This window comes from Luteimonas salinilitoris, from assembly GCF_041300785.1.
GTDB lineage: Bacteria > Pseudomonadota > Gammaproteobacteria > Xanthomonadales > Xanthomonadaceae > Luteimonas > Luteimonas salinilitoris.
This window is the reverse complement of the sequence record NZ_JBFWIB010000004.1, coordinates 1-54,238: the sequence shown is the minus strand read 5'-3', so window position 1 is coordinate 54,238 and position 54,238 is coordinate 1. Positions and strand designations below refer to the sequence as shown.

Below are 54,238 nucleotides of genomic sequence, written 5' to 3'. Positions count from 1 at the left end.
GCTGGGCGGCGCTCCTCCCGCGCGCGTCATCGACCAGGCGAGCCGCAGGCGCTTCTATCGCGAACTGTATGCCGAGGGGACCCCGACGCAGGTCGGCCTCGTCGACAGCGCGGCGCTGGGCGAGTGGGTGGCTACCCGCGAGCGCTACACCGCCCCCGACGGCCCGCCGCGCGATCACCTGACCATCTATCGCGTGCACGACGGCCTGATCATCGACGAATGGCATCTCGCTCCGTGACGCTTCCGCCGACAGGGGGAACAAGGAGTCCCGCTGACGCAGTATCGGAAGGGGCGAAGACGGGCCAGGCTCCGAGTCGGCCGCGCGGGCGCGGACTTCCGTTTCACACCGCCACAGGCCCGCGCCAGCCGCGCTGCAGAACGGTTGGCCGCCCGGCCATGATCCCTCGGGGTTGTCGATTCCGGCGGGCGCCATGCGTCGTACGGATGCAGCGCCCGGGAGCAGGAGGCCCGGGCGGGCACGATGCAGCCCCATCCGACGCGCACCAACCCAACGGAGAACCCCGATGTCCAAGACGATCTTTGTGAACCTCCCGGTGAAGGACCTCGCCGCCTCGACCCGCTTCTACGAGGCGATCGGGTGCACGAAAAACGAACAATTCAGCGACGAAAACGCAGCCTCGATGGTCTGGTCGGACACGGTCACCTTCCAGCTGCTCACCCGCGACTACTACTCGACCTTCACCAAGAAGCCGATCGCCGACGCGCACGGCACCAGCGCCATGCTGATCGCGCTGCCGCGCGACAGTCGCGAGGAAGTGGACGCGATCGTCGAGGCCGCGGCGCCGGCCGGCGGCAAGGTCGACATCCGAGCCCCCCAGGACATGGGTTTCATGTACCTGCGCACGTTCGAGGATCCCGACGGCAATACCTTCGAACTGATGTTCATGGATCCTGCGGCTGCCATGCCGGGAGAGCAGGCCGAAGCCTCCTGACGTGGTGGCTGCAGCGGCGCGATATTCGGCGGGCGCGCCTGCATGGACGCCGGACATCGCGCTCCGGCTCGCGCCCGACCGGTCCTGACGCGCTAAGCTGCGCACATCGGCGGCCGCCGCGCAGATATCCCGATGCCGGAATTCGAAATCAGCCCGCTGCTGGACACCGGTACGCTCGCAGTGAAGAACGTGTGCTGCCGCGGCAGCTGCCGCCACCGCAGCGCCGAGGAATGCGCGGCCGCCACGCATCTGGTGTTTCCCTACCGCGGCCTCTACCTGCGCCACGTCGGCAGTGACCAGTCGGTGGCCGACGCCAACCATGTGCTGTTCTTCAACGCCGGCGAGGGCTATCAGGTCAGCCATCCGGTGATCGGCGGCGACGCCAGCCTGGTGCTGTCGATATCGCCGGCGCTGCTGCGCGAACTGGCGCCGGCCGCGCTGCTGCACCGGCGCGAGGAGCCGGGCTTCCGCGTGCAGTCCCTGCGCATCGACCCGCGCGCCCAGGCGCTCGTCGCGCTGCTGCGCCACAGCCTGCATCACGGCGGCATCGAGCCGCTGGAAGCCGAAAGCCTGGCGCTGACCCTGATGTGCCGCAGCCTGGGGCCGCGCACCGCCCACGCCACCACTGCCACCCGGGCGCGACGGCGGCTGGTGGACCGGGTCAAGGTGCTGCTGGCTGGTGAAATGGGCCGGCGCTGGAGCCTGGCGGAAATCGCTGCCGAGATCGGCGGATCGCCGGTCTACCTGACCCAGGCCTTCCAGCAGGTCGAAGGCGTCCCGCTGCACCGCTACCACCTGCGGCTGCGGCTGGCGCGGGCGCTGGATCTCGTCGTCCACTGCGAGGACATGTCGGCGCTGGCGCTGGACCTGGGCTTCTCCAGCCACAGCCACTTCACCGCGGCGTTCAGGCAGGCCTACGGCCATACGCCGTCCGCCTTTCGCGAATCGGCGCTGGCCAAGAGCGCCTGATCCCGCCGATCGCTAAAGATTTCGACAGCGCCATGGTACCCACGATGTTCCCCTGAACGCGCCCGGATTGGCGGGCGTGAACGGAGAGCGTCATGAGCGAAACGACCTGCGCCGCCTGCGACTACCCGCTGGACGGCAATGCCATCGAGGTGACCATCGGCGGCCGCATCGTCGAGGTGTGCTGCAAGGAATGCGCGCAGAAGCTGGGCGAAGCCGAGGCACGCAAGTGATGGATGCGCGCGAATTCTTCGGCACGCGCAAGACCATGGCCACGCGTTCTGGCGCGATCAGCTACGTCGAACGCGGCAGCGGCCCGGCCGCCCTGTTCGTCCACGGCGTTCTGCTCAACGGCTATCTGTGGCGCCACCAGCTGGCTGGTCTGGCCGATACGCGACGCTGCATCGCCGTGGACCTGCTGGCGCACGGGTATACGGAAGCGGCCGAGGGCCAGGACGTCTCGGTGACCGCCAACGCGCACATGCTGGCGCAGTTCCTCGACGCGTTGGGCATCGGACAGGTGGACCTGGTCGGCAACGACAGCGGCGGCGGCATCTGCCAGATCTTCGCCGCGCTTTACCCGCAGCGCCTGCGCAGCCTGACCCTGAGCAACTGCGACGCCCACGACAACTGGCCGCCGGAGGCGTTCCAGCCGTTCGTGGCCATGGTCGCCGCGGGCGGGCTTGCCGACACGCTGAAGGCCATGCAGGCGGACAAGGCGGTGTACCGCTCGGCGCTGGCACCGGCCTACGAGCGTCCGGAGCAGCTCCCGGACGCCACCATCGATGCCTACCTGCATCCGTTCCTGGAATCGGACAGGCGCCTGCGCGAACTCGAACGTTTCGTCGACGCATTCGACTGCCGTCACACGCTCGCCGTCGAAGACGGACTGCGGCGCCTGCAAGCGCCGACCCTGATCGCCTGGGGTACCGACGACGTGTATTTCCCGCTGGAATGGTCGCGCTGGCTGCAGCAGACCATCCCGGGCGCGACGCGCCGGATCGAGTTCGACGGCGCACGCATCTTCTTCCCCGAGGAACGCTGGGCGGACTTCAATCGCGAGTTGCGGGCGCATTGGGATGCGAGCGGCGGGACCGCCACCGGCGATGCCTCCGCGCGCGAAGCGATCACGTAGGGGCGGCGCATGAATCAGGGAACGCCGGCGGCACCGGAGCGGCCGATGGGATCGTCGAGACCGATGGCCGTGTACGGCGCCTACGGCCATACCGGGCGCTTCATCGTCGCCGAGCTGTTGCGCCGCGGCCGCACGCCGATCCTGTGCGGCCGCGACGCCGGGAAGCTGGAAGCAATGGCGGCGCAGTTTCCCGGCCTGGCACGGCGGGTGGCGACGATCGCCGATCCGCACTCCCTGGATCGCGCGCTGGACGGGGCGGCCGCCGTCGTCAACGCCGCCGGTCCCTTCCTCGATACCGCCGAGGCGGTGCTCGAAGCCGCATTGCGCGCGCGCATCCATTACCTCGATACCAGCGCGGAACAGCGCGCGGCGTTCGCGGTGCATGAACGCTTCGGCGATCGCGTACGCGAAGCGGGCATCGTTGCGCTGCCGTCGGTGGCGTTCTACGGCGCGCTGGCCGACCTGCTCGCCACCGCCGCCCTCGGCGACTGGCCGGACGCGGACACCATCGACATCGCGGTGGGGCTGGACGGCTGGCATCCCACGCGGGGGACGCGCGTGACCGGCGAGCGCAACCATGGGCGGCGCTGGGTGGTCGAGGGCGACGCACTGCGCGTCGCGCCGGAGCCGCCGCCGACGCGGACCTGGACGTTTCCGCCGCCTTTCGGCACCCAGGAAACGGTGTTGCTGCCCTTGTCCGAGATCGTCGCCATCGCCCGCCACCTCCGCTGCCCGGAAGTGCATGCCTACATGAACCTGGCGCCGCTGCATGATCTCCGCGATCCGGATACGCCACCGCCGGTGGCGGCCGACGAACGCGGACGTTCCGCGCAGACGTTCGTCCTGGACGTGCAGGTGCGGCGGCAGGGGCGGATGCGTCGCGCCATCGCGCAGGGGCGCGACATCTACGCGGTCACCGCGCCGTTGATCGTCGAGGCGCTGGAGCGCGTGATGACCGGAAAGGCGCCGGGCCCCGGCGCGTTCTCCACCGCCCAGGCCTTCGACGCGCGCGATTTCCTGGCGGCGCTGTCGCCCGAGCACTTCTCGGTCCTCTTCGAGACCCAGCCCTGAAGAACGTGCCCGTATACCCAACTGAAAACCTGTCAGTCGGGCGGCGCTACGCGATTCAGTCCGGCAGCGCCGCGACTGCAACGATTTCAACGACGATGTCGAGTTGCGTCAGCCTGATGAGATGGTCGAGCGCAGTGCCGAGTTCCTCCAGGTCCGATTTGATGTTCGCGAGGATTGCGCGCCACTGCGCCGCTGCATCGCCGGAGAAACCGCCCTCCTTGCCGGCCGGATCGTAGTCGCGCGCCGCCAGCGTCCAAGGCCCGGCGGAAGCAGCGATCAACGGGTCCATCCGAATCCCGACACACTTGTAACTCCCACCCTTCCAACGCTCGGCGCTAGCGTATGCCGCATGCCCGACAACAATCGGCAGCATTGAGGAAAACCGGAGGCTCTGGAAATGAAGACGTACACGACCGAGACACGTGAAAGCCGGCTCGCAGGTGCCTCTCTCGTCGCAGCCGACTGGGTATGCCTTGCGGCCGCGCCGGCCTTTGCGGCGATGGCGCTGCTTACGGCCATTTCCAGCGGCGGCTCGCACGGGATGACGGGCGCGACCGCGCACGGCGCGTCACCGCTGGACGGAATGGCCCTGATGTACTTGCTCATGAGCGCCTTCCACACGGCACCGTGGCTGAAGCTGGTCTCCCGCCGCCGGGGCGGCGCCGGCGGTCGTGATCCGGCGCTCGCCGATCGAGCTGTCATCCGCGCGGTCGAGGGCGGCTCGCATGACCAGGAACCGGCAGCGTCTTGAGACAAGATTTCACATCCGAAGAGAAAGGAGATGAGGCAATGACGACGCATCCGACCGGAACGCGTGAAGAATGGATGACAGCGCGGCTCGAGCTGCTCGAGGCGGAAAAGGCGCTCACGCAGCGCGGCGACGAGGTGGCGCGGCAGCGGCAGGCGTTGCCGTGGGTGCGGGTCGACAAGGCGTATCGATTCGAGACCGATGAAGGGAGCGCCGCGCTCGAGGATCTTTTCAGGGGGCGTTCGCAGCTCATCGTCTACCACTTCATGTTCGGGCCCGACTTCGAGGCTGGATGCCCATCCTGCTCGGCGATCGCGGACGGCTTCAACGGTTCCTACGTCCACCTCGCGAATCACGACGTCATGCTCTGGGCGGTGTCGCGCGCGCCGCTCGCGAAGCTGCAGGCATACAAGCGGCGCATGGGCTGGACGTTTCCGTGGGCGTCGTCGCACGGCAGCGGCTTCAACTTCGATTTCAACGCTTCCTTCACCGAGGAACAACAGCGCGCAGGCAACATGGAATACAACTTCCGGCGCAACGACCCGGTGATGGAAGCCGGGATGGCAGCGACACCGGCGCCTGAATACGCGGCGGTGGCGGCCATGACCGGAACCGACCTTGCCACGTACACGCGCGAGAGGGAGGGCATGAGCACGTTCGCACTCGAGGACGGCGTCGTTTACCACACGTACTCCACCTACTCGCGCGGAGTGGACGGCATCTGGGCCGCGTACGCGTGGCTCGACCGTGCTCCCAAGCGGCGCAACGAGACGGACTTCTGGTGGCGCCACCGCGACGCGTACGGCAAGCGCTGAAAAGCCGCGACGCGATCTCGCCATCGCGACCCATCAACGCTTCGTCCAGCTGGATGTTGCCCCACCCTTCGACGCCTGGCGGCAAGGCCATTCCGGAACCAGCAGCGAGCGATCGGCGGTGAAGTATCGCGTTCCAACCAATGACACGAGAGATCGACCAATCCGGAGGTTGCGATGACCACGACTACACCATCCAAGAACGGCCAGAAAGAAGGAGAGCACGCCATGAACACGCCACCGATCGTGTCGCCGCAGGAGTGGGAGACCGCGCACGAGCAGCTTCTCGTCAAGGAAAAGGCCCTGACCCGCGCCCGTGACGCGCTGGCCGCCGAGCGACGGCGGATGCCGTGGGCTGCCGTGGAAAAGGCATACGTGTTCGACGGCCCCGACGGCAAGGCGAGCCTGCTCGACCTGTTCGAAGGCCGCCGCCAGCTGATCATCTACCGGGCGTTCTTCGAGCCCGGCGTGCACGGCTGGCCGGAGCATGCCTGCATCGGCTGTTCCCTGGGCGCCGACCAGGTCGCCCACCTCGCCCACCTGAACGCGCGCGACACGACCCTCGTGTTCGCCTCGCGTGCGCCGCAGCCCGACATCGCGCGCCTGAAGGCGCGGATGGGCTGGGAAATCCCCTGGTACACCATCACCGACAGCTTCGATGCCGACTTCGGGGTGGACGAATGGCACGGCCACAACGCATTCATCCGCGACGGCGACCGCGTGTTCCGCACCTATTTCATCAACAGCCGCGGCGACGAGGCGATGGGCACCGCTTGGAGCTACCTCGACATGACGGCGCTCGGGCGCCAGGAGGCGTGGGAGGACTCGCCCGAGGGCTATCCCCAGAGCCCGCCCTACAAGTGGTGGAACTGGCACGACAGCTACGTTCCCGACGCTGCGCCCGACCCGAAGTGGGTCGAGGTGTCGGACGCCGCAGACGCCGCCTTGCAGAAGCGCGACGGCTAGTCCGGCAAGGCGCGAAGCAAGTCGCCGGACGTATCGACATGCGATATCGGTACCAGGACGAGGCTTCCCGCCAGCCATTCGACCTCGAGCGGCGTTCCGGCATCCGCGATCGTCTCGTCGCTGACAGCGCCGCCGGTCCCGTAGTTGATCTGATGAAAGCCGTCCTTGAGGATGTCGACCACCAGAACGAGCCGGCTGCCCGCAGCCAGGCGCTTGCTCACGAGCCGCGTGCGATCGAATGGAAGGTCGACGACCTCGCCGGGAACCAGGAGGTCGCGTCGCGCCAGATCCCCGGTCTGGCTCGCACGACCCACGTAGTAGGAGAGCGCAAAGGTGCTGCCGTCCGGCCGCAGCTCGTAGAGCGCGGCGAAGAAATCGAAATCCTTCTTGTTGGTCTTGACACGGAAGCGGCCGGAGAAGCCGCCGCTGAGTTCGACCGGCTGCTCGAACGGATCGCTTTCGAAGACGAGGCCCTCGGAAAAATCAGGCGTTGCATCGATGATCGGGTAGGGATAGTAGCCGGCACCTGTCGTCGTGCGGTCTGAAAAGTCCACCCGCCGGCTGAGACCGGCAATCGCCTCGGGCCGCGCGGTCGCGAGGCGCATGCGCCCGGTCGCGGTGGGGCTGTCGGTGAGGAAAAACGTGCCCCGTGCCGTGCTCATCGCCTCGAGCGATGGCGCATGGCGCCAGCGATTGGCACCCATCACCTGGTAATTGATGCGGTCTTTCAGGATGGCGGGCCTCGGTGATCCTCCGAATACATGATCGAACCAGGAGAAGGTGAGAGCGATCGTGTCGACCTGCGCGATCGGATCGATGGAATAGTCGCGCAACGACTCCGGCTTGAACGCCTGCTGCGCGCCAAAATGATCGTAGGGCCCGATGACGAGATAGTGTTCGGCATCGGGCTTGTGGCGGTAATGCTCCTTCAGGTAATGGACCGCGGAAATCTGGCCGTCATCGTAGTAGCCGGTGATCGAAAGCACCGGAATGTCGATTCCTTCGAACTCCTCTCCATAAGGCACCATCGCCTGCCAGTAGCCGTCATAGATGGGATGCTCGAGCCAGCGCTGGAGCCAAGGATTGGGAGTGCCATCGATCGCGTCGATCTCGCGATAGGCCTTGCCGCTCTGATACCAGTTTTCGTTGAGCGATGCCCAGCGCGCGCGGTCGTTGTTTACATCGCGGTCAAGCGTACGGTTGTTGGTCACATAGAAGGGCCATGCGTAATTTGCGTTCAGGAAGACGCCGTTCTCCATCGGCAGGCCCTGGCCAGGAATCGCGGCGACATAGGGGACGATCGTCTTCAGTGCCTCGGGACGATGCTTTGTCGCTGCCCAGGCCGCAAAGCCGGTATAGCTTCCGCCGTACATGCCGACCCGCCCATCGCTCCACGATTGCCGGGCGATCCACTCGATGGCCGCGACCGTGTCGGCCACCTCGGTTTCGTAGGGCCGGATCGCGTCGGGGCTGTCGAGCTTTCCGCGCGCATTGACGACGATACCGGCATACCCGTGCGCCGCCGCCATGGCCGCGATCCGGCGGTTGCGTGCGCGATCCGAATAGATGGTGAAGTACATCGCCGTCGCCAACGGAGCGTTGGCACCCTTCGGGCGGACCAGTGCTGCCGAAAGCGACACTCCTTCCTGTGTCCGGATCAGGATTGCGTCATCGATCACGAATCGATCGGCGCGCAGGGCTCCGATCGTCTCTTCCGTGGCTTTCCCGAACGTTTCGAACAGCAGGTAATCGGCATAGGCATCCGCGATCTCGATGGCTTCGTCCAACGACACCGTGGCTGCGCCTGCGTGGCGCGAGAGTTGCCGGTCGAGCGCTTCGGCCGAATTCGCCGCATGCGTTTCGAACCATGCGCAAAGACGCTCGGCGACAACGGGGTCGAGCGCGTCTATGCGCTGTTGAAGCAGGCGACGGTAGGTTGCGGTGGCCGCGCGCCGCCCTCTCGGCGTGTCGGGCCGTGCTTCGGTGTAGAGGTCGAGAAAGAAGTGCCGGAAGGTGGCCGGATTTGCCGATGGCGGTACGGGCGGTTCACGCAGGCCTGTAGCCGCCGTGGTGGCGCCACTTGCGATGCCCACCGATATCCGTTCCTGCGACCCCAGCGGCAGCCGGTCGACCGAAGCAAGCGTGAGCGCTCTACGCGCGAACAGCGCCAGGGACTGCCGATCGAGGCTTTCCGCGTCCGCCGCCGCGAGACCATAAGGGACATCCTGGGCAGCGACGTCGTGGGGCACCGGCAACGTCAGAAGAAACAATGCAAGAACTGCGACGATACGCATAGGCTTCACCGTGAACGGTATCGGGCTTCGACGCCCACCAAGTGGCGGGATCGCCCGTGGCGAGCCAGATCCTATCGCACGATCGAATCGCGCGGACAGCAGAGCCTTTCTCCTGCAGGCGGCCGATGAGTCTACCCGGCCGCGTTCAAGTGAACCCGGCCGCCGTTCCCGACGGGGGCACGCCCGGCGACGCCCCGAGAAGCGCAGCCGACCCGGTCGGTTCAGGCGGTCACTGCGCGACGCGCCTGTGCCGGGCGCCAGCCCAGCATGCGGGCAGGCAGGAAGAGGATCGCCTGCAGGAATGCGAACAGGGCCGAGAAGGTGATGCCTATCAGGCGGAACGGCAAGGTGAGCAGCCAGGCGATCGGCCAGAGCACCAGCGCCAACAGGGCCAGCGGCCAGCACAGGACAAAGAGGATGCACCAGGCAACGACCGCGATCAGTGTCTTCATCTCCAGGCTCCTTGAGGCTTCATGCGCGATACCGGTCATGGCGTCGGCAGGAACAGGTTGCAGCTCCAGGCGATGGCAGGCAATCGACATGCGACGAATCCATCGGAACGGCCGACCAACCAACGAATATGGCGACGGAAGGCCGCCCGGCGCCAATGGTGCGGTGGGCCAAGGCCCACCCTATAACCAGGCATAGGGTGGGCCTTGGCCCACCGCGTGCCTGCACGTCCGCCCCCCGCCCAGTTATAGGGTGGGCCTCGGCCCACCGCATGCCCGCGTCCGACGCCGCTCACCATCGGCTTCCACAAACGCATCGCCACCCCAGTCCGCCGGCAACCAGCCGCGTGCGATGTACGCATGAATACTGGAATGCGGCCAATCGGCGGCACGCGGCGCATGGCCATGCTTGACCGGATTGAAGTGGATGTAGTCGACGTGGCGGTGCAGGTCGTGTTCGTCCAGGATCAGGCGGGCCCAGAACCGCCGCTGCCAGATGCCCCGTTCCCGCTTGGCGATACGGCTGCGGTTGCGCCATTCGTCCGGCGGCAAACGACGCGAGAAGCCCGCCTTGATCCGCGACCAGCGACCGGCGTTGTCGGCGTCGCCTTCAGGCAGGCGCCATAGGCAGTGCAGGTGGTCGGGCAGGACAACCACGGCAAGCAGCTGGAACGGCTTCGCCTTGCGCGCCTCGGCGAACGCATGGCGCAGCACATCCACGTGCTCGACCAGCAACCGCCGTCGGCGTTCGAGCAGGTTGACCGTGAAGAACCAGGTGCGACCGGGGAGATGAAGCCGTCGATAGTTGGGCATCCGACGAGCCTGGCGTTGGTGGCGCGGATGAAGAGTCGGGCAACGTTGTCAGCCAAGGTAGGAAAATCCCGCGACGGCATATCGGGCATGCGGTGGCATGCGGTGGGCCAAGGCCCACCCTATACCACCGTTTTTCCGACTCAACCGCTGCCGGCACGCACGGCGCTCGGCGGTATCCCCACGATGCGCTTGAATGCGCGGCTGAACGAGGCTTCCGAGTCGTAACCCAGCCGGTTGGCAGCGACCGCGATGCGCATGCCCTCCTGTGCAATCCAGCGGCGGGCCTGGAACATCTTTACCTTGGCGACGTACCTGGCCGGACTCTCGCCGACCGTGCGGGTGAACGCTTCGGCAAAGCTGGAGCGGGATGCCCCCATCACTTCGGCCAGCGCGGGCACGTTCCAATCGCGCTGCGGGTCGGCATGGATCGCCGCGATGACCTTGCCGATCCTTGGGCAATGCACTGCGGCGATCCAGCCCGTGGAGTCGCTGCAGCCACACTCCACCCACGCACGGATGATGCTGGCGGCAAGTACGTCCGCGAGCCGCGCGAGAATGCCGCAAGCGCCGATACGGTCGAAACAGACTTCGCGTTCCATGGCCTCGAGCAGCATGGGCACGCTCGGGTCGCGCTTGGCCAGGTCACCGGCGTGCATCACGTCCGGCATCATCGCCAACAACGGATGAAGCGGATCCAGGTTGAAGCGCAGCGTGCCGCAGAACATGACGCTGGGTTGGCTGGAGGAATCCTCGGAGACTGCGTCCACGTTGCCGGCAGCTCCCCGCACCAGGTAGATGCTCTCCGAGACCGGCACGCGCGCAAGCGAGTCGATCTCCACCGGCGGCACCTCGGGAGTGCTCGCGAGGGTGTGGGAGCTGCCGCGCGGCAGCAGGATGGCATCGCCCGGACTCAGCCTCACCCAATCCGATGTCGACGCCCGTAGCCAGCAGCCACCGCTCGCGACGAAGTGGAAACGCGCCTCGCGTTGTGCAGGAAAAGCGATCGCCCATGGCGCATGCATCAGGCAGCGGCCGTACTCGACCCCATCCAGGCGCAGTCCCAGAAGGACCTGGGTGAGCATGTCGCGGTCGCCCGGAGGTTCCGTCATCGGCAAATGCTTGGATGAATGAGCATGCATTTCGGATTTTCCGGCATGGAAACGCCGACATACTAACCCTAAGCTGCCGGGCCACTCCACACCGGCACCCCATCCACGTGTCTTCTACTGTCTGCCCCGAATGTCCCGACGCCGGCGTATTGGCGAGCCCCGTCGAATCCGCACGATGGCCCGCCGTCGTTTCCCTGGCACTGGGTGTATTCGGTCTGGTCACCGCCGAATTTCTGCCTGCCAGCTTGCTGACGGCGATGGCAGCCGACCTTTCCATCAGCGAAGGCATTGCGGGCCAGACGGTCACCACCACGGCGTTGGTAGGCGCCATCGCCGCGCCATCCATTCCCCTGCTCACACGCCGCATCGATCGAAGGATCGTCATGCTCTCGCTCACCCTGCTGCTGGTGCTGTCCAACGGTCTTGCCGCCGCTGCGGACAACCTGTCGACGCTGCTCACCGCCCGCGTGCTGCTTGGCGTCGCGCTGGGTGGCTTCTGGTCGATGGCCGGTGCGTTGGCCATGCGCCTGGTACCCGACGATCTGTTCGCGCGGGCGATGTCGCTCATCCTGACCGGGGTTTCCGTCGCCACCGTCTGCGCTGCCCCGATCGGCGCCTGGATGGGCGAACTCTGGGGATGGCGCAGCGCCTTCATCGCAGCCGGTGCGGTCAGCGTGGCCACGCTCGCAGCACAGTTCCTCACACTGCCGAGCCTGCCACCGAGAGCCAATCCTGATTTGCGCGTGCTCGGCGAATTGCTGTCGCGTCCTGCCGTGCGCATGGCCCTGCTGGCGGTGCTGTTCGTGATCTCCGGACACTTCGCCGGCTTCACCTACATCCGCCCGCTGATGGAGAACGTCGCGCAGCTGTCCGTCGGCGCCATCTCGGCCATCCTGCTGGGCTACGGAATCGGTGGCTTCTTCGGCAACCTGGCGGGCGGATACATCGCCGGACGCAGCGAGCGCCATGCCATCGTCTCCGGCGGCACGCTGATCGTCGCGCTGGCCGCCAGCCTGTTGCTGGCCGGCGAACTGGCTGGCGTCGCGGCCGTTGCCATCGTGCTGTGGGGCTTTGCCTTCGGCGCATTCCCCGTCGGCTTCCAGATCTGGATCGTGCGAGCCGCCCCGGACCAGGCCGAAGGCGCCGGCGGTCTGCTGGTGGCGGCGTTCCAGGTCGCCATCGCCACCGGCGCCGTCGGCGGCGGATTGCTGGTCGACCACGTCGGCGCGCTCGGAGGGCCCATGTTCGCCGTCGCCACGATCGCCATGGGCACGCTGCTGGCCCTGCGCTACGGGCCGCGCCCGGTGCGCGCCTGAGTCCGCCGATCGCACGGTTTCGAATCCGCTTCGACCCATCAACCGCAAGGCAATCTCGATGAACAAGGACGCCACGACCAATCGGCGCATCACCCTCGCCGCGCACCCGCAGGGCCTGCCGACACCGCAGGACTTCCACTTCGACATCCAGCCCGCCCCGGTGCCAACCGACGGCCAGGTCCTGCTGCGCACGCTGTACCTGTCGCTGGACCCGTACATGCGGAACCTGATGGACGAAATCGGGCCCGGCTATGCGCCTCCGGTTCCGCTGGGCGAAACCATGGTGGGCGGCACGGTCAGCCGTGTCGTGCAATCGCGTCACCCGCAGCTCCGTGCAGGCCAACTCGTGCTCGCCAACGGAGGCTGGCAGGACTATTCCCTCTCGGACGGCGCGGACCTGTTGCCGCTGGACGACATGGCGCAGCCGTCGCTGGCGCTGGGTGGCCTGGGGATGCCCGGCTTCACGGCGTACGTCGGGCTGCTCGACATCGGCCAGCCCCGGCCCGGCGAGACGGTGGTCGTGGCTGCGGCGACGGGCGCCGTCGGCTCCGTCGTCGGGCAACTGGCCAAGCTCGAGGGCGCGCGCGTGGTCGGCATCGCAGGCGGTGCGGACAAGTGCCGGCATGCGGTCGAAGCGCTCGGGTTCGACCTCTGCCTCGACCGCCGCGACGCCCAGCTTGATCAACGCCTCGCCGCGGCCTGTCCCGCCGGCATCGACGTCTACTTCGAGAACGTCGGCGGCGAAGTGCTGGACGCCGTGCTTCCACTGCTCAACATCGGCGCGCGCGTACCCGTCTGTGGATTCATCGCGCACTACAACCAGACTTCACCGTCTTCCGCGCCCGACCGGCTGCCGAAGCTGTTGGCAGCCGTGCTGCAGAAGCGCATCCGCATGCAGGGCTTCATCATCCTCGACCACTACGGGGAACGGTTCGCGGACTTCCGGCGCGAGATGGGAGCGTGGGTTGCACAAGGCCGCGTCAGGCTGCGCGAGGACCTGGTCGATGGCCTCGAGCAAGCGCCGACCGCCTTCGCCGGGCTGCTTGAAGGCAAGAACTTCGGCAAGCTCGTCGTAAGTGTTGCGCGCGAGTGATGCCATTGCCGGCGACGCCATCAACGTGCCGCTCAGATAGAAGAACGATGTCTTGCCGCTCTGCGTTTGGTACGGACCGACGACTCATGACCCCGGAGCGACCACGTCCAGGTCCTGTCCCGTCAATTCCCGGCTGGAAAAGCCCGCGATGTGGAAATCGGCGACCGACGTGGGGTTGGGGACGTCGCCGCCCACCCGCTCCGCCCGGCCGGCAAGCCGGGGCGGGCCGAGGCTGCCGGCGAGCTTGCCGATCCCCGCTCGGGCGTTTATGTTAGTGCTTACGTAAGTACAGCCGGATATCGCCATGAGCTTCCTTTCGGTCCAGGGCACCCTCGCCCTCGCCAGCCGCCTGAAGGTGATCAGCGAGCGCAGCTACGACCTGATCGACCAGGTCTACCGGGAGCACGGCATCGGCTTGCAGGCACGCTGGTTCCCGGTGCTGCGGCTGCTGCAGGAGCACGGGCCGCTGAGCGTGGGCGAGATCGCCCGGGAGATCGGCCTCACCCACTCCGCCATCAGCCAGCTGGCCACCAGACTCACCCGCGCCGGCCTGCTGCGGCGCGAACCCGCCCCCGGCGACCGCCGGCAGCGGGTGCTGGCGCTCACCGGGCGCTGCGAAACCGAACTCAAGGCCGCGCGACCGCTGTGGCAGGCCATGCGCGACACCGTCGAGCACCGGATCATGGACACCGGCGTGGACCTGCTCGACGCACTGTCGCGGTACGAGGCCAGCCTGGACGAACAGCCGCTGCCGGCCGAGGTCGCGCAACGGCTGCGCCAGCGCCAGGCTGCACAGGTGCGCATCGTGCCGTTCGCGCCGGAATGGCGCGGGGACTTCTACCGGCTCAACGCCGAATGGCTGGCGAAGTACTACCGGATCGAGCCGGTCGACCACGCCGTGCTTTCCGAGCCGGAAAAACACGTCCTCGAGCCGGGCGGCGCGATCCTGATCGCTCTGGTCGGCGACGAGGCGGTCGGCACCTGCGCGCTGATGGTGGACGCGCCCGGCGTGTACGAGCTCACCAAGATGGCCGTCACCGAACGCCACCAGGGCCTGGGCATCGGCCGCAAGCTGATGCAGGCCGCGATCGCCGAGTTCAAGCGGCTGGGCGGCCGCGAACTGTTCCTGGAGTCGCAGAAGCGCCTGCAGCCGGCGCTGCGGCTCTACGAGAGCGCGGGCTTCGTGCTGCAGCCGGGGGTGAAGCCCGGCACGCACTACCAGCGTGCGGACGTCTATATGATCTACCGCGAGCAGCGGCAAGCTGGCAGTGCCACAGCGCCCACAGCGGCACTACCCTAGGGTCCCCACGAGGTAGATCGTGTTCCGGGGCTGCCCTACGCTCGTGCCATCCCGCAACGCGCAGCGACGGAGTCATGACCATGAGCCTGGATATCGGATCGGCGGCCAGCCGTGCGATAGAAGCCTATCGCGAGCAGGCCGCCCCCCAGCCCACCGACGCGAAGGCCGCCACGGCGCCCGCCTGCGGGTGCAGTCCGGAGGCCAATCCCGGCTACCCGGCCAAGCCGCCCACCGATCCCGGCGCAGGCGTGCACGGCAGCCAGCCCTGGTACGCGCGCGGCGACGACCTGGCCTTCGAACAGATCGCTTCCGCAGCCTCGTCCGCCGCCGACGCACTCGGCTACACCAACGCGGCGCGGCACCTGGACCACTATCTCGGCAACTCCGGCGAGGACCTCACGGTAGATCCCGCCCGCATCACGCGCGATGTCCCGCAGTTCAGTCAATCCGTCCAGCAGCAGCTCGACGCCCAGGTGAACGCCGTGATCGAGCAGGCCGTGGCCGACGGCTGCTATGGGGAGCCGATCGCTTTCGACAGCGGCTGGCAGGGCTTCTACATCGACAAGGACATGAACGCCGACTGGTTCTACGCGATGGGCGGCATCCAGCATTCGGTGACCGGCACGGTCGTGGTGCAGCCCGGCGACCCGCCGACGGCTGAAGTGAGCTACCAGGTGCACGTCTTCGATCGCTACAACTGGGACGGCGGCAAGGCGACCACGATCGGTCCGGTCACCATCACCGATCAGCAGATGGGCGAATTGCACACCGCCGGCCTCGCACAGGAATACGACATCGTCGGCTCCACTGGCGAGACCACCTACACCGCAACCTATGATCCTGCAGGCGGCAGCACCGGCAATCCCGGCATTCCCGAGGCCGGCGACCGTGATGGCGAGCGGAGCGATCCCGGCCGCTGACCGTCGCATCGTGGCACCGGCTGCCGGTCCCGGAAGCGGCACCAAGTCAGGGTGCTATAGTCCAGCGCATCCGCTTTCGGGCGTTGCGACGGGTCCTGTCACGATGTCGGTCCGCATACTGGCCTGCCTGCTGTGGACCGCCGGCCTGGCCGCCTGCTCGGATCCGCCGCCTTCGGCCCCGACCGCCCACGCATCCATCGGATCCGACACGGTGCAGCAGCCACAATTCATCGACGACATCACGCGAACCGAGCTCTCGCGCACCGGCTTCCAGCTCACCAACGACCTCGAGTTCCTCGGCAGCCGGTCCGACGCCGGCATCGACCGGCAAGTCGCGTTCGCCGTACGCATGCCCGCCTCGCGCGTGCAGTCGTTTCTCGAGGCCGCCGGTTTCGATACGCCCCTCAAGCCCGGACAGCGCGTCTTCCAGACCCCCGTCGAAGGCGTCGACACGGCCGGCGCCAAGCAGGTCTCCGCCGGTCAGGACGTCTTCCGCACGGATGGCGGGTCGCTGACGCGCGATGTCATGGTGATCCACGAAGATGCCGGAACGGCGATCGTGCACGTTTGGGCCTACACCACCTGATTCCGCAAGCATCCCGACGCTGCGCCGCGGCGCGGGCTTTACCGCCCCCCCGGCGTTCCTGCCGACGGGAGCGGGCCATACCGGTCCGTGCGATGCGTTACGCAGTCCGCGTCAGGGCAACTGCACGGATCCGGCGCACCAGGAAGGCGCCTGTACCGGCAAGTACGATTCCAAGCGAGAGGGCGAGAACCGCAACGGTCGCTTCATCCATGCGGGCCTGAAGCCCGAGTGCCCCGAGCACGCTCGTGGCGTCATACGACACCCAGGCCAGCAGGCCCATGCCAAGGACGATGCAAGCCGATGCGAGAAACAGCGCGATTGCCTTCATGATCTTCTCCCGTTGCGACCAGGGTGCAGCCTGTCGCCCGGTGGGCCGCCGATCAACCGCCATGCGACGAAACGATCGAAACGGCCGATCGAATCGAGAATACGGCGACAAGCCGGCGACCAAGGCCACCCCATGCCTGGCATTCGCGATAGGGTGGGCTCCAGCCCACCGCATGGCCGTCGCGGGTCGCCGCGGATCGCCGCCCGGGTGGTGCGGTGGGCCGAGGCCCACCCTAACGCGCCCCGAAGCGTTTGGCCGACGATGCCGCTGCCTTCGCGCGCTCGACCTCGCGGTTCTTCGGTGGCACCACGGTGGTGAGCGAATCGATCAGCGTCCGCGCCGCATCGGTCACCTGCGCGACGGCATGCTCGAACGCGGCTTCGTTGGCCTTGGACGGAGTATTGAAACCGCTCAGCTTGCGCACGAACTGCAGCGCGGATGCGCGGATCTCGTCCTGGGTGGCCGGCGGTTCGAAGTTGTAGAGCGTGCGGATGTTCCGGCACATGGAGTCCTCCAGCGTGTCTCGGTTATCAATACGACGCATGGGACATGGCGCGATCGACACGACGCGCGACACGCCGTCAAAGCAGTCGGTGGGCCTGTAGGATGGGCTCCAGCCCACCATATGGCCATCGCGGGTCGTCGCCCCGGTCGTGTGGTGGGCCAAGGCCCACCGCATGCCCGTCAACCCACCGCATCGCCGTACGCCCGGCATCGGCGATAGGGTGGGCCTCGGCACACCGCATGGCCGCGACACCTTTTCCTCCTCCGGCCGTGGCGGCCTGCTCCGGGATGGATTGAAAATCCCGTCCGGCGCGCGCATCTGTATGGAACGGCAGCACCCGGCCACCACCAACGCAGCGACGGAGCATGAACATGGCCAGCTACAGCAAGACCGAGGAAGCCATCGCCCGGCTGACCTCCGAGCAGTTCCGCGTGACCCAGCAGAACGGCACCGAGCGGCCCGGCACCGGCGAGCACCTCGACAACAAGGCCCCAGGCATCTACGTCGACATCGTCTCGGGCGAGCCGCTGTTCGCGTCCTCGGACAAGTACGAGTCGGGATGCGGCTGGCCGAGCTTCACCAAGCCGATTGAGCCGGCCAACGTCAACGAGCTCGGCGACGAGAGCCTCGGGATGAAGCGCGTCGAGGTGCGTTCCGCGCACGGCGACAGCCATCTCGGCCACGTGTTCCCGGACGGCCCACCCGACCGCGGCGGCCTGCGCTACTGCATCAACTCGGCCTCGCTGCGCTTCGTGCCGCGCGAGCGCATGGAGGCGGAAGGCTACGGCGCGTATCTCGACCAGGTGGAGGACATCCGATGACCATCGAACGTGCCGTCCTCGCCGGCGGCTGCTTCTGGGGCATGCAGGACCTGACCCGCAGGCTGCCGGGCGTGGTCTCCACGCGGGTGGGCTATACCGGCGGCGACGTCGACAACGCCACGTACCGCAACCACGGCACCCATGCCGAGGCGATCGAGATCACCTACGACCCGGAGAAGACGAGCTACCGCGCCCTGCTGGAGTTCTTCTTCCAGATCCACGACCCCACCACGCCCGACCGTCAGGGCAACGACCTCGGCCCGAGCTACCGGTCGGCGATCTTCTACGTGGACGACGCGCAGAAGGCCGTCGCCGAGGACACCATCGCCGACGTCGACGCCTCCGGCCTGTGGCCCGGCGAGGTGGTCACCGAAGTCGCGCCGGCGGGCCCGTTCTGGGAAGCGGAGCCGGAGCACCAGGACTACCTCGAGCGCTATCCGGACGGCTACACCTGCCATTTCGTCCGGCCGGGGTGGGTGCTGCCGCGCCGGGGCGCGGCGACGGAGTAGCCGGGCACAGGGCGACATGCACGGCGGCACCGGCATGCGTGATGCGGCCCTCCGGCGGTCGCCGGCAACCAGTGCGCGACGAACCGCCGGAACCGCCGACGGGGCGGCAAACACGGCGACGAAAAGGCTGCCGGGTCCCGGCTGCCGTTCGACGCGTTGGACCGAGCCGACCGCCAGAGAACGGCCAAGTCGGAGTCTTCCAACCTGGCAACGGGGCGAGGAAAGTCGACTGCGACCCCGGCTTTCGAGATGCACGCCGCGGTAGTCGGCCGGCTACGCGCGCAACCCTCGTGCGATCCCCCACAGCCGCAGGGCTTCCTCGACGACGACCTCCGGCCGCTCCTCCGGCCAGAACAGCTTGCTGCCTTCGAGCAGGCGCAGGCCGCGCGAATTCCCGAACGCGCGTTCCAGCTCGAATGGCGCGCTGGCCGAGGCGAAGATGTCGTCGGCCATGCCCCAGACCACCCGCGCGGGCACTGTGCTGCGCGCGAGTTCGGCGTTGATGCCCGCGAGCATGTTGGCTTCCAGCGCGACGGCGTAGTCGTGGGTCCGCGCCTTGCGCATGGGCGAGTCGACCAGCGGCGCGAAGTAGTACTCGATCGCCTCGTCCGTGGGATGGGCGGGATCGGCGTAGCACATGGCGCCGATGCCCTTGCCGGAGCGTGCGAGCGCGGTGTCGCCGCGCCAAGGCGCCAGCCACTCGTCGACGAAACGTCCTTCCTTCGCCAACTCGATCACCGGCAGCAGCGCAGGCGGCGGGCAGTCGTTCTGCGTATCGCCATTGGTCAGCAGCAGGGAGCGCACGCGTCCGGGATGCTGCACCGCGAGCAGTTGCGCGACCGCGGTGCCGCTGTCGCTGGAAATCACGTCGGCGGAGGCGACGCCAAGCGCGTCGAGCAGCGCCGCCAGCATGTCGACCTGGTCCCGGGGCGCCACGCCCTGCCCGTCCGCGGTCTCGGTGTAACCCAGCCCCATGAAATCCGGCACGATGCAGCGGCGGTGCGCGGCCAGTCCGGCGATCGCGTCGCGCCACTGGAAGCCGTTCAGCGGGAACCCGTGCAGGAACAGCGCCGCGGGGCCGCTGCCATGCTGCACGCAGGCGATCCGCCCCTGCGGCGTCGCGACGAAGCTGCGCAGCGCGCGGAAGGCGGCGACGTCGAGCCGCCCGGCGCCGGGTCGTCGTGGTCCGGTGACGGCCACGGATGCGGCGGCGGGAAGGCCCATCACCATGTCGGCGGCGAACGCGGCCGTCGCGGCGGTGCCGGTAGCGATGAAATGCCTGCGATCCATTCGTGTCTGTCCGGTTTGCCGGTCGTCCGGCGGTAGGCCATGCTCGCCATCGGCCGCGCCGTGCACAATTCCTTCCGGGGTCATGGCGCGATGACCTGACAGGTCATGGCGCCGCCACGGCGCCCGGCCTAAGCTGGCACTTCCGCAAGACGCCTCGACCCCCATGTCCCTCGCACGCGGCCCGGAATCGCCGTTCGGCACGTTGCTGCGCGACTGGCGCACGACGCGATGCCTGAGCCAGCTGGCGCACGGATTCGCCGCACCAGGAAGGCGCCCGTACCGGCGAGTACGATTCCGAGCGAGAGGGCGAAGTCGGACGTATGCACGACACCGGGCGCGCCGGCGACGCCGCCGCCCAAGTTGCGATCCAGATCGTGATTGCCCACAGGATGGCGGCTTTGCCCCGGTCTCCTCAGTGCAGGGAAATTGTCGCTGGCGCCTTTTCCGTCCGAGGAATCGGGATAGCTCACCTCCACTTTGAAAAAGGGGGCTGGGGGGGATTTGTTGGGCGCCCGACGAGGCCACAACCAAAGCAAATCGCTGCACGATTCCCGGCCCCCGCGCAGCGCGCGGGGGCGCTCAAGCCGCTGCAAGGCATGTGGGAAACCTCAGACCCCGGCATCTTTTCCCGGCTAGATCGCCTGCGCCCGCCTCCACTCGCGCGGCGATAGGCCAACCTGTGCCTTGAAAGCCCGGGACAGCGCCGCCTCGCTGCCGTAGCCCACATCGGCGGCCACCACCTTCAGCGGCCGCCCCCGACGCAACGCGTGCTGGACCAGGCCTACGCGCCAGCCCTGCAGGTACTGGCCGGACGTGATGCCCACCGTTTCGCGGAAAGCGTTGGCGAACACGCTGCGCGACATGCCCGCGACCGCGGCCAGGCCGTCCAGCGTCCACTCCTTCGCCGGTGCCTCGTGCATGGCGACCAGGGCGTTGCGCAGGCGCGGATGCGACAACCCGGCCAGCATGCCGCTCCGCACTTCGCCGCTTTCCATGAGCTGGCGCAGGATCAGGATCATCACCGCCTCGAACAACCGGTTCACCAGCGCGTAGCGCCCGCAGCGCTGCGCGAAGGCTTCATCGAACAACAGTTCCAGCACCGCCGATGCTCCTTCGATCGCCTCCAGCGGCAGGCAGACGAATGTCGGCAGCGCCGCGCCGATCGGGTTGCCTGCGCCGCCTTCGAAACGCACGTTGGCGCAGGCCATGTCGGCGCCACGCACCGGATCGGTGATGAAGCGGTGCACCGTGGGCCGTGGATACAGCAGCAGGCTGGGCGCCTCGATGCGCAAGGACGCATCCCTGTGGAACACCTCGACCGGCCCCGCCCGCACCAGATGCAGCTGACCGAGATCGCCCTCGGGTTCCAGCGTGTTGATGCCGCACAGCGCACCGGCATGGAACACTTGCGCGGTGACCGAGAAGCGCCCCAGCAGCACAGCGAGTCGGTCGGTCAATCGATACTCCCGGTCAAGTATTCAGGATTTTTCGTCGCCAATCGTAGCGGCTGGGCGCGCAAAGTACATCTCGCCCACTGGCACGGCATCCACGCCGACTCGTCCCACCAACCCACATCCCCATTCGAAAAGAGGCATTGCCATGAACGCCATCACCCGCAATTCCGCCGCCACCCTGCTGGCGGTCGCCGCCCAGGCCGGCGCTGTCGCCCACGCCGCGCAACCGCAGGCCGAAGCCGCCACCCGCAACGCCATCGCCACGGCCGGCAGCTACGTCACCACGCCCGACGGCGTGCAGATCTACTACAAGGACTGGGGCCCGAAGGACGGCCCGGTCGTCACCTTCAGCCACGGCTGGCCGCTGAATTCGGACAGCTGGGAATCGCAGATGCTCTTCCTGGCCTCCCAGGGCTACCGCGCGGTCGCGCACGACCGCCGCGGCCACGGCCGCTCCAGCCAGCCGTGGGACGGCAACGACATGGATCACTACGCCGACGACCTGGCCGCGGTGATCGAAGCGCTGGACCTGAAGGACGCCACTCTGGTCGGCTTCTCCACCGGCGGCGGCGAAGTCGCCCGCTACATCGGCCGCCACGGCACCTCGCGCGTCAAGAAGGCCGTGCTGGTCAGCGCCGTGCCGCCGCTGATGCTGAAGACCGAAAGCAACCCGGGCGGCCTGCCGATCGAGGTGTTCGACGGCATCCGCAAGGCTTCGCTGGAGAACCGTTCGCAGCTGTACCTGGACCTCGCCTCCGGCCCCTTCTTCGGCTTCAACCGCCCGGGCGCCGAGCCGAACCAGGGCCTGATCCAATCGTTCTGGGTGCAGGGCATGCAGGCTGGACACAAGAACGCGTACGACTCCATCGCCGCGTTCTCGGCCACCGACTTCCGCGAGGACCTGAAGAAGTTCGACGTGCCGACACTGGTGATCCATGGCGACGACGACCAGGTCGTGCCGATCGACGCCGCCGGCAAGGCGTCGGCCAAGCTGATCGAGGACGCGCAGCTGATCGTCTATGCGGGCGCGCCGCATGGCCTGACCGATACGCACAAGGACAGGCTCAACCAGGACCTGCTCGAGTTCATCGGCAAGTAGTCCCGTGCAAACCATCGGCCCCGTTCGCGGGGCCGATTTTCCTTGTTCTTCCCCCAGCCGAGAGAGAGGAACACGGCCGGAGCTCCGTAGGAGCGCGCCATGCGCGCGATGCCGCGGGCATTGTGCCGTCATGCGATTCCGTCTACCGGTGCGCCTTCCGGTTCGCGTCGGGACCGTCGATGACCGGCCCCATAAAAAAACAATCCGGCAGAATGTCGATTCCGGCGGCTCCCCTTCGTCGTATCACGAGCGTTTGAAAAAACACACGAGATACGAGGAAAATTCCGATGAACCGCACAGCTCTCGCCAGCGCAGACCCCGCCCTCGCAACAGGGATCGGGCGCAGGACATTTCTTGGCGCACTTTCCGCGCTGCCTCTGATCGGCTTTGCCGCGAAAGGATCGACCATGACCGAACCTAGCGCCGTATCGTCCGGCTACGCGGACGTGGACGGACTGGACGTGTACTACGAAGTGCATGGCGGGCCGCTGCGGCCCGGGCTCGCGCCCTTCGTGCTGCTGCATGGCGGCGCGATGGCGATCGAAACCGCGTTCGCCGGCAGGCTGCTACCGCAGCTGGCCGCGCTGCGCCCGGTGATCGCGATCGAGCAGCAGGGCCACGGCCACACGGCCGATCGGGCAGACGCCCCGAGCATCACCCGCATGGTCGAGGATACGGCCGGCGTGCTGGATCATCTGGGCGTCGGCCGCGCGCATCTGGTGGGGCACAGCCTGGGCGGGATGATCGCGACGGGCATGGCGATCCTGCGTCCGGACCGGACGGAGAGCGCGACCATCATGAGCGCGACCTATGTGCTGGAAGGCATGCTGCCGGACATCGTGGCGGTGCAGCGCGATCCGACGCACCAGCCTTCGCCGGAGACAGCGGCGCTGTTTCCGACCGAAGCCGACTTCGGCGCCTGGGTGGAGCACTACAACCGCGTCGCGCCCGACCCCGCCGCGTTCGAACCGGTCCTCGGCAAGCTGAACACAATGCTGGCCGAATGGTCGGGCTGGAGCCAGGACCAGCTGCGCGCGATCCAGGCGCCCAGCCTTCTGGTCATCGGCGACACTGATTTCGTGCGGATCGAGCACGCCGCGGAGATGGCCCGCCTCATCCCGGGCTGCCGCCTGGCCGTGCTGCCCGGAACGACGCATATGAACATCACCGACCGCGGCGACTGGATCGTTCCGATGATCCAGGACCGGATCGCCACGCGGGCCTGAACGGACTGGAGAACTGGGATCAGAGTGGACTTTTCCGTTCTTCAGACCGACCCCTGTTTTTCTTACTCCTGTCCCCGTATGACCGGATCGGGCGGGGTGTCCGGCTCCGGCGGGGGCGGCGTGTCGGTCGGGGTGCCGGGCAGGTAGAAGTCCACGCGGTCGAACAGGCGGCTGTAGAACTCCTGGTTCTGTACGGTGTTGCTGCCGACCCGCACGAGGTTGGCGTTGCTGCCGCCGATGGGGATCGGCAGCGACACCGAGCCGATCATGCTGACGCCGACGCTGGCCGAACTGGACTGGGCCTTGAGCGCGTAGCGCTCCTGCACCGCGTTGATGAACACGATCGAGCCACCGTCCGCCTTCGGCACGCAGGTCGTGCGGACGGCGAGCTGGGTGTGGATATCGGACTCGGGCTGGAAGTTCTTGGTTGCCTCCACCGCCTCCGGTGCCATCCTGCCGATCAAGTAGCCTTGCCCCAGCAACGCGCGTCGCGCAGCTTCGCAGGCAACGGCCGGCACGACCGGAAAGCTGCGCGAATACGTGTCCTCGGCGCCGAACACCTCGCCCAGGGGCGGCGCCTGTGACTTGCTGCGGTTCGAGCTGCAGGCAGCCAACGACGCCGCCAGCACGACGGCGAGCGCGATGGATCGATGGAATCGCTTGGCGGAGGGCATGGGGGACGCGCGATCTCGGGGAGCGCCGAGTGTACCGACGGCGGCGTGCAAGCCGACTGAACGTGCCGCCGCGCGCGGCCCCGGGCAGGTCGCCGCCCACACCGGCAACCTCCGACCCTGCCTTATATCGCGAGCGCGGCGACGAAGAGCGCCATCGCGGCGGTCGAGGCGAGCGTGCGCACATGGTTCCAGAAGGTCCAGCGCTTCAGATAGCGCGCCCAGACGGCACCGGCGTCCGCTGCGCCAGCCCTGGCCAGCTCGTTGTTCAACGGCACGTTGAAGACCATGGTGCAGCCGAACATGCCGACGACGTAAATCAGTCCGCCCGCGAGCGTGATCGCCGCGCCCGGCTCGCCCCAGCGGAACATCGCCAGGATCGCAAGCGCCGCGCAGCTCAGCGTCGTGCCGAGGAACAGCGGCATGAAGAGCGAGCGGACGATCGTCGAATTGATCGAGTTCATCGCGGCGATGCCGTGCGCCCGGTCGATGCGGCCGAACGCCGTCATGATGAACGCCGAGAACGCGAAGTAGAGCCCGGCGAGCAACCCGCAGCCGATCGCCGAGAACCACAAAAGGATGATGTCGAGTCTCTGCATCACTGGGGTGGACGCAAGCCATGCGCGATCGCCCCGGACCGCACCTGGGCCTTCCTCGCAAACTCGCTGATCCAGTTGGGCTCCCAGGTCGCGCCGCCATCCGCCGATGAGGATTGTTCCCAACGCGCCGAGCGCGCAGTGATGTGCGACCAGACCACGCGTGTCTTGACCGGCCGGCCGTCGAGCGTGTCGTCACCGATGAAGGTGCCGACACCGCCGGCGAACCCGCCGCTCGCCGGCGGCGCGATGGTCGACGGCGTCCGGCTGTCGAGCCACCAGCTCGACCACAGCGCTGTCCCGGGATCGAAGGAGCGAAACCCGATCCCTCGAATCGTCCCGGTGGGAAGGTTCATGACGTTGTCGCCTACGTTGCCTTTCCCGCCAAGCACCGGCCAGTTGACCAGCGTGCCGTCGAACATGTCCCAGTCGTTGCTGCCGACCAGCCGCCGCCTGAGGCGGCGGTGCCGCACGTCCCAGCTCCCGACCAGGAAATCGAAGTCGGACGGCGCGTCGGCCAGCATCGGCAGCGGCAGCGGCTCGGCGTCCGTGCGCGTGAAGTAGTTTCGCCAGTTGATTTCCCAGCTCGCGCCGTCGTCGCCGGAGAACGCCTGCTCCCACCATGGCCGCGCGCCATGGATGTCCCGCCACCGAAACCGCATCGTGATCGGCCGGCCCTTGAACGTGTCCCGGCCGATGAAGGTGCCGACGTCGCCTTCGAAGCCGCCGACGACCGGCGGATCGATGCGGGTCGGGTTGCGTCCGTCTAGCCACCAGATCGACCATCTGCGCGTCCCCGGATCGAACGCGCGCAGGGTGAGTCCGCGATAGGAACCGCCAGGCAGGTCGACCACGTTGTCGTCGATCGTGCCCAGGCCGCCCATGGCGAGCCATAGCGCACTCCTGCCCGGGAATTCCTCCCAACGCGTGTCGCCGACAAGGCGCTCCTTCAAGCGACGGTGCCACACGTCCCAGCTGCCGACCAGCCAGTTCCAGTCGTGCGCACGCGTGGCGATGTCCCCGGCCGCGCCATCGGCCATGCCGTGTAGGCCGGATCGCGCCGCGGCCAGCGCAGGCAGGCCGAGGGCCGCTCCACCGCCCGCTATCGTCAGTGCCTTGATGAAATCGCGCCGCGAATACGGAGGAGACAGGTGCCGGTTCATGGGCGGTATCCTTGGAGTGGTTGCGGGGGAGAACTTGTCCGGATGGTGGTGGATCGGGGGGGCGTTGACCATCCGAATCGCAGCCCTCAGGCTAAGCCAGACTTATGGTCAGCAAGCGCCCGTTTCCGTCCCTTGCGTCTATCCGGGCCTTCGAGGTCGCGGCTCGCCTCGGCAGCTTCGCCAAGGCGGCGCAGGAACTCGATACCACCGCGGCCTCGGTGAGCTACCACGTGCGGCGCCTGGAGGAACAGATCGGGGTGCGGCTGTTCGTGCGCCATGCCCAGCACGTGGAGCTGACCGACCCGGGCAGGCTCGTCGCGCGGGAAGCCATGAACGCCTTTGCCGCCCTGCGCGCCAGCTTCATCAAGGCCGCCGACGCGGACGAGGCGCGGCTTGCGTTGACGACGCTGCCGACCCTCGGCACGAGCTGGCTGACGCCGAAGCTCGGCAGGTTCCGCCTGAAGCACCCGGAGATCGTGCTCGACATCGACCTGTCGCCGGAGGCCCAGGACCTGGGCGCGGGCCGCTTCGACGCGGCCATCCGCAATGGACACGGCGGCTGGCCCGGACTGCGCGCGATCGAGTTGTTCCCCAGCATCTTCATGCCGCTGTGCGCACCCGCCCTGAAGTCGGCCGTGGCGGGCATCGCCGATCCGCGCCGCCCGCTGGACGTTCCGCTGCTGGGCCGGGACGACTGGTGGACGCTCTGGTACCGCGCGCAGGGGTTCGGCGACGTCGCATTGCCCGGCAGCTTCGGCACCCGTCTGTCGGCCGAGTATCTCGACATCGCCGCGGCGGCGGCCGGTCACGGCATCGCGATCGGGTCGCCGATCCTGTTCCAGAGCGAGATCAAGGCCGGCAGGCTGGTGCCGGCGCACGATTTCGTCGCGGGCGACGGTCGATCGTTCTGGTTCACCTTCCCCGTCGCTCGACAGAACAGCGGGAAGATCGCCAGGTTTCGCGAATGGCTGTGCGATGAGGTGGAACGCGATCTCGACGCCGTTCGCGCCTTCATCCGCAGGGCCAGGATCATGGAACCATGAACATCGATCAGAGCCGCCTGACGAACACGCCCATCAACGCGGCGCATTCGTCCGGATGGGTCTCCAGCAGGAAATGCGGGCCGTCCAGGATGTGCGCTTCCATGCGCGGGAGCGTCCGCATCCAGGAGAGGGTCTCGTCGAGGTCGAAGAAGACATCGTGCCGCCCCCACAGCATCAGCGCCGGGGGTTGCTGGCGACCGAGGTAGTCGGCGATCTCTCCGAACCGCGCGACATGGTTGCGATAGTCGAGCACCAGCGCACGATGCATGTCGAGCCGGAGAAAAGCAGGGGCCGGAGTCGAGGTCCCCATCCGCCGGCCGGAAAGAAAGTCGACTCCGAGCCATGGCCGCCGACGGTGTTGTCGAGCACGTCGATCGGTCGCACACGGCCATGGGTCATGGTGCGTTGACGATGCTGTTGCCGCCGCTGTTGGCACAGTGGCCGATCCCCGTGGCGAAGCCGTTGATCACGTTGTCCCTGACCAGTACGGTGCTTCCCAAGTAGGAGGGGCAACTGACTCCTGTGCCGTCACCCGGACCGTACAAGTCGTTGCCGCGCACGGTGACGCGCGAGGTCTGTGGGCTGACGACAATCGCTCGGGTGAGATAGGAGACGGGGACGTCCGAAGCGAGGCCACGCACCCGGTTGCCGCTGATCGTGCCGGTGTTGTTGGAAACCGTGTAGATGCCGACTACGGCGTCGCTGCTGCCGTTGGTCGCGACCACGTTGTTGATCGTGTTGTCGAGTATGTCGACGTCGTAGTACGTATAGATCGCGTACAACCCGAAGCTGTCGGGGATGCCTCCCGTGTCGACAATCAGGTTGCGGCGGATAATGCTGCTGTCGCCACGGACGAAAATCCCGTTGAAGGTGTTGTTGTCCAGGCGATTGCTCTCGACCAGATGACCGGCACCATCTCCATCCAGGCGGATCCCGTGTTTGAAGCCGCGGATGGTGCAATTGCGGATGGTCGTGTTCAATCGGGTATCCGAATAGACGCCGATTGCCGTCGTCGCTACACCCGCCGCCAGTCCGCCGAGCTTGAAATCGTTGCAGTCGATGGTGACGTTGTTGGTGGCGATGGTGATGGCATTGCCGCTGCTGATGGCGGTGCTCAGGTTCTGGCGCAGGCACCAGGTGCCCTGGGTGGAGATGGTGGCCGGCAGCGAGTCGATGAAGCCGGCGCAGGTGTCGTAGGTCTCGGAGCGGACCGTCCCCGGCAGGGCGATCAGGCCGGCGAGCAGGAGCAGGATCGCGGTCAGGTGGCGAAGCGGATGCATGATGGGTTCCCCTGAGTGAATGACATGGCCGAAGCCCGCGTGTTGGGACAGCGAAACGCCACCGCTCTTGGCGGACATGTGGAAGCTAACGCCGTCAGGCGGCGGAAACGGTCACCGCCGGCGCACCCGGGATTGCACCGCACCACCGAACCGTCGCCTGCGACGGAAAAACAGGGTTCGGAGTAGCGTTGTCCACCCGCCGGCCGGAAAGAAAGTCGACCCTGAGCCCTGTTCTTTGGTTATATGCAACTGGTTCTGACAGAGGAGAGATGCGATGAGACGCCTGATCGTGTGGAATTTGATGACGCTCGATGGATATTTCGAAGGCCGCGCCCCTTGGGATCTCGGCTTCCACGAAACCGTCTGGGGCGACGAGCTCGCTGCTTTCTCGCTCGAGCAAGGACAGGAGATCGGCACGCTTCTCTTCGGGCGGCGGACCTATGAAGGCATGGCCGGCCACTGGACAAAGGCGACCGGGGCGGTGGCCGACATGATGAACTCGGTCGAGAAGGCGGTGACGACCCGTACGCTCGAGGCGGCGGACTGGAACAATACGCGCCTGTTGAAGGGTGATGCGGCCGATGCCGTCAGGGGCCTCAAGGCCGAGACGGGCAAGGACATCTACGTATTCGGGAGCGCCGATCTGCTCGCATCGCTTCTCAAGGCGGGACTCGTCGACGAATACCGGGTATGCGTCGCCCCGGTGGTGCTGGGCGCAGGCACGCCACTCTTCAAGTCGCAGGACAACGAGGTCCACATGCACCTTGCTTCGGCACGTCCTTTGAAGACCGGCGGAGTCATCCTGACCTATACGGTGGGAGGCTGAGCCATGCGCACCGCGATAGGGTGGGCCTCGGCCCACCGCATGGCCGTACCTCGAACAGGAAGATGCCCCTCCCTGCTTCGCTCCTGCTCCTAGTCGCCCCCGCATCCGCCGCCATCGGCGCCGAAGCCGCCACAGTCTCCAGCGGATGCACCCGCATGCATGTCGCCCCCGACGGCATTGTCCGCAAAGGGCGCGGCGTTCGAGGCGGCACGATCCCCATGCGCGTGCGCCGAGGCCACCGCCAGACAGACGATCGCCCCCACCACGGGGAGCAGCCACACGATTGCCAGCTGCGCGAATCGCCGGCCGGCGAGAGATGCCGGATCGCGAAGAACCGCGAGCGAGGCAAGCGCGTTGAGGGCAAGCAAGGCGAGCAGCGCCACGACGACCGTCCAGTCCATTCGTCTCCCTTTCCTGATGCTCCTGGCCGAACGCGCGATTATGCACATCCTGCGGGGACGTCGCCACGCATGATTACCTGCGTTCCAGAGCAAGCCCGCCCATCGAATGTCGATTCCGGTCCCGCCCGTTCGACGTCTATGGCAAGCAGGCGGCATTCCCGCCGACTGCCCGCCAACCGTCTCCACCCATGACCGTCCAATCCGAAAAGGAACCCGAAATGCCCAAGATGATCTTCGTGAACCTGCCCGTGACCGACCTCGCGGCGTCGATGGCCTTCTACAAGGCCCTCGGCTTCGAGAACAACCCGCACTTCACCGACGAGACCGCTGCGTGCATGGTCTGGAGCGAGGCGATCAACGTCATGCTGCTCACCCACGACAAGTGGCGCACCTTCACCAGCCGGCCGATCCCGCCGTCGACCTCGAGCGAGGTGCTGCTGGCGCTGTCGTTCGACAACCGCGAGGCCGTCGACGCCGCCAACGAAGCCGCCGCCGCCAACGGCGGCACCGCCGACATCAATCCCGCCCAGGACCTCGGCTTCATGTACAACCGCAACCTGGCCGACCCCGATGGGCACGTCTGGGAGGCGATGTGGATGGATCCGTCGGCGATTCCCTCGGGCTGAAATCCCAGGCGCCAGCCCCTGCACGGATTACCCACCGCGCAGGGGTTGCTGCTCTCGCATCCGCCGCACCTGGTTGCGGAACGGGCTCCGGGCTCGCCCGCTCCATCTACCGTTCGTCGCCTACCGCTTGCATCGGGGCCGGGATGCTATATGATGAACATCATATGAAAAGAGCAGCCGCCCGGTCCAAGGAAGCCACTCACGACCGCATCGTCGATGCGGCGGCGCGTGCGATCCGACGTAGCGGCTATAACGGCACTGGCGTTGCAGACATCATGAAGGCCGCTGGCCTGACCCACGGCGGCTTCTATGCCCATTTCGCTTCGCGCGAAGCCCTCTTGGCCGAGGCGGCGGATCGTGCGGGTAGCGAGGCCGTGCAGTCGATGGAAAGCGTCGCCGCGGCCGTCCCTCCCGAACAGACGTTTCAGGCGATGATGCAGGCCTACCTCTCTGAAGCGCACGTAAAAAGTATCGAAACGGGATGCGCGACGGCCGCCCTCGGCTCGGAGATGCCCCGCCAAGCGCCAGAGGTAAGACGAGCCGCCACGCGCCGCATCAAGGAAATGATCGACCTTATCGCACGCCAGTTTCCCGACTGGGGAGAACCCGGCGTACACGAACGCGCCATGGTGACTGCCTCCACCATGGTCGGCGCGTTGATACTGGCACGCGCCGTCGACGACCCGCGACTCTCCGACGCGTTACGCGAGGCGGCACTGCACCATCTCGTTTCCGACGACTAACGCAGAGGACACTCCGCTATCCACTTGCCGCCTGCAAATATGATGATCGTCATACTTGGTCCATCTACGAAAGAGAAAACACCATGAAAGCTTTCATCATCGATCGGTACGGCAAGAATGAACCGATGCGGTTAGGCGAAGTACCCGAGCCCGTACTTCGGGACGACGAAGTACTGATCCAGGTTCACGCGGCAGGCTTGAATCTTCTGGATTCCAAGCTCAAGAGCGGTGAATTCAAGCGCATCTTGCCTTACCACATGCCGCTCGTCCTGGGCCATGACGTGGCAGGTGTCGTGATGCGCGTTGGCCCACGCGTTCGGCAGTTCAAAGTGGGCGACGAAGTCTATTCGCGGCCTCCGGATCACCGCATCGGCACCTTCGCGGAGTTCGTCGCCGTGAACGAGAACGATGTCGCGCCAAAACCAGGAAACATCACCATGGAAGGAGCCGCATCGCTCCCGTTGGTGAGCTTGACAGCCTGGCAGGCGCTGGTTGAACGAGCCAATCTGCAGGCCGGGCAAAAGATCTTCATCCAAGCCGGGTCTGGCGGTGTAGGCACCTTCGCTATCCAACTGTCAAAGCAGATCGGCGCCACGGTCGCCACGACGACCAGCAGTGCCAACGTCGAGCTGGTAAAGAGCCTGGGCGCGGACACCGTCATCGACTACAAGAACGAGGATTTCGGGAAAGTTCTGCGGAACTACGACGTAGTTCTGCATAGCCAGGACGCGGGCGCCTTGGAGAAGTCCCTGCATGTCCTGAAACCAGGCGGGACGCTCATTTCGATCTCCGGCCCTCCCGACCCGGCATTCGCGACCGGCATTGGAGCTCCGTGGTTGGTCCGCCTCGTCGTTCACCTGCTGAGTGCCGGCGTCAGAAGAAGAGCCAAACGCAGGTCCCTGAGGTACTCATTCCTGTTCATGCGAGCCAATGGACAACAACTGCGCGAGATAAGCCGGCTCGTAGACGCTGGCGCCATTCGCCCCGTGATCGATCGCACCTTCGCCTTTGATTCGGCCAATGAGGCTTTGGCCTATGTCGAATCCGGTCACTCGAAGGGAAAAGTCGTCCTCAAGGTCAAATAGTCCAGAACGCCGACGCCAGTGCCCAATAGGGCGGGCCGCCCACGGACGCGGCGCTGTTGCGCGTCGCGCATCTCCGCATGAGGTCATCCAGTCCCTCACCCCCAATCAGAGAGCCAACACATGACCGCTCCTTCCGCAGTCCTCATTACCGGCGCGTCTTCCGGCATCGGCGCCACCTACGCCGAGCGCTTCGCACGTCGCGGCCACGACCTCGTGCTGGTTGCCCGCGACAAAGCACGATTGGAAACCCTCGCGGCTCGACTGCGCGAAGAACACAAGGTCGCAATCGATATTCTCCAGGCCGATCTCACCCAGTCCAACGATCTGGCAGCCGTCGAGACGCGCCTGCGCGATGACTCCCGAATCGGAATCCTGATCAACAATGCCGGAACAACCCAGTCCGGCAGCTTCATCGAGCAGGCGACCGATGATGTCGCTCGGATCGTCGCGCTCAACACAACCGCGCTTGTCCGACTCGCCAATGCAATCGCCCCACGACTTGCGCGGGCCGGCGAAGGCGCGATCGTCAATATCGGCTCGGTGGTTGGATTGGCGCCGGAATTCGGCATGTCGGTCTATGGTGCGACCAAGGCCTTCGCACTGTTCCTCTCCCAGGGGCTGAGCCTGGAGCTTTCGCCCAAGGGCGTCTATGTGCAGGCGGTACTCCCCGCGGGGACCCGCACTGAAATCTGGGAGCGTGCGGGCATCGACATCAATGCGCTCCCCGAGTTGATGGAAGTGGGCGAACTGGTGGGTGCAGCGCTGGTTGGTTTCGACCGCCGCGAACTCGTGACCATCCCGCCGTTGCACGATGCTGCGCGCTGGAGCGCCCTGGATGCAGCACGGCAAGCCCTCGTTTCAGACGTCAGGCAGGCGGATGTCGCAGAGCGATATCGCACGGCCGCGTAACCCAACAAGCCTACCTTCGACTACAACGAGGCTGAATCATGACGTTCAAGGCACTGCTGGCAACCAAAACGAATGAAAGAATTTCGACGGACGGGGTCAGTGGATCACTCGCTGCAACGGACCCAACCCGTTCGCTTCGGCGCTTGCCAGCGCGTCGGCATCCTCCCATGCGGCGATCCGGGTCAGGCAGTCGGCCAGGTGGCGCTGCGTGTGCCGGCCGAATGGGCCACCTTCCACGCAGTTGATCGTGGTGTAGGTGTGGCCGCAACCAGTCAAAGCCACCGCGAATACGACGAGGCCGCCTGGTGGACGGTATTGAGCGCGCGCTCGAACAGGAGCAACGACTTCGGCGGAATACGCATGCCGCCGCCGATCACCACGCAGGCGTAGGTCGCCGACTCTAGCTGCGAGGACAGGGCCCGCAGGCCCGCATCGTCCGGAGAGATAATGAGGAGCAAAAGCAGGATGTTTCCGGTTAAGTAGGTGCCATTCGTCCCTGACACCTTTCCCGGCCAAGTCACCCCTGCACCTGGAAGCGAACCTGCCGCCTTTTCCCGCTCACTCCGCCGGCGGCGCCAGCGAGTGCATGCCGCCGGGCGTCGAGACGACATCCAGCAGCGCCGCCGTCTCCGCATCGGGAACGCCCGCGATGTCCGCGGGCCGGTACTTCATCTGGAACGTGCCAAGCGCGGCGCGCGTGGCGTCGTCCAGCTCGCCGCCGCACGGAACGCGATAGCCCACGGTAGCCAGGCGCTCCTGGAACCAGGCGATCGCGGGCAACGGATTGCGCTGGTGGAAGGCCAGCCGCTCCTCGACCTGGGCGGCATCCGGCCAGAGGATCAGCCCGGCCTCGGCCAGCTGCCGCCACGGGAACTGCGGGCCGGGATCCTGCTTGCGGCCCGGCGCCACGTCGGCATGGCCCAGCACGTGGTCCGGGCGGATCCCGTGTCGCGCCACGATCTCCCTCGCCAGCCGGATCACCGTGTCGATCTGCTCCTGCGGGTAGGGCGCGTACACCCGCCCCTCCGGGGTGTCGGTGTAGCCGGGATTGACGATCTCGATCCCGACCGACGACGCATTGAGCGGCGTCGTGCCCGCCCACCAGCTTTCGCCGGCATGCCGCGCCAGCCGGCCCTCGTCGACCAGCCGGTAGACCCGGACCGGATCGTCGCGCACCAGGTAGTGCGCGGAGACGCCTGGCTGCGTGCCCGTCAGGAGCCTCAGCGACTCGTCGAAATCCGCCACCGTGTAGTGCAGCACCAGGAACTGCACCCGGCTGGCCTGCACGGCGGCCTGGTGGCGGGTATCGATCCGCAGCGGGGAAGCGGCGCAGCCCGCCAGCAGCAGCGCAGCCGCTATGGCGAGCAGTCGGGAACGCAGGAATGGCATCGAGTCGGCCCGGTTCTTCGGAGCAACGAACTGTGCCTGCAACGTGCACACGGGTCGAGCTGGTGCTTCGTCGCGGGAAACCTTCGGGCTGATGTCGTGGCTCCCGGAAACAGCGCCGCTCAGGGCGTGATGCTCCGGTCCAGGAACTCCAGCATTCCTTCCGCGATTTCCTTGCCGTGGGTTTCGATGGCGAGGTGGCCGGTGTCGAGGAACCGCACCTCGGCGTTCGGATTGTCGCGCTTGAACGCTTCGGCTCCGGCCGGGATGAAGAATGGATCGTTCTTGCCCCAGATCGCCAGCGTCGGCGGTCGATACTGGCGGAAGAACTCGTGCAGCTGCGGGTACTGCTTGATGTTGTGGCCGTAGTCGAGCAGCAGGTCCATCTGCGCCTCGACGCCGATGCGCTCGATCGCCGCGGAAGCCAGCTGCCAGGTCTCCGGTGCGATCAGCGAAGTGTCCTCGACGCCCTCGGTGTACTGCCACTTGATCATGTCGGGAGTGTTGAAACGGCGCAGGGCCTCGCGGTTCTCGGCGGTCGGCTCATCCCATGCCTTGCGCATGTCGGCCCAGCCCTCGCTCAGGCCCTCCTCGTAGGCGTTGCCGTTCTGGCTCACGATCGCGGTGATCTTCTGCGGGTGCTTCACCGCCAGGCGCCAACCGACCGGGGCGCCATAATCGAACACGTACATGGCGTAGCGATCCACGCCCTTGGCAAGGGTAAAGGCGTCGATGACCGACGCCAGGTGGTCGAAGGTGTAGTCGAAATCGACCCCGGGCATGACGGTGGTCTGGCCGAAGCCAGGCAGATCCGGGGCGATCACGTGATAGTCCCGCGCCAGTTGCGGGATCAGTTCGCGGAACATGTACGACGAGGCGGCGAATCCGTGCAGCAGCAGGACGGTGGGCGCGTCCGCAGGCCCGGCTTCGCGGTAGAAGACGCTGACGCCCTGGACCTCCATGGTCTGGTGGCGGACCTGCACGGCACTGTCCGCAGCCGTTGCAATGAGGGGGCTGCCGAGGGTGGCCGCTGCAAGAAGGACTGTCTTGGCGTTCATGGTGGCTCCTTGGAGTAAAGGGGTGGTGCGACGATCAAATAACCTGTATAACATTGCAATACAGGTTACGAGAGCCGAGTATGCACCGGCTTTCGTAACCTGTCAAATTGACTTTAAGAGGTTACTTAATGAACAGTGCGGGGATGCAGCGCGACGGCCACCCGACCGAGGCATCGATGGTGGGGGACCACCTGGCGATGGACCTGCTCAATACGGAGGTGCGCAGCCACGGCGAACCGGTCGACTACTGGAGCACCGCCGAAGACGCGCTTCGGTGGCTGGCGCGGCACGGCATCGTTCCCCCCTCGGGGGCCGGGGGCGTCGTCCCGGCCGACTTGCTCGTGCAGGCGAGGACGCTACGGGCGCAGGCGCGTGGGCTGATCGTCAAGCGCAAGGAGGGCAAGGCCGGGGACATCAAGGGTCTGAACACGTACCTGCACGCCTATCTCAGCGCGCCCAACCTGGAGCGCGACCGTGACGGCAACCTGGCGTTGACGCGCATCGCGCGCGGCGACGCGGTCGCATCCTTGCTCGGGCCCGTCGCCGAGGCAGTGGCACAGCTGCTGGTGGAAGGCGATTTCGCCCTCGTCAAGCAATGCGAGCACCCCGACTGCATCCTCTGGTTCTACGACCGCACGAAGTCGCACAAGCGCCGGTGGTGCAGCATGGCGGTGTGCGGCAACCGCTACAAAGCGGCCCAGTTTAGAAAAAGAAGCAGCGGTGAGGCGACTCCCCGCTCCAGGCCGGCCCCGGTTGGGCCCCGACCCGGACGACCCCCAACGGCGTCGTCGAAAAGAAGCGGAAAGTAGCGCCGAACGAGGCGGGTGTGGACGTTCTCGAACGCTGCCGACCTCGCGAGGTCCGGCGCTTCCGATGTCGGAACGGTCGATCCAGGTCTCCCGCGAACAGTGCACCGCTCGCCTTGGCGGGAGCATCAACCGTGCAGCCAGACCTGGCCGGGCGTCGGCGTGCCACCGCGAGCGGTCCTACCCGGCATCGACCCAGCGCGCGGCGGCCTCGGCAGTGTCCTCCGGCCTGGTGTTGAAGGCGATGCGCGCCTGCGGCGCCGCCTGGTGGACGGTATTGAGCACGCGCTCGAACAGGAGCAACGACTTTGGCGGAATGCGCATGCCGCCGCCGATCACCACACAGGCGTAGGTCGCCGACGTGAGCTGCGAAGACAGGGCCCGCAGGCCCGCACCATCCGGAGAGATCATGCAGGTATCCACTTGCCATCCGCGCGCGGCCAGGTCGCGCACCGCGAGATCGATACCCGCCCTGATCTTGGCGGCATCGGCCCCGGGCGGCAGGGCGGGATCGGAATAGTCCACTGTGTCCGGGTCTTGCCCCACGTAGAGAACACGCTGCATGGCATCACCTCCTGGCGCTGGTCCAACACGCGATGGTACCCGCAAGTCGAGTGACGCCCCCCGACTGCAACGTGCATTTCGGCCGGCACAGGCCCGGATCACCCTCAGCCCTGGAGGCTCATCGGCTTCTCCCCGCCGGGCGGAAGCCCGTACAGCCGCCTGATCCAGTTCAGGAACGCGCCATAGGGACGGCCCGAGACCAGCATGATGCAGGTAGCGCCGAGGATGCCAAGCACGAGCCCCCGGCCGGATGCGCCGCTGATCGCGATGATCGCCGCATAGATCGGCACCTGGAACGTCACGAGTGCGAGGCTGTCCCAGAGGATGCGCGACACCCTGGTCGGGCGGGCGTGTCGCATCAGCCAGTCGCGCCACATCCCGTAAGGACGGCCGACGGGGATCATGAGCGCTGCCCCCAGCAACCGCGCATGCAGCACCTCGTCCCAGCTCATGCCGGAAACAAAGCGCTCGTTCAGCGCTCCGGCCACCGTGAAGAACAGGATCAAGGCGGTCGTGTCGGCGACGAACGCGCGACCGCGGCGGCGCTGATCGGAAGCAACCTCTTTCATGTCGGCAACCTGGTGATGACCTGCACGCGTGATACTGACAAATCGAGGCGGGAACGACCGTGCGCAAGGGCAATCCCCTGTTCCCTGCAACTGGTTGTCGTTGACACGACTCCTCTCCAGGCTGCGCCAACCCACCGGTCAGGTTACGAACGCCGGATGACGGCGCAGCCGCCTCCCTGCCCTCCTGGTGGCGCACCACTTGGACCATTGCCGCACGCACGTCGCCGACCAACAGCGGTGCCGGCACGGACAGCATCAGGTTCAGCGGCAGCCCGAACGCCTCGATGCCCCAGCCCTGCGTGGCGAGCACGCCGTCGGGGCCGATCACCTGCGGATGCCGCTGGCGGATGCGCTGGGCGAAGCTGCCTACTTAAGGTGCTTCGCCCGATTGCGGGATACCACAGCCGTGCGCCGCTGCTTCGTAGGAGCGCGCCATGCGCGCGATACCGCGGGCATTGCGCCGCCATGCGATTCCGTCCACCGGCGCGCCTTCCGGTTCGCGGCGGGCCGCCGATGGCCGAAGTCCGACACATTGCCGGTATCGCGCGCATGGCGCGCTCCTACGGATCGCGCAACACTATCGGGATCAAGGCGTGTGGTTCGACTCTCGGGCGTGGATCATCAGCGCCCGTTGCCGGTGAAAACCGGGGGCAGAGTGGACTTTTCCGTCCCTCAAGCCGGCAATAGAGTCGACTCTGACCCCTGTTTTGCATCCGCGGATCGATGCGGTATGGCTACAGGCGATTGACCCGGAACCTGCGTCCCTTGATCCTGCCTTCGCGCAGTGCCGACAGCGCCTTCGCCGCGTGCGTGCGGGCGATGGCGACATAGCTGCGGGTGGCGAACACGTCGATCCTGCCGATCGCATCCTTGTGCAGTCCGGCGTCGCCGGTGAGCGCGCCGACGATGTCGCCGGCGCGCAGCTTGTCGCCGCGGCCGGCATCGATGCGCAGCGTGGCCATGGTGGCGGCCGGCACGTTGCCCGCCTTGCCCGACAGCGGTTGCAGCGTTTCCCAGCGCAGCGGCCGGCCCTGGCGCTCCTCGATGGCCTTCGCGCGCGGGAGTTCGCGCGGCGCGCACAGGCTGAGCGCCAGCCCGTCGCGGCCCGCGCGCCCGGTGCGGCCGATGCGATGCAGGTAGGTGTCGGGGTCGGTGGGCAGCTCGTAGTTGACCACGGCGCCAAGATCCTCGACGTCCAGACCGCGCGCGGCGACGTCGCTGGCCACCAGCACGCTGCAACTGCGGTTGGCGAACTGCACCAGCACTTCATCGCGGTCACGCTGCTCCATGTCGCCGTGCAGGGCGAGCGCCGAAAAACCGTAATGGGACAGCGAGCCGACGACTTCGACGGTATCGGCGCGCGTGTTGCAGAACACGGCGGTCGATTCCGGCCGATGGCGCAGCAGCAGGGCGGCCAGGGCCGGCGCGCGACGCGCAGGGTCCACTTCGAAGAACAGCTGCTCGATGGTGGCCGGCTGTGCGCCGCCGTCGATGCTGACTTCCAGCGCGTCGCGCAGCATGGCATTGCCCAGCACGCGGATCGCGTCGGGGAACGTGGCCGAGAACAGCAATCCCTGCCGGTCCTTCGGCAATCGCTTGGCGATGTCGCGGATTGCGTCCTCGAAGCCCATGTCGAGCATGCGGTCGGCCTCGTCCAGGACCAGCGTGCGGACGTCGCCCAGGTGCAGCGCCCGCTTCTTCGCCAGTTCCTGGATGCGACCGGGCGTGCCGACCACGACGTGCGGCGGGTGCGTCAGCGAGGCCAGCTGCGGGCCGAGCGGAATGCCCCCGCACAGGATCGAGAGCTTGAGGTTGGCGATGCCGGTCGCGAGCCTGCGCAGCTGCTTGCCGACCTGGTCGGCAAGCTCGCGCGTCGGGCACAGCACCAGCGCCTGGGTCCCGATGCGGCCGGGGTCGAGCCGGGTCAGCAGCCCCAGGCCGAACGCGGCGGTCTTGCCGCTGCCGGTCGGCGCCTGCGCGATCACGTCGCGGCCGTCGAGGATGGCGGGCAGGCACTGCGCCTGCACCGGCGTCATCGCCGTGTAGCCGAGGGCGTCGACGCCCTGCAGCAACGCGGGCGGCAGGGCGAGGGAGGTGAACGGGAGCGGCGTGGTCATGCGCGCATGATCGCAGGTCGGGGGCGGTGCCCGCGCCCGGCGCGGCGCGGCGCGGCGCGGCGGAGTATGCGCAACCCGCCGGCGACCGGTCCAGGCATGAAACCGACCCGACTTGCCCGTTTGCATGGACAGGCAAGCCATCGGCCGGTCGGCCCAGACCCACCGCCGGAGCTTCGTAGGAGCGCGCCACGCGCGCGATGCCGCGGGCATCGTGCCGCCATGCGACTCCGTCCACCGGCACGCCTTCCGGTTCGCGGCGGGACCGCCGATGACCGAGACCGGACACGCCCGCGGCATCGCGCGCATGGCGCGCTCCTACGAAGCAGTCTGGCCTTTCGGCATCCCTTCAGTCGTCCAACGCCTCGATGACGAGGACCCAGTCCTCGCCCGGACCCGACGAGGGCGGCGTAAACGTCTGGATGCCTTGGCTTTGTTCTTCCGGTCTGAACTCGTAAGCCGTGCCGTAACGCGGATCGAACCAGGATTGGGCGTGACTCGGCGAGCGGATCAGTCCCAGATCGAGCGTGAACTGTTCTCCGCGCGGGGAATAGACGATGATGCGGGAGCCGTCCGCGGCGCGCGCGACGCGAATCTTGGCCGCGCCTGCGATGGGACCGTCCAGGAGGATGCTCTGGTCGGGAACCAGCGTTTGGAAACGATGCGCTTCCATGAAGCGGCGCAGAAGGCCCATCTGCCGAGCGCCGGGGTGGTGCAATGCTTCATGCCAAGGTACGTTGCCCCCGATCGCGGGCTGCCTGCCCGGGGTCCACATCTGCCAGACATTGTTGTCGCCGTAGGTGTGGCCCGCCGCGCCGGCGAGCACCGACCACCAGGCAGCCTGGCGAACGTCGTCGTCGCCGAAGCGCACATGCGGATTGTTGCCTTGGTTGTAGAAGCCGACGGGGATCTGTTCGTAGCGCGGCTCGCCATCGATCGTCGGCCGCCGCGGGCGCAGGGCGCGATCGTGTTCGGCGTACAACCCGGTGTCGTGATTCGGCGCAGCGTGCGACGACTGGTTCATGTAGAAGTCGAGCCACGGCGCATCGCGCAACTGTACGGACGACAGCCCCGGCCCGCGCGGATGGAAAGTGATGAGATGCGTCCCGCCGTCGCCGCTGCGCAGGCCCGCCGCCATCGCATCGATGATGGCGCGCTCGGACGCAGTGCGGACATTGGAATCGCCGCCGAGGATCCAGATCACGTCGTCATTGCGGTAGCGTGCGCCGAGAAAACGCCCGTAGGCCTTGGCGCCTTCCGGCGTGAAGATCCGGGCGTCGCCCTCGCGCCAGTATCTTCCCCAGGACGGAAGGAGGCCGACGACCAGACCCAGTTCGTTGGCGCGACGGACGATATGGTCCACGTGCTCGAAATACGCCTCGTTCGGCCGGGCGGGGTCCAGGTCGACCAGCGGCAGTTCACCATAGGCGTTCGGCTCGCGCAGTCCGTTCAGTTCCGCCAGCGCGACGGCCTGGATGACGGTAAAGCCTTTTTCGGCGCGATCCCGCAGATAGCGATCGGCCTCTTCCCGGTCGAGCCGGTGGAACAGCTGCCACGCGGTGTCTCCGAGATAAAAGAAGGGCGCTCCGTCCTCGCGTTGGAGATAACGGCCGTTCGGCGACACCTTCAACCGCCCTTGCGCGAATGCGTCTGCAGCGGCGACAGCGGAAAGCGACAGCGCCAGCAGCAGCGCCGCCGCAGAACTGAAACTCCTCAAGGAACGCCGCGACATGGTCCCTCCACGTACACCGGCCGCCAGGACAACCCCCGGAGGCGGGCAATCGGGTTATCTTTCGGGAAATGACACCGGTTTCCATGCTAGCGCAGGCGGTTCGGCGTCGCTAGCCTTGTCGGCCAGCCTTGTTGCGTCGCCGTGCGCCGTGGAGCGTCGCGTGGCGGCGACCGGCCGGCGCTCTGGCGTGCAGCACCAGGCGTGCCCGGTTTGGACGGCTGCGCACCAGATCGAACAGCCCCAGATCGCCTGCATGCGAGGGGCGCACCAGGCCAATCACTGCGAGGTGACCATTTGATCGTCCGATTCCTGTGCGCTGCCATCGCCCTGTGCAGCGCCATGCCCGCGCTTGCCGCAGATGCCCCAAGCGGCGCGCACGACGTTGCCGATGCGCCGCAAAGGCTCGTCGTTCTCACCGACATCGAGGCCGATCCGGACGACACCCAGTCGCTGATCCGCCTGTTCCTGTACTCGAACGAGATCGACATCGAGGGCCTGGTCGCCACCACCTCCACCCACAAGCGCTCGTCGCCCATGCCCGAGTCGATACGGCGCCTCGTGGACGGCTACGCCAAGGTCCGGCCCAATTTGACGACGCATGACCGCGGGTATCCCGACGCGGATCGCCTCCGCCAGGTGATCGCCGAAGGTGTCCCGGTCTACGGCATGGAGGGCGTGGGCCCAGGCAAGGACACCGCCGGATCCGACCTGATCATCCGGGCACTGGAACGTCCCGATCCCCGTCCTCTGTGGGTGTCCGTCTGGGGCGGCGCCAACACGCTCGCCCAGGCCCTGCACACCTTGAAGCGGACCCGCACGCCCGAGGAGCTCGACCGATTGATCGCCAAGCTGCGGATCTACACGATCTCGGACCAGGACGATGCCGGCATCTGGCTGCGCCGGGAGTTTCCGGGCGTCTTCTACATCGTCACGCCAGGCGACAACTATGGCGTGGCCACCTGGAACGCCATCAATCGCGTCATCGACGGGATCGACAATGCCACCATCAGCAACGCCTGGGTGGCGCAGAACATCCAGCAGGGGCACGGCCCGCTGGGCGCGCTGTATCCGGATGTCGTGTGGGGACTGGAGGGCGACACCCCTGCCTTCCTGCACCTGATTCCCAACGGGCTCAATCATCCGGAACGGCCGGATTGGGGCGGCTGGGGCGGCCGCTATCGGCTGTATACCCCGTCCGGAGACACGATGCTCAACGGCAGGAACCACGGGCCCGAAACCCGTCCCATCTGGACGAATGCCATCGATGCATACGGACCGCCTGAACGGGCCGAGTATGGCCGGGCGGTCCGCGACACCGCCCCCCGCTACCGCGACGCCCTGGTTTCCCTATGGAGATGGCGGGACGATTTCCAGAACGATTTCGCCGCGCGCATGGACTGGACCGTCAAGCCCTACGCCGAAGCCAACCATCCGCCGGAGGTGGTACTGGGCCAGCCGCGGCAGCTCACCGTCAAGTCGGGCCAGGGGGTCGCGCTCAGTGCGCGCGGAAGCTCCGACCCCGACGGCGACAGCCTCGGATTCCACTGGTTCTGGTACCCGGAGGCAGGCGATTTCGAAGGCGATCTTCCTCAACTCTCGAACGGCGATACCGTCTGGATCGAAGCGCCCCGCGTCACGAAACCAGTCGATCTCCACGTCATCCTGAGGGTGGACGACAAGGGGACTCCGTCCTTGGCCCGGTACGCGCGGACCGTCTTGCGCGTGGAGCCATAGAGGCCCGCTCCCGGCGCGGCGGGTTGCGCACAACCCGCCGGCGACCGGCCATGAATGAAGCCGACTCGGCTCCCGATCTTCGGCCACAATCGGCACCTGTCCCCCCCATATCCAGAGGCCGCGTGATGCGCGACGAACTGACCATTGCCATCGGCGAGCTCTACCAGGGCATCCGCCACGAACATTGGCACGGCAAGACCTTCCGCCAGTTCTGGGAATGGTTCAACGCGCGCTGCATCCAGATCGTCGGCGCGGCCGACGCGGGTGAGCTCGTTGAACTGGAGGGCAAGCTGTTGGAGGTGCGCGCCGAGGTCGAAGATGGCGGCTACGCGGTTGCATCCGACCGCCTGGACGAGGTTATCGAGCCGCCGATGTGAGCTGGACCAAACCGGGGTCAGAGAAGACTTTTCGAGTTCCTGTCAGCGAGAAAGTCTTCTCTGACCGCTGTTTCGGCGGATAGGTCGCGATGCCAGGGTTTCACCCCAACCTACGAGCTCAAGACCCACAGTGAGCGCAGGGAGGAACCATGACGTTTCCTGACACCGCCTCGCCAGACGGGCGCCCGAAGACCGGCGCCCGGATGCCGATGCCCGCAAGCGGCCTGCCCCGGGTCCGCGTGCTCGCGGCCGTGGCGGTGCTGCTGTACGGCACCGCGGCACCCGCAGCGGCGCGGACGATCCACCGCTGCGTCCGCGACGGCACCGTGAGCCTCGCCACGGCGCCCGAGCCGGGGTCGCGTTGCGAGGCCCACGAGGTGGCCGACGTGCCCGGCAAGCCGGCCAACCTCTGGGGCAACTTCGGCGTCTTCAGCGGCACGCTGTACGAGCGCGAGCAGGACGGCAGGCTGGTCTATTCGACCCGCAACCTGCCCGGCTCGCGGGTGTTCCTGAAGTTCACCGTGGAAACGCCGCCAGGCGAGGCGGCCCACCCCGGGCTTGGGCGCGTCGGCCCGCCACGCATGGACGCCTTCGACGCCCAGTTCCGCGCCGCGGCGCGCGCCACCGGCGTGGACGATGCCTGGCTGCGCGCGATCGCGCATGCCGAGAGCGGCTTCGATGCCGACGCGGTGTCGCCGAAAGGCGCGCTGGGCGTGATGCAGCTGATGCCCGACGTCGCCGCCGAGCTCGGGGTCGCCGATCCGCTGTCGGCGGCGCAGTCGATCGACGGCGGGGCGCTGCACCTGCGGATGCTGCTGCGCAGGTTCGACGGCGACCGCACGCTGGCGGCCGCGGCCTACAACGCCGGGATCGGCGCGGTGGCGCTCCACGGCGGCGTGCCGCCCTTCCCGGAAACCCGGCACTACCTCGACAAGGTGCAGGCCTTGTACCTGCGCTACCGCGAGGCGATGGGCTTCAGGCCCGAACGGCCGGCGCGCTGAGAGATCCCATAGGGTGGGCCTCGGCCCACCGCACGGCCATACCGCGGTTAACTCCCCTCCGTCCCTGTTGCTGGAAAGTGCTGTAAAGTGCATGCACTGTTCAAAGCGGGATCACGGTACATCGTGGCTCCGATGCGGTAGATCACAGGTTCCAGGGTCGAAGTCGGCCTCTCCAGACGATCCACTCCATCGCTTCGCGTTACCCCTTGCTCGATACAGTCCCGGCACCGCATTTCGCGGGCCGTGCTTTCCTCAATTGATCCAAGGAGTAACACCATGTCTGATCGTCAAAGCGGCACCGTCAAGTGGTTCAACGACGCCAAGGGCTTCGGCTTCATCACCCCGCAGAGCGGCGACGACCTGTTCGTCCATTTCCGTTCGATCCAGGGCAGCGGCTTCAAGTCCCTTCAGGAAGGCCAGAAGGTGACGTTCAAGGTTGCGCAGGGCCAGAAGGGCCTGCAGGCCGAAGAAGTCGAGGCCGAGTAAGCGTTTACTCGACGCTTGCACCGCATCAGCGGTACCAGGACCCCGGGCGGCAACGTCCGGGGTCTTTTGTTTGGCGGTCATCATCCTGCATCCGAACGTGCCCGTGCTCCATGCCCCCGCGCGCCCGATCTGCCAGACTGCGCGCCTTTCGCGATCACCGGCGACGCACGCGGCCATGCGCCTGAACAAGCACATCAGCGACACCGGCGCGTGTTCGCGGCGCGAGGCCGATCGCCTCATCGGCGACGGCCGGGTGACGGTCAATGGCCAGCGCGCGCGCGTGGGCGCAGAGGTCGGCGAAGGCGACATCGTCATGATCGATGGCCAGACGCTGCAACCGCGAACGGCCGCCCCCGGCAAACGCCGCCACGTCTACATCGCACTTCACAAGCCGACGGGCATCACCTGCACCACCGAGTCGTCGGTGAAGGGCAACATCGTCGATTTCGTCGATCATCGGGAACGCATCTTCCCGATCGGCCGTCTCGACAAGGATTCGGAAGGCCTGATCCTGCTGACCAGCAACGGCGACATCGTCAACGCCATCCTCCGCGCCGAGAACAAGCTGGAGAAGGCGTACCTGGTGACCGTGAATCATGCGGTCACCCACGACATCCTGCGCGGCATGGCCCGCGGCGTGCCCGTCCACGGGCAGATCACGTTGCCGTGCCGGACCAGCCCGCTGGGCAAGTTCGGTTTCCGGATCACGCTGGTCCAGGGCCTCAACCGCCAGATCCGCCTCATGGCGGCCCACTTCGATTTGCGGGTGAAGCAGCTGATCCGGGTGCGGATCGGGCCGGTCAAGCTGGCCCATCTGAAGCCCGGCCAATGGCGCAACCTGACCGACGCGGAGTTGCGGGCTCTGCTGCCAGGGCACGCGGGGTTCTGATCCACGAGAGCGCGCCAGGCTTGATGATGGCTAGCGTCTTGTTAGGCCAGGACCTACTCGCCTACGCCCTCGGGCAGCACGGCGACGTGAGCCACGCTTGCCAAGTCCGTGCGCTTGCCCTGAGGCGGCCGGGCGGGCATCGTCGGGCGATGGACTTCATCGACATTGCCTGTCCCTACTGCGGCGAGACCATCCAGCTTGCCGTTGACGGGTCCGCGGGCGACCAGCGCTACGTCGAGGACTGCCAGGTGTGCTGCCGGCCGATCGAGGTCTCGGTGGACATCGACGCGGACGGCGACCTGCGCCTTCGGGTGCGCGACGGCAACGACGCCTGAGGCGCGGCGCCGGGGAGCGCCGTCATGCATGCGTGAGCCGGCCAACGCCGCCGTGCCGTTCCTTCAACGACGGCGGCGGCAAGGTCGCGCGGTGCGGTCAGATGCAAATTCGCGAGCCCGGACGAAGCACTGCCTAAGCCCGTTCTTGTTCTTCGGCATTGGAGCCCGCCAGTGCTCTCGGCCTCTCCGCGGCTAAATGGTGTCGGGGACAATTTCTGACGCCCATTTTGTCCCGAGGCTCAAATTGTCCCTGACACCAATGACCGCTGTCCGTTCACGGGCGTCACCCCGTCACGTTTGAGTAAGGCACAGAGGCGGTTGCGCTCCGCGACGCCCCGACCGGAGACACGCATATGCCATACCTGGATCCGCAACTGCTGCAACGCATGAACACCGGCGCGTACTCACGCAACGGCGCCGACATCCCCGACGAGAGCATGCGCGTGGTGCCGTGCTGGGCCTGGGCGCTGGCCGGGGCGCAGGTGGGCGCGGAAGATCCCTTCAGCGCCGCCAAGCTCTACAGCGACGCCTTCGTGTTCGACACGGAGCGCCAACCCATCGGCACCAATTCCGGCTACCTCGACCAGATCACCGCGATCTGGCCGGATACCGGCCTGCCCGTCAGCGCCCTGGAAGGCCGATTTGCCGATGCCCGGGCCGGGGACGCGCCGGCGCAGCTGGCGTGCCGCATGGCGCTGATGAAGATCGCCGCGATCACCAACGGCCTGACCGTGCTGGGCGAGGGCGCCAACTACGCCTACGCCATCCAGATGCGGAGCACCAGTTGGTACGGGTGGGACCACTGGGCGGTGAGTGTGCGCATGCCCTCGGGCAGCGCGAATCCGGTCAACTACGTGCAGACCGTGCCCGACATCCTGGTGCGTTACCGCTGCAACGAGGTCTGGGATCATCCTATGCCGCTGACCGCCATCGGCGTCGACGGTCTGCTGCAGGCCCACGTCGACGTGCTCGAGCAGATCCCCTGAGCCGCTGCGCTCGAAGACACCAGCCGGAGCAGCGCTTCACACCCAGAGAGGGCCGGCTCCGCGGCCGGCTCCCTGCTTTGGCCGATAGATCGCGCAGAGCTTGAACCGCGAGCGAGGCAAGCGCGTTGAGGGCAGGCAAGGCGAGCAGCGCCACGACGACCGTCCGATCCATGCGTCCTCCCTTTCCTGATGTCCATTGGCGGGCACGCGAAACTCACATTCCCCGGGAACCGCGCCAAGCGCGGTTGCGTGCGTTCCGAAGCAGGCTGGACCCTACTTCGCGATCGTCGCCGCCGGCCAAACCGTGGCCTCGGCCACCTCGTCCAGGTCGCCTGTCACCACCATCGAATGCACCTCGGAACGGGAGATGCTCCCTGCTCCCTCGCGCCTCTTGGCCTGGGCGGAGAAATGGCGGGCCCGTCTTCGCCCCTGCAGGTCTCTAGAAAATTGTCCCTGACATCTTTTTCGGAAAATTGTCCCTGGCACGAATGGCGCTTGCTTAAGGTGCTTCGCCCGATTGCGGGATACCACAGCCGTGCGCCGCTGCTTCGTAGGAGCGCGCCATGCGCGCGATGCCGCGCCAGGCAGCCTTCTCCGCTGCAGTATGGCCCGGCCCGTCGCCACGGGCGGTGTAAATAGGCAGCCGAGCCCTTCGCAATGGGCTGGCAAACAAAGGCTTGAAGCGCGGGCTATTCATTGGCGACACCCGTGGCGACGGCCCATCTCCCACCGCGGCGGTAAGGATTGCCTGGCGCGGTATCGCGCGCATGGCGCGCTCCTACGGATCTCCGGCCATGTACCTGGGCCGCCCGGCCGATGCCTTGCTTGTCCACGCAAACAGGCAAAGCACCTTAAGTAAGCGCCATTCGTCCCTGGCACCTTTCCCGGTGATCGCGCGATTGAATCTTTGGAGCGCAAGGGACTGATCGACGGCGAACACATTACCGACGCCGGATGTCTGCGAGGTTGCTGCACCAGCTTGGGGCGCCCGCCCTGGTAGAGCTGACAGCGTTCATCGGGGCGGCGAACATGGCGGGCCGGAACAATGTGGCGCTCGGCATCAAGGCACAAGGCTTCGCGGCGGCATGTGGGCTGGAACCGCTCGCCGTACCTTCAAAGGCCGCACTTTCAACGATATGACCGATGACCAATGGTGGAAAGGTGTCGGTGGATTGGCCGCTTCCGCCGTCCAGGACCCGCCGAGCGTGCAGGCCGCTGCCTCACTATCGGCGAAGCAGAAGATCATCTCCCACCCCGGACCCAGCTGCTGCCGCAGATAGGCGAGTTCCAATGGGTGCGCTGCGCCCAACTATCCCTGACGCCATTTCCCAAAAATTGTCCCGGACACTAATGGCGCCGTTTTCCAAGCTTGTGTTTTCGCCCGTCGCTGTTTGCAAGTGCCGTCGCCCTGGCCTTTCCGCGGCTTGTCGAGCCCCGCGCCGATGACGTTGCAGGTGATGCTCGACCGGAACGGCGGCTTGACGCCGCAGCCGGTTGCGCAATCGCGGCGTTTGCGCCTGCCGGATCGATGACAGCATGCGTCGAACCATCCCTGGGGCGCCCCCCGGTTGACAGCGCCTGAGGGCCATGCAGTGCGTGCAAGACGCAGAAAAACGCCGGCGCCAAGCACAAGACGATGACGTGGCGATGACATTCACGAGACATGGCGCGCCGATGTTCGTTATGCATTCATAAGTGCAGCGGCACTTTCAGCCTCCCGCCACAATCACAGCCACGCCGCCATGGCTCAGCTCATCGACGACCGGACCGTCTATATCCCGCCGCCGCCGCCGCCGGCCCCACCTCCCCCGGCAACGCATACCGTTCGCGAAGGCGAAACGCTGACCAGCATTGCCGACGATTACCGCACCACGCCGCAGGCGATCCTCGACATCAATCCGCAGGTGCGCTCGCCCGAGCTGCTGCCAGTTGGCGAGGAGCTCAACCTGCCTCCGCCTTCGGTCGATCCGGAGGTGACCCGGGCGGTCGACGGCATCATCGCCGACGATGCCACGCCGGAGCAGAAGAACGAGGCGTATCTCGCCGTGCAGGAGCACGTCGACCAGGCTGGCGGTATCGGCGGCCAGGGCGTGGAACCGTCCGCGTTGCCCGGCCAGTCGTTGCGGATCCTCGACCAGGCCGGCATTCCCACCGCGATCGATCCGCGGGTGGCCGCGGCGGTCGACGCCGTGGCCGATCCGGGGGCGAACGTCGACCAGGCCGTGTCCGGCTACCAGGCGCTGCAGGCGTATGTCGACCGGGTCGGCGGCATCGGCGACCAGGGCATCATCGAAGAGGCCCTGCCGCGGCAGGCCGCGCAGCTGCTGAAGGACGCCGGCCTGCCGGCCGCGGTGCGGCCGGAGGTCGCGGCGGCGGTGGATCCGCTGCTGCCCAAAGACGTGAGTCTGGCCGACCGCGCAGCCGCCTACAGCACGGTGGAGGCCTACGTCGACCAGGTCGGTGGCGTCGGCGATGCCGGCATCACTGCCGAAGCCTTGCCGGGCAGGGCGATGCAACTGTTGGTGGACGGCGGACACGCCACCCGTTTCGATCCCGAGGTGATCTCCACCGTCGACCGCATCGCCGGCAGCGCCGCCACCGACCGCCAGAAACTCGACGCCTACGACACCGTGCAACGCTACGTCGACCGGGTCGGCGGCGTCGGCGACCAGGGCATCACCGCCGAGGCGCTGCCGCGCCGGGCGGCGGAGCTGCTCCGGGACGGCGAGATGCCGCTCGACACCGAAGTGGCCGCGGGCGACAGCACGCAGGACATCGTGATCGCGGCGCAGGCCGGGACCGACCCCGCGCAGCGGTTGCAGATCCTGGGCGAAGGTTATGCCGAGGCCGACGCCGCCACGCGCCAGGCACTGCTGGCCGATCCCACCGCGCGCAGCATCATCAGCGATGCCGCAGACTGGGCCACCGAACCGCTGGACAAGCCGCCCGAAAACGGCGACGGCGACGCGGTGCCGGCACTGAACGCAGCGCAGCGCCTCGATACGCTGACCGAGAATCTCGACAGTGATCTCGCCGGCGCGCTGCTGAAGGGCACCGTGCCCGCGTTCGAAGCCTACGCCCTGAACGATCGTGGCGGGCCGATCGGGCCCGAGGGCATGGCGACCCTGCTCACGGTGATGGACCGCGCACGCGGCAGTGCCGACGGCGACGAGGCGATCCAGCTCATCGCCGAACGGACCGGCTTCGGCGACATCAACGCCATCAACAACCACCTTGCGCAGGGCGGCAGCCCCGACTATGCCTTGGCCGTGGGCGCCAGCCGCGACATCGTGATCGACGGCGTGCAGCAGTTCGCCGGCGGCGAGCTCAACGACAAGGTCGAGGCCTACATCCAGGAAACCGAGGAGCTGAACTGGCTGGTCGCCAACCACGGCGGCAGCATGACGCCCGAGCAGTTGCAACAGGCGATCGACGACTACATCGCCAGCAAGGGCCCGGACTGGGAGCAGAAGCTCGAGGGCATGCAGGAGGAGATCGCGCAGGACGGCATCAAGCTGCAACAGCAGATCGACGCGCTGCAGCAGGCCGGCGGTTACGACGACACGATCACGGCGCTGCTCGACGATCCGGAGAACCAGCTCGCGCTCAGCACCGCGCTCGGTCGCCATCCGGAGATCGCCACCGATACCCGGCTCAAGGACTACGCGCTCTACGCCAAGGTCAGCGAGGGCGGCCGCAAGCTGCTGGGCGAGGTCGCCAACAGCTACGTCAAGGCCAATGTGCTGCCGGACCTGCAGGGCGCCAATCCGGCGAATCCGGCTTCGATGCAGCGTGCGGAAGCGGCGTTGGCGCGGCTCGACAGTTCCGCACTCGCCACCGCCTATGGGGTGGACAAGGCCAAGTTGCAGCAGGCGGTGGGCGAACTGAAGCAGGCGCTGCCGACCGCCGGCGACACCCCGGAAGCCGCCAACGCACGCCTGGAAAAGCTCAACCAGAACCTTCAGGGCATCGATGGCTTCGAGAAGAGCACCGGCATCGGCCAGCTGTTCCGCGCCGCAGGCGTGGCCACCACCAGCTTCGCCTTTCTCAATTCGACCGCCCACGCCTTCGGCGAGCCGGGCAGCTACGCCAACTGGCTCAAGGCCGGCGCCGACACCTTCGGCCTGACGCAGAAGACCGCCGATTTCCTGGTTGCTCGCGGCGCCGATGGCACGACGACGCGGGCGCTCGGCAGCGCACTCGCCGGCAAGATCGCCACTGGGGTGACCGCCGTGGCCGATTTCGCGCTGGGGTTGAAGGCAGCCGCCGAAGGCGACTACGCCACCGCCGCGCTGTGGGGCGTCTCCGCCGCAGGCGGCGCGCTGACCTTGGCCTCGGGAGCCGGTCTGATCGGTGCCTGGGGCGGTCCGGTGGGCATCGCGCTGGTGGCGCTGGCGGCGGTGGGCATCGGCCTGGTGGCCAACGTCAACGAGTCCAACAAGCACGACAACGCCACCTCGGCCGAGTTCCTGCAGCAAGCCGGCTTCACCCCGGAAGTGGCCGACGCCCTGGTCGATCAGAGCGGCGATGGTCACAGCCCGGTGCCGCTGCTGGCGAAGTACGCCGAGCTCAAAGGCTACGACCTGACCGACGCGCAGCAGCGCCAGCAGTTCGTCGACTGGGTCAACGACATGCCGATGGAGCGGCTCGAGCATCTGCGCAGCTGGATGCACCACACGCTCGACGATTTCGGCGGGGACGTCAGCAGCTTCGGCAGCGACACCACGGTCCACATCCCCACCACCACGATCACTTCGGGCGGGTATCCGGCGACGGTGTGGGCGCATGGTCCCTACACCGTGGGCGAGTTCGATGCCTTCGTGGAGGAGTACGGCGGCACGCCGCTGCCTCATGCCTGAAGCGGCCTGATCGGGAATGGTCAACCACTGCCCCCACTGTGGCCGTCAGGCGCTGTCGCCGGCGCGCAAGCTACTGCTTGGTCCCTCGGGCAGCATCGCCTGTCGCGCCTGCGGCGGGCGCGTCGGCGTGGCTTTCGGCAAGGCCTGGCTGGCGTTGTCGCCGGGCCTGCTGGTCGCGGCCTCCGGCCTGCCGATCGCGCACGCCAGCATCCGCCACCTGCCCATGATCCTCACGCTGGATGCGCTGGCGCTGGTGGCGATGTTCGCCGCCTATGCATGGTGGGTTCCCCTGCAGTGCCGCTGAGGCGGGCGCAGGTGGGCAGAACCCGGCACAGACCCGGCGAGCCGCACGCCGCTGCGGATCAGCCGCCCTATGGCCGGTCACCACGTTGGGTCGCTTGGAGATGCGACCTACGGGCAAATGGTGTCAGGGGCACTTTCCACTTTCTGACGCCCATTCTGTCCTGAGGCTCAAATTGTCCCTGACACCTTTTCCGGTCTGACACCTTTTCCGCTGTCTCGACGCCCACGCCCTCGGCGTGCGGCAGGAGGCGCATCGCAAGGTCGTCCCCGGTGGGCAGCGCATGGTGTTCGCGCGCCTCCACCTGAGCACATACGAAGCGGTGCTCGGCGTGCCTGCCTCGGAAATTGCCGGGCGCATCGTCGCACTCGAGGACCTGTGGGGCGACGCGGCGACACGGCGGCTGCGCGGCCGGCGTGCCGTCGCCGGCGGCCTGGGCGTGAGCGAACGTCACCTCCGGCGCGTGTTCCGCGAAGCCGTGGGCGTGAGCCCGAAGGCGTTCGCCAAGCTGACACGCTTCCACCGGGCCCTGACCGCCGCGCGCGAGGATGGCGGCGCAAGCTGGGCCACCATCGCCGCGGCGGCAGGCTACTACGACCAGGCGCATCTCATCACCGAATTCCACGCCATCGCCGGCACCACGCCGCGCGCGCTGCTCGCCGAACTCCAGGCGGCAGGCTGATCGAGCAGGCCGGCCTTCTTCTCGTTCGGTGTAGCGCCCACCCACCTGACCCCAGCATCGCCTTCGAGGAAACGGACGGCCGAACCGCCTCTTCCCTTGTTGCTCGCATCACAGCGACAGGTAACGCTCGGCGTAGTAGCTCTTCATTAAGTCAAAGAGTTGCTCGTCGGTAAGCGTGTCCGCGTCCTTGCGCAGATTCTCGAGCGACTCCTTGAACTCGTCTGTCGTGGTGAACGCCTTGAACTTTTCGGCCTTGTACCGCTCGAACTCGTCCGCGGACAGCTGGAGGCGCTCGATCACCTTGCCGGATGCGACACGCAGGACTTGATAACGCTCATAAGATGAGCCGTAGCCCATGTGGACGTAGTGGGTGATCTCTCCTTCCGGGATAATGAGCGCGCCGCTGTACCAATCGGCGACCACCGGCGTCGTTGTCGAAGGGAACAGGTCGGAGAGGATGCTTTTCGCAACGTAGTCGCCGGGTTCGCTGCCGGAAACGTGGATGGTGACGTCATTCAGGACGAGCTGCCCCTGGGCAACCTCCCAGGATGCGATGTAACCCCGCCAGTTGGCCGAGGAAATGGCGGCGTCCTCCGGTGGCTTCCAGTTCTTGCGCGCCAGATGAGGCTCCAGCGGATTCGTGTTGAGCGCGTGATCCACGCCGTCTATGCGAATGTGGTCAGGCACCTGCGCCGTGGCGAATGCCATCACTGGGCACAGTGCAACTGCGAAGACAGCGGATCTCAGCATCTGCAACATTGACTCTTCCTGTCGGGTAGTTGGCTGCCGCGCGATACAGGCCTCAGCTTAACCCTGCCATCGATTCGTAGGAACGAAGAACGTTGCGGCCGCTGTTGCCGTGTCAGAAGCCGGCCGGCGATTCCACAGCCGATCACCAGTCTCGCCAAGTGCCGTCTACCGTCGATTTGGGTGCGCATCCGACGCAGATTGAAGAACTGGGGATGGAGGGAACGATCCTTGGACATCCTAGTGCCCCGAGCCCATGGCGACTACCGAGCCGCCGCTCGGCGGGCTTCTCGTCCGCGAGCAACGGGGTCAGATGCACTTTCCGGACCCAAGCGGAGAACTGCACGACAGCTTCTTTTCGTTTCCCTCCAGCGCTTAGAGCAGGTGGCGTTTGACCTGACGTTGCTCGGTCGCTTCGGAGTGGCGGAGGACAGACACTGCCCAATCTTGCCGCTCCCGGCTCAGCAACAGCATTGGAAAGTGAACCTGACCCCGTTCCTTGCTGA

Annotated in this window: 60 protein-coding genes (1 of these 60 cut by a window edge); 36 read left to right on the top strand and 24 right to left on the bottom strand. The window is 66.9% G+C overall.

Translation table 11 applies throughout. The annotated features are described in order from the left end of the window. The 6 genes from AB5T46_RS08590 to AB5T46_RS08565 all read left to right on the top strand — a co-directional run. Nucleotides 1–238: the 3' end of a nuclear transport factor 2 family protein gene (locus tag AB5T46_RS08590; RefSeq protein ID WP_370563485.1), read on the top strand. The gene continues 596 nt to the left of window position 1, outside the view; the window shows 238 of its 834 coding nt (coding positions 597–834); its start codon lies beyond the left edge, outside the window; it ends in the stop codon at nt 236–238. Between the two features lie 286 nt (nt 239–524). After that, the gene (locus AB5T46_RS08585) at nt 525–953 is read left to right on the top strand and encodes a VOC family protein (RefSeq protein ID WP_370563484.1); all 429 of its coding nucleotides are present in this window, start codon (nt 525–527) and stop codon (nt 951–953) included. A 132-nt stretch (nt 954–1,085) separates the two neighbouring features. Continuing rightward, nucleotides 1,086–1,922 (top strand): helix-turn-helix transcriptional regulator, encoded by an 837-nt coding sequence (locus AB5T46_RS08580; protein WP_370563483.1) that lies wholly within the window; start codon nt 1,086–1,088, stop codon nt 1,920–1,922. A 92-nt stretch (nt 1,923–2,014) separates the two neighbouring features. Then, nucleotides 2,015–2,152, top strand: a complete 138-nt coding sequence (locus tag AB5T46_RS08575) for a hypothetical protein (protein WP_370563482.1) — start codon at nt 2,015–2,017, stop codon at nt 2,150–2,152. Continuing rightward, on the top strand, nt 2,152–3,054 hold the full coding sequence (locus AB5T46_RS08570; RefSeq protein WP_370563481.1) for an alpha/beta fold hydrolase: 903 nt from the start codon (nt 2,152–2,154) through the stop codon (nt 3,052–3,054). The genes AB5T46_RS08575 and AB5T46_RS08570 overlap by 1 nt, the downstream gene beginning before the upstream one ends. Before the next feature lie 45 nt (nt 3,055–3,099). Further along, a complete protein-coding gene (locus tag AB5T46_RS08565; protein WP_370563480.1) occupies nt 3,100–4,125 on the top strand; it encodes a saccharopine dehydrogenase NADP-binding domain-containing protein in 1,026 nt (341 codons plus the stop codon). A gap of 55 nt (nt 4,126–4,180) precedes the next feature. Here AB5T46_RS08565 and AB5T46_RS08560 read toward each other — a convergent pair whose 3' ends face one another. Continuing rightward, the gene (locus AB5T46_RS08560) at nt 4,181–4,414 is read right to left on the bottom strand and encodes a hypothetical protein (protein WP_370563479.1); all 234 of its coding nucleotides are present in this window, start codon (nt 4,412–4,414) and stop codon (nt 4,181–4,183) included. A gap of 108 nt (nt 4,415–4,522) precedes the next feature. On the opposite strand from AB5T46_RS08560, the gene AB5T46_RS08555 reads away from it, so the two are divergent. The 3 genes from AB5T46_RS08555 to AB5T46_RS08545 all read left to right on the top strand — a co-directional run bounded on the left by AB5T46_RS08555 (nt 4,523) and on the right by AB5T46_RS08545 (nt 6,651). Beyond that, nucleotides 4,523–4,876, top strand: a complete 354-nt coding sequence (locus AB5T46_RS08555; protein WP_370563478.1) for a hypothetical protein — start codon at nt 4,523–4,525, stop codon at nt 4,874–4,876. A gap of 38 nt (nt 4,877–4,914) precedes the next feature. Continuing rightward, on the top strand, nt 4,915–5,688 hold the full coding sequence (locus AB5T46_RS08550; RefSeq protein ID WP_370563477.1) for a DUF899 domain-containing protein: 774 nt from the start codon (nt 4,915–4,917) through the stop codon (nt 5,686–5,688). 225 nt (nt 5,689–5,913) lie between these two features. Further along, complete coding sequence (locus tag AB5T46_RS08545; protein WP_370563476.1) at nt 5,914–6,651, top strand: DUF899 domain-containing protein; 738 nt, start codon at nt 5,914–5,916, stop codon at nt 6,649–6,651. On the opposite strand, the gene AB5T46_RS08540 is transcribed toward AB5T46_RS08545, so the two are convergent. The 4 genes from AB5T46_RS08540 to AB5T46_RS08525 all read right to left on the bottom strand — a co-directional run bounded on the left by AB5T46_RS08540 (nt 6,648) and on the right by AB5T46_RS08525 (nt 11,289). After that, nucleotides 6,648–8,945 carry a CocE/NonD family hydrolase gene (locus AB5T46_RS08540; protein WP_370563475.1) on the bottom strand — a complete coding sequence of 766 codons (2,298 nt, stop codon included), beginning with the start codon at nt 8,943–8,945 and terminating at the stop codon, nt 6,648–6,650. The two genes, AB5T46_RS08545 and AB5T46_RS08540, sit on opposite strands and share 4 nt — an antisense overlap. A gap of 221 nt (nt 8,946–9,166) precedes the next feature. Continuing rightward, complete coding sequence (locus AB5T46_RS08535) at nt 9,167–9,397, bottom strand: hypothetical protein (protein WP_370563726.1); 231 nt, start codon at nt 9,395–9,397, stop codon at nt 9,167–9,169. A 243-nt stretch (nt 9,398–9,640) separates the two neighbouring features. Further along, nucleotides 9,641–10,207: an REP-associated tyrosine transposase gene (locus tag AB5T46_RS08530; protein ID WP_370563474.1), complete on the bottom strand. Its 567-nt coding sequence runs from the start codon at nt 10,205–10,207 to the stop codon at nt 9,641–9,643. A 140-nt stretch (nt 10,208–10,347) separates the two neighbouring features. After that, the gene (locus AB5T46_RS08525) at nt 10,348–11,289 is read right to left on the bottom strand and encodes an AraC family transcriptional regulator (RefSeq protein WP_370563473.1); all 942 of its coding nucleotides are present in this window, start codon (nt 11,287–11,289) and stop codon (nt 10,348–10,350) included. A 176-nt stretch (nt 11,290–11,465) separates the two neighbouring features. Here AB5T46_RS08525 and AB5T46_RS08520 point away from each other — a divergent pair, with 176 nt between their 5' ends. The 5 genes from AB5T46_RS08520 (at nt 11,466) to AB5T46_RS08500 (ending at nt 16,531) form a co-directional block, all read left to right on the top strand. Further along, on the top strand, nt 11,466–12,632 hold the full coding sequence (locus AB5T46_RS08520) for an MFS transporter (RefSeq protein WP_370563472.1): 1,167 nt from the start codon (nt 11,466–11,468) through the stop codon (nt 12,630–12,632). Nucleotides 12,633–12,690: 58 nt separating this feature from the next. Further along, complete coding sequence (locus tag AB5T46_RS08515; RefSeq protein ID WP_370563471.1) at nt 12,691–13,725, top strand: NADP-dependent oxidoreductase; 1,035 nt, start codon at nt 12,691–12,693, stop codon at nt 13,723–13,725. A 304-nt stretch (nt 13,726–14,029) separates the two neighbouring features. Beyond that, complete coding sequence (locus AB5T46_RS08510; RefSeq protein ID WP_370563470.1) at nt 14,030–15,025, top strand: bifunctional helix-turn-helix transcriptional regulator/GNAT family N-acetyltransferase; 996 nt, start codon at nt 14,030–14,032, stop codon at nt 15,023–15,025. 80 nt (nt 15,026–15,105) lie between these two features. Beyond that, complete coding sequence (locus tag AB5T46_RS08505; RefSeq protein ID WP_370563469.1) at nt 15,106–15,945, top strand: hypothetical protein; 840 nt, start codon at nt 15,106–15,108, stop codon at nt 15,943–15,945. A gap of 103 nt (nt 15,946–16,048) precedes the next feature. Further along, nucleotides 16,049–16,531, top strand: a complete 483-nt coding sequence (locus AB5T46_RS08500; RefSeq protein WP_370563468.1) for a hypothetical protein — start codon at nt 16,049–16,051, stop codon at nt 16,529–16,531. Between the two features lie 97 nt (nt 16,532–16,628). Here AB5T46_RS08500 and AB5T46_RS08495 read toward each other — a convergent pair whose 3' ends face one another. After that, on the bottom strand, nt 16,629–16,859 hold the full coding sequence (locus AB5T46_RS08495; RefSeq protein WP_370563467.1) for a hypothetical protein: 231 nt from the start codon (nt 16,857–16,859) through the stop codon (nt 16,629–16,631). Nucleotides 16,860–17,091: 232 nt separating this feature from the next. Further along, nucleotides 17,092–17,526, bottom strand: coding sequence for a DUF2277 domain-containing protein (locus tag AB5T46_RS08490; protein ID WP_370563466.1), 435 nt, complete (start codon nt 17,524–17,526; stop codon nt 17,092–17,094). Between the two features lie 209 nt (nt 17,527–17,735). Here AB5T46_RS08490 and msrB point away from each other — a divergent pair, with 209 nt between their 5' ends. Together msrB and msrA are read left to right on the top strand one after the other, a co-directional pair. After that, a complete protein-coding gene (msrB, locus tag AB5T46_RS08485) occupies nt 17,736–18,185 on the top strand; it encodes a peptide-methionine (R)-S-oxide reductase MsrB (RefSeq protein WP_370563465.1) in 450 nt (149 codons plus the stop codon). Continuing rightward, complete coding sequence (msrA, locus tag AB5T46_RS08480) at nt 18,182–18,694, top strand: peptide-methionine (S)-S-oxide reductase MsrA (RefSeq protein ID WP_370563464.1); 513 nt, start codon at nt 18,182–18,184, stop codon at nt 18,692–18,694. The genes msrB and msrA overlap by 4 nt, the downstream gene beginning before the upstream one ends. 273 nt (nt 18,695–18,967) lie before the next feature. On the opposite strand, the gene AB5T46_RS08475 is transcribed toward msrA, so the two are convergent. Beyond that, nucleotides 18,968–19,984 carry an alpha/beta fold hydrolase gene (locus tag AB5T46_RS08475; RefSeq protein WP_370563463.1) on the bottom strand — a complete coding sequence of 339 codons (1,017 nt, stop codon included), beginning with the start codon at nt 19,982–19,984 and terminating at the stop codon, nt 18,968–18,970. Between the two features lie 632 nt (nt 19,985–20,616). Then, on the bottom strand, nt 20,617–21,441 hold the full coding sequence (locus tag AB5T46_RS08470; protein WP_370563462.1) for an AraC family transcriptional regulator: 825 nt from the start codon (nt 21,439–21,441) through the stop codon (nt 20,617–20,619). A gap of 142 nt (nt 21,442–21,583) precedes the next feature. Between AB5T46_RS08470 and AB5T46_RS08465 the strand changes: the two genes are divergently transcribed. Beyond that, entirely contained in the window at nt 21,584–22,537 is a 954-nt protein-coding gene (locus tag AB5T46_RS08465; protein ID WP_370563461.1) for an alpha/beta fold hydrolase, read from the top strand. A gap of 407 nt (nt 22,538–22,944) precedes the next feature. Continuing rightward, on the top strand, nt 22,945–23,763 hold the full coding sequence (locus AB5T46_RS08460; protein ID WP_370563460.1) for an alpha/beta fold hydrolase: 819 nt from the start codon (nt 22,945–22,947) through the stop codon (nt 23,761–23,763). Nucleotides 23,764–23,825: 62 nt separating this feature from the next. On the opposite strand, the gene AB5T46_RS08455 is transcribed toward AB5T46_RS08460, so the two are convergent. From AB5T46_RS08455 to AB5T46_RS08445, 3 genes are all read right to left on the bottom strand, one after another. Continuing rightward, the gene (locus tag AB5T46_RS08455) at nt 23,826–24,437 is read right to left on the bottom strand and encodes a DUF2242 domain-containing protein (protein WP_370563459.1); all 612 of its coding nucleotides are present in this window, start codon (nt 24,435–24,437) and stop codon (nt 23,826–23,828) included. A gap of 122 nt (nt 24,438–24,559) precedes the next feature. Next, nucleotides 24,560–25,033, bottom strand: coding sequence for an anthrone oxygenase family protein (locus AB5T46_RS08450; protein WP_370563458.1), 474 nt, complete (start codon nt 25,031–25,033; stop codon nt 24,560–24,562). Further along, the gene (locus AB5T46_RS08445; protein WP_370563457.1) at nt 25,033–26,193 is read right to left on the bottom strand and encodes a twin-arginine translocation signal domain-containing protein; all 1,161 of its coding nucleotides are present in this window, start codon (nt 26,191–26,193) and stop codon (nt 25,033–25,035) included. The genes AB5T46_RS08450 and AB5T46_RS08445 overlap by 1 nt, the downstream gene beginning before the upstream one ends. 104 nt (nt 26,194–26,297) lie before the next feature. Between AB5T46_RS08445 and AB5T46_RS08440 the strand changes: the two genes are divergently transcribed. Continuing rightward, nucleotides 26,298–27,236, top strand: a complete 939-nt coding sequence (locus tag AB5T46_RS08440) for a LysR substrate-binding domain-containing protein (RefSeq protein WP_370563456.1) — start codon at nt 26,298–26,300, stop codon at nt 27,234–27,236. A 7-nt stretch (nt 27,237–27,243) separates the two neighbouring features. On the opposite strand, the gene AB5T46_RS08435 is transcribed toward AB5T46_RS08440, so the two are convergent. After that, nucleotides 27,244–27,504 carry an alpha/beta fold hydrolase gene (locus AB5T46_RS08435; protein ID WP_370563455.1) on the bottom strand — a complete coding sequence of 87 codons (261 nt, stop codon included), beginning with the start codon at nt 27,502–27,504 and terminating at the stop codon, nt 27,244–27,246. 127 nt (nt 27,505–27,631) lie between these two features. Then, nucleotides 27,632–28,594, bottom strand: coding sequence for a right-handed parallel beta-helix repeat-containing protein (locus AB5T46_RS08430; protein WP_370563454.1), 963 nt, complete (start codon nt 28,592–28,594; stop codon nt 27,632–27,634). Nucleotides 28,595–28,790: 196 nt separating this feature from the next. Between AB5T46_RS08430 and AB5T46_RS08425 the strand changes: the two genes are divergently transcribed. After that, complete coding sequence (locus AB5T46_RS08425) at nt 28,791–29,342, top strand: dihydrofolate reductase family protein (protein WP_370563453.1); 552 nt, start codon at nt 28,791–28,793, stop codon at nt 29,340–29,342. Nucleotides 29,343–29,431: 89 nt separating this feature from the next. Here AB5T46_RS08425 and AB5T46_RS08420 read toward each other — a convergent pair whose 3' ends face one another. After that, on the bottom strand, nt 29,432–29,743 hold the full coding sequence (locus AB5T46_RS08420; protein ID WP_370563452.1) for a hypothetical protein: 312 nt from the start codon (nt 29,741–29,743) through the stop codon (nt 29,432–29,434). Between the two features lie 218 nt (nt 29,744–29,961). Here AB5T46_RS08420 and AB5T46_RS08415 point away from each other — a divergent pair, with 218 nt between their 5' ends. From AB5T46_RS08415 to AB5T46_RS08400, 4 genes are all read left to right on the top strand, one after another. Next, nucleotides 29,962–30,369 carry a VOC family protein gene (locus AB5T46_RS08415; RefSeq protein ID WP_370563451.1) on the top strand — a complete coding sequence of 136 codons (408 nt, stop codon included), beginning with the start codon at nt 29,962–29,964 and terminating at the stop codon, nt 30,367–30,369. Between the two features lie 164 nt (nt 30,370–30,533). Next, entirely contained in the window at nt 30,534–31,112 is a 579-nt protein-coding gene (locus AB5T46_RS08410) for a TetR/AcrR family transcriptional regulator (protein ID WP_370563450.1), read from the top strand. An 83-nt stretch (nt 31,113–31,195) separates the two neighbouring features. Further along, nucleotides 31,196–32,197 (top strand): NADP-dependent oxidoreductase, encoded by a 1,002-nt coding sequence (locus AB5T46_RS08405; protein ID WP_370563449.1) that lies wholly within the window; start codon nt 31,196–31,198, stop codon nt 32,195–32,197. Nucleotides 32,198–32,317: 120 nt separating this feature from the next. Continuing rightward, nucleotides 32,318–33,106, top strand: coding sequence for an SDR family NAD(P)-dependent oxidoreductase (locus tag AB5T46_RS08400; RefSeq protein WP_370563448.1), 789 nt, complete (start codon nt 32,318–32,320; stop codon nt 33,104–33,106). A gap of 96 nt (nt 33,107–33,202) precedes the next feature. Here the strand turns inward: AB5T46_RS08400 and AB5T46_RS08395 are convergent, their stop codons facing one another. The 4 genes from AB5T46_RS08395 to AB5T46_RS08380 all read right to left on the bottom strand — a co-directional run bounded on the left by AB5T46_RS08395 (nt 33,203) and on the right by AB5T46_RS08380 (nt 35,550). After that, a complete protein-coding gene (locus AB5T46_RS08395; RefSeq protein WP_370563447.1) occupies nt 33,203–33,388 on the bottom strand; it encodes a hypothetical protein in 186 nt (61 codons plus the stop codon). Then, nucleotides 33,379–33,564 (bottom strand): hypothetical protein, encoded by a 186-nt coding sequence (locus tag AB5T46_RS08390; protein WP_370563446.1) that lies wholly within the window; start codon nt 33,562–33,564, stop codon nt 33,379–33,381. Before AB5T46_RS08390 ends, AB5T46_RS08395 begins: the two co-directional genes overlap by 10 nt. 100 nt (nt 33,565–33,664) lie before the next feature. Then, nucleotides 33,665–34,495: an N-acetylmuramoyl-L-alanine amidase gene (locus AB5T46_RS08385; protein ID WP_370563445.1), complete on the bottom strand. Its 831-nt coding sequence runs from the start codon at nt 34,493–34,495 to the stop codon at nt 33,665–33,667. Nucleotides 34,496–34,614: 119 nt separating this feature from the next. Then, complete coding sequence (locus tag AB5T46_RS08380; protein ID WP_370563444.1) at nt 34,615–35,550, bottom strand: alpha/beta fold hydrolase; 936 nt, start codon at nt 35,548–35,550, stop codon at nt 34,615–34,617. A gap of 128 nt (nt 35,551–35,678) precedes the next feature. Between AB5T46_RS08380 and AB5T46_RS08375 the strand changes: the two genes are divergently transcribed. After that, nucleotides 35,679–36,359 carry a CGNR zinc finger domain-containing protein gene (locus tag AB5T46_RS08375; RefSeq protein WP_370563443.1) on the top strand — a complete coding sequence of 227 codons (681 nt, stop codon included), beginning with the start codon at nt 35,679–35,681 and terminating at the stop codon, nt 36,357–36,359. Nucleotides 36,360–36,536: 177 nt separating this feature from the next. On the opposite strand, the gene AB5T46_RS08370 is transcribed toward AB5T46_RS08375, so the two are convergent. The 4 genes from AB5T46_RS08370 to AB5T46_RS08355 form a co-directional block, all read right to left on the bottom strand. Then, nucleotides 36,537–36,920, bottom strand: coding sequence for a hypothetical protein (locus AB5T46_RS08370; RefSeq protein WP_370563442.1), 384 nt, complete (start codon nt 36,918–36,920; stop codon nt 36,537–36,539). A gap of 104 nt (nt 36,921–37,024) precedes the next feature. Beyond that, a complete protein-coding gene (alaE, locus tag AB5T46_RS08365; protein ID WP_370563441.1) occupies nt 37,025–37,489 on the bottom strand; it encodes an L-alanine exporter AlaE in 465 nt (154 codons plus the stop codon). 734 nt (nt 37,490–38,223) lie between these two features. Further along, on the bottom strand, nt 38,224–39,606 hold the full coding sequence (dbpA, locus tag AB5T46_RS08360; RefSeq protein WP_370563440.1) for an ATP-dependent RNA helicase DbpA: 1,383 nt from the start codon (nt 39,604–39,606) through the stop codon (nt 38,224–38,226). Nucleotides 39,607–39,952: 346 nt separating this feature from the next. After that, nucleotides 39,953–41,335, bottom strand: coding sequence for a glycoside hydrolase family 140 protein (locus tag AB5T46_RS08355; protein WP_370563439.1), 1,383 nt, complete (start codon nt 41,333–41,335; stop codon nt 39,953–39,955). Between the two features lie 339 nt (nt 41,336–41,674). Between AB5T46_RS08355 and AB5T46_RS08350 the strand changes: the two genes are divergently transcribed. The 11 genes from AB5T46_RS08350 (at nt 41,675) to AB5T46_RS08300 (ending at nt 52,985) form a co-directional block, all read left to right on the top strand. Further along, nucleotides 41,675–43,069 (top strand): nucleoside hydrolase-like domain-containing protein, encoded by a 1,395-nt coding sequence (locus tag AB5T46_RS08350; RefSeq protein ID WP_370563438.1) that lies wholly within the window; start codon nt 41,675–41,677, stop codon nt 43,067–43,069. A gap of 125 nt (nt 43,070–43,194) precedes the next feature. Next, nucleotides 43,195–43,446: a hypothetical protein gene (locus AB5T46_RS08345; RefSeq protein ID WP_370563437.1), complete on the top strand. Its 252-nt coding sequence runs from the start codon at nt 43,195–43,197 to the stop codon at nt 43,444–43,446. 209 nt (nt 43,447–43,655) lie between these two features. Then, nucleotides 43,656–44,447, top strand: a complete 792-nt coding sequence (locus AB5T46_RS08340) for a lytic transglycosylase domain-containing protein (RefSeq protein ID WP_370563725.1) — start codon at nt 43,656–43,658, stop codon at nt 44,445–44,447. Between the two features lie 276 nt (nt 44,448–44,723). Continuing rightward, the gene (locus AB5T46_RS08335) at nt 44,724–44,933 is read left to right on the top strand and encodes a cold-shock protein (RefSeq protein WP_149194544.1); all 210 of its coding nucleotides are present in this window, start codon (nt 44,724–44,726) and stop codon (nt 44,931–44,933) included. Nucleotides 44,934–45,108: 175 nt separating this feature from the next. After that, complete coding sequence (locus tag AB5T46_RS08330) at nt 45,109–45,822, top strand: pseudouridine synthase (RefSeq protein ID WP_370563724.1); 714 nt, start codon at nt 45,109–45,111, stop codon at nt 45,820–45,822. A 149-nt stretch (nt 45,823–45,971) separates the two neighbouring features. Further along, nucleotides 45,972–46,157 (top strand): CPXCG motif-containing cysteine-rich protein, encoded by a 186-nt coding sequence (locus AB5T46_RS08325; RefSeq protein WP_370563436.1) that lies wholly within the window; start codon nt 45,972–45,974, stop codon nt 46,155–46,157. Nucleotides 46,158–46,510: 353 nt separating this feature from the next. After that, on the top strand, nt 46,511–47,143 hold the full coding sequence (locus AB5T46_RS08320; RefSeq protein WP_370563435.1) for a hypothetical protein: 633 nt from the start codon (nt 46,511–46,513) through the stop codon (nt 47,141–47,143). A gap of 966 nt (nt 47,144–48,109) precedes the next feature. Then, a complete protein-coding gene (locus AB5T46_RS08315) occupies nt 48,110–48,283 on the top strand; it encodes a hypothetical protein (protein WP_370563434.1) in 174 nt (57 codons plus the stop codon). A gap of 602 nt (nt 48,284–48,885) precedes the next feature. Continuing rightward, complete coding sequence (locus tag AB5T46_RS08310; RefSeq protein WP_370563433.1) at nt 48,886–52,002, top strand: LysM peptidoglycan-binding domain-containing protein; 3,117 nt, start codon at nt 48,886–48,888, stop codon at nt 52,000–52,002. Nucleotides 52,003–52,018: 16 nt separating this feature from the next. After that, nucleotides 52,019–52,306, top strand: a complete 288-nt coding sequence (locus AB5T46_RS08305; protein WP_370563432.1) for a hypothetical protein — start codon at nt 52,019–52,021, stop codon at nt 52,304–52,306. Between the two features lie 280 nt (nt 52,307–52,586). After that, nucleotides 52,587–52,985, top strand: coding sequence for a helix-turn-helix domain-containing protein (locus tag AB5T46_RS08300; RefSeq protein ID WP_370563431.1), 399 nt, complete (start codon nt 52,587–52,589; stop codon nt 52,983–52,985). A gap of 108 nt (nt 52,986–53,093) precedes the next feature. Here AB5T46_RS08300 and AB5T46_RS08295 read toward each other — a convergent pair whose 3' ends face one another. Further along, the gene (locus tag AB5T46_RS08295) at nt 53,094–53,744 is read right to left on the bottom strand and encodes a hypothetical protein (protein ID WP_370563430.1); all 651 of its coding nucleotides are present in this window, start codon (nt 53,742–53,744) and stop codon (nt 53,094–53,096) included. Nucleotides 53,745–54,238 lie beyond the last annotated feature (494 nt).

Excerpts from the sequence above, each read along its gene's own strand:
- AB5T46_RS08585 (WP_370563484.1), top strand. The coding sequence starts at position 525 with ATGTCCAAGACGATCTTTGTGAACCTCCCGGTGAAGGACCTCGCCGCC.
- AB5T46_RS08580 (WP_370563483.1), top strand. The coding sequence starts at position 1,086 with ATGCCGGAATTCGAAATCAGCCCGCTGCTGGACACCGGTACGCTCGCA.
- AB5T46_RS08575 (WP_370563482.1), top strand. The coding sequence starts at position 2,015 with ATGAGCGAAACGACCTGCGCCGCCTGCGACTACCCGCTGGACGGCAAT.
- AB5T46_RS08570 (WP_370563481.1), top strand. The coding sequence starts at position 2,152 with ATGGATGCGCGCGAATTCTTCGGCACGCGCAAGACCATGGCCACGCGT.
- AB5T46_RS08565 (WP_370563480.1), top strand. The coding sequence starts at position 3,100 with ATGGGATCGTCGAGACCGATGGCCGTGTACGGCGCCTACGGCCATACC.
- AB5T46_RS08560 (WP_370563479.1), bottom strand. The coding sequence starts at position 4,414 with ATGGACCCGTTGATCGCTGCTTCCGCCGGGCCTTGGACGCTGGCGGCG.
- AB5T46_RS08555 (WP_370563478.1), top strand. The coding sequence starts at position 4,523 with ATGAAGACGTACACGACCGAGACACGTGAAAGCCGGCTCGCAGGTGCC.
- AB5T46_RS08550 (WP_370563477.1), top strand. The coding sequence starts at position 4,915 with ATGACGACGCATCCGACCGGAACGCGTGAAGAATGGATGACAGCGCGG.
- AB5T46_RS08545 (WP_370563476.1), top strand. The coding sequence starts at position 5,914 with ATGAACACGCCACCGATCGTGTCGCCGCAGGAGTGGGAGACCGCGCAC.
- AB5T46_RS08540 (WP_370563475.1), bottom strand. The coding sequence starts at position 8,945 with ATGCGTATCGTCGCAGTTCTTGCATTGTTTCTTCTGACGTTGCCGGTG.
- AB5T46_RS08535 (WP_370563726.1), bottom strand. The coding sequence starts at position 9,397 with ATGAAGACACTGATCGCGGTCGTTGCCTGGTGCATCCTCTTTGTCCTG.
- AB5T46_RS08530 (WP_370563474.1), bottom strand. The coding sequence starts at position 10,207 with ATGCCCAACTATCGACGGCTTCATCTCCCCGGTCGCACCTGGTTCTTC.
- AB5T46_RS08525 (WP_370563473.1), bottom strand. The coding sequence starts at position 11,289 with ATGCTCACCCAGGTCCTTCTGGGACTGCGCCTGGATGGGGTCGAGTAC.
- AB5T46_RS08515 (WP_370563471.1), top strand. The coding sequence starts at position 12,691 with ATGAACAAGGACGCCACGACCAATCGGCGCATCACCCTCGCCGCGCAC.
- AB5T46_RS08510 (WP_370563470.1), top strand. The coding sequence starts at position 14,030 with ATGAGCTTCCTTTCGGTCCAGGGCACCCTCGCCCTCGCCAGCCGCCTG.
- AB5T46_RS08505 (WP_370563469.1), top strand. The coding sequence starts at position 15,106 with ATGAGCCTGGATATCGGATCGGCGGCCAGCCGTGCGATAGAAGCCTAT.
- AB5T46_RS08500 (WP_370563468.1), top strand. The coding sequence starts at position 16,049 with ATGTCGGTCCGCATACTGGCCTGCCTGCTGTGGACCGCCGGCCTGGCC.
- AB5T46_RS08495 (WP_370563467.1), bottom strand. The coding sequence starts at position 16,859 with ATGAAGGCAATCGCGCTGTTTCTCGCATCGGCTTGCATCGTCCTTGGC.
- msrB (WP_370563465.1), top strand. The coding sequence starts at position 17,736 with ATGGCCAGCTACAGCAAGACCGAGGAAGCCATCGCCCGGCTGACCTCC.
- msrA (WP_370563464.1), top strand. The coding sequence starts at position 18,182 with ATGACCATCGAACGTGCCGTCCTCGCCGGCGGCTGCTTCTGGGGCATG.
- AB5T46_RS08475 (WP_370563463.1), bottom strand. The coding sequence starts at position 19,984 with ATGGATCGCAGGCATTTCATCGCTACCGGCACCGCCGCGACGGCCGCG.
- AB5T46_RS08465 (WP_370563461.1), top strand. The coding sequence starts at position 21,584 with ATGAACGCCATCACCCGCAATTCCGCCGCCACCCTGCTGGCGGTCGCC.
- AB5T46_RS08460 (WP_370563460.1), top strand. The coding sequence starts at position 22,945 with ATGACCGAACCTAGCGCCGTATCGTCCGGCTACGCGGACGTGGACGGA.
- AB5T46_RS08455 (WP_370563459.1), bottom strand. The coding sequence starts at position 24,437 with ATGCCCTCCGCCAAGCGATTCCATCGATCCATCGCGCTCGCCGTCGTG.
- AB5T46_RS08450 (WP_370563458.1), bottom strand. The coding sequence starts at position 25,033 with ATGCAGAGACTCGACATCATCCTTTTGTGGTTCTCGGCGATCGGCTGC.
- AB5T46_RS08445 (WP_370563457.1), bottom strand. The coding sequence starts at position 26,193 with ATGAACCGGCACCTGTCTCCTCCGTATTCGCGGCGCGATTTCATCAAG.
- AB5T46_RS08440 (WP_370563456.1), top strand. The coding sequence starts at position 26,298 with ATGGTCAGCAAGCGCCCGTTTCCGTCCCTTGCGTCTATCCGGGCCTTC.
- AB5T46_RS08435 (WP_370563455.1), bottom strand. The coding sequence starts at position 27,504 with ATGCATCGTGCGCTGGTGCTCGACTATCGCAACCATGTCGCGCGGTTC.
- AB5T46_RS08430 (WP_370563454.1), bottom strand. The coding sequence starts at position 28,594 with ATGTCCGCCAAGAGCGGTGGCGTTTCGCTGTCCCAACACGCGGGCTTC.
- AB5T46_RS08425 (WP_370563453.1), top strand. The coding sequence starts at position 28,791 with ATGAGACGCCTGATCGTGTGGAATTTGATGACGCTCGATGGATATTTC.
- AB5T46_RS08420 (WP_370563452.1), bottom strand. The coding sequence starts at position 29,743 with ATGGACTGGACGGTCGTCGTGGCGCTGCTCGCCTTGCTTGCCCTCAAC.
- AB5T46_RS08415 (WP_370563451.1), top strand. The coding sequence starts at position 29,962 with ATGCCCAAGATGATCTTCGTGAACCTGCCCGTGACCGACCTCGCGGCG.
- AB5T46_RS08410 (WP_370563450.1), top strand. The coding sequence starts at position 30,534 with ATGAAAAGAGCAGCCGCCCGGTCCAAGGAAGCCACTCACGACCGCATC.
- AB5T46_RS08405 (WP_370563449.1), top strand. The coding sequence starts at position 31,196 with ATGAAAGCTTTCATCATCGATCGGTACGGCAAGAATGAACCGATGCGG.
- AB5T46_RS08400 (WP_370563448.1), top strand. The coding sequence starts at position 32,318 with ATGACCGCTCCTTCCGCAGTCCTCATTACCGGCGCGTCTTCCGGCATC.
- AB5T46_RS08385 (WP_370563445.1), bottom strand. The coding sequence starts at position 34,495 with ATGCCATTCCTGCGTTCCCGACTGCTCGCCATAGCGGCTGCGCTGCTG.
- AB5T46_RS08380 (WP_370563444.1), bottom strand. The coding sequence starts at position 35,550 with ATGAACGCCAAGACAGTCCTTCTTGCAGCGGCCACCCTCGGCAGCCCC.
- AB5T46_RS08375 (WP_370563443.1), top strand. The coding sequence starts at position 35,679 with ATGAACAGTGCGGGGATGCAGCGCGACGGCCACCCGACCGAGGCATCG.
- AB5T46_RS08370 (WP_370563442.1), bottom strand. The coding sequence starts at position 36,920 with ATGCAGCGTGTTCTCTACGTGGGGCAAGACCCGGACACAGTGGACTAT.
- alaE (WP_370563441.1), bottom strand. The coding sequence starts at position 37,489 with ATGAAAGAGGTTGCTTCCGATCAGCGCCGCCGCGGTCGCGCGTTCGTC.
- dbpA (WP_370563440.1), bottom strand. The coding sequence starts at position 39,606 with ATGACCACGCCGCTCCCGTTCACCTCCCTCGCCCTGCCGCCCGCGTTG.
- AB5T46_RS08355 (WP_370563439.1), bottom strand. The coding sequence starts at position 41,335 with ATGTCGCGGCGTTCCTTGAGGAGTTTCAGTTCTGCGGCGGCGCTGCTG.
- AB5T46_RS08350 (WP_370563438.1), top strand. The coding sequence starts at position 41,675 with ATGCCCGCGCTTGCCGCAGATGCCCCAAGCGGCGCGCACGACGTTGCC.
- AB5T46_RS08345 (WP_370563437.1), top strand. The coding sequence starts at position 43,195 with ATGCGCGACGAACTGACCATTGCCATCGGCGAGCTCTACCAGGGCATC.
- AB5T46_RS08340 (WP_370563725.1), top strand. The coding sequence starts at position 43,656 with ATGCCCGCAAGCGGCCTGCCCCGGGTCCGCGTGCTCGCGGCCGTGGCG.
- AB5T46_RS08335 (WP_149194544.1), top strand. The coding sequence starts at position 44,724 with ATGTCTGATCGTCAAAGCGGCACCGTCAAGTGGTTCAACGACGCCAAG.
- AB5T46_RS08330 (WP_370563724.1), top strand. The coding sequence starts at position 45,109 with ATGCGCCTGAACAAGCACATCAGCGACACCGGCGCGTGTTCGCGGCGC.
- AB5T46_RS08325 (WP_370563436.1), top strand. The coding sequence starts at position 45,972 with ATGGACTTCATCGACATTGCCTGTCCCTACTGCGGCGAGACCATCCAG.
- AB5T46_RS08320 (WP_370563435.1), top strand. The coding sequence starts at position 46,511 with ATGCCATACCTGGATCCGCAACTGCTGCAACGCATGAACACCGGCGCG.
- AB5T46_RS08310 (WP_370563433.1), top strand. The coding sequence starts at position 48,886 with ATGGCTCAGCTCATCGACGACCGGACCGTCTATATCCCGCCGCCGCCG.
- AB5T46_RS08305 (WP_370563432.1), top strand. The coding sequence starts at position 52,019 with ATGGTCAACCACTGCCCCCACTGTGGCCGTCAGGCGCTGTCGCCGGCG.
- AB5T46_RS08300 (WP_370563431.1), top strand. The coding sequence starts at position 52,587 with ATGGTGTTCGCGCGCCTCCACCTGAGCACATACGAAGCGGTGCTCGGC.
- AB5T46_RS08295 (WP_370563430.1), bottom strand. The coding sequence starts at position 53,744 with ATGTTGCAGATGCTGAGATCCGCTGTCTTCGCAGTTGCACTGTGCCCA.